Consider the following 57,671-nt stretch of genomic DNA (forward strand, 5'->3'; position numbering starts at 1 on the left):
TCTTCGTTGATCTGGCAGTCGCCGGAGGCGGGGAAGACCTCGGCGTCCTCGGTGCCAGGCTCCAGGTGGAGGGCGACCGGCTTGGCGGTCGTCTCGGCCCACAGGCCGGTGCCGGGGAGTTCGGCGCGCACCTTGACGTCCTGGAAGGTGCCCTTGTCCAGCCACACCCAGGTCGGCAGGTTCACCGTCGACTTGGCCGTCGGCTTCAACTCCACCTTGGTCTCGGGGACCTTGACCTTGTCGTAGGCGTAGTCGGCGAGGGTTTCAGGCGTGGGGGCGTTCGGCACGTCGGGGATCTCGCCGGCGTCCTGCCAGAACATGAGGCGACTGCACAGCGAGGTGTCATCGACCTTGGTCACGTCCGGAGACACTCCGCGCCAGAAGTAGCCGTCCTTGCCGAGGTTGTAGTTCTTGTACCCCTTCACGGTGGCCGGCTTCGTGAAGATGGTGGTGGCGTCCTTCTCGTCCCTGAAGTGGTCGGTCCAGAGCTCCGAGCCGTACCAGCCGTCGCGCAGACCGGCGTCGCCGCTGCCGTCGTTCTCCGAGAAGTTCTTCAGCTGCTCGGGGGTGAAGACGGGCTCGTACCAGCAGGGCGGCGGCTCCCAGTTCACGTCCGTCGACGCGACAGTGCCCTGCTTGCCGCCGGTGGGGCCGCTGGTCTGCGTGACCTTGATCCGGGACTGCGAGGCAGAAGCGGAGATCTCGTTGTCCTTGGCTCCGCCGCCGTAATTGCCTTCGCCGCCGAGAGCGACTGCAGGCACGGGTGCGAGGAGAGCGACGGTGAGCGAGAAGACTGTAAGGGGCCGGGAGCCGTGTGAGGACCTCACTGCGCGCAGCCACCCCTCTCTGAGTGGGCGGACACTGCCTGCCACACACTCTGGGCGTTCTTGCCCATGGAGATCACGTAGAGGACCTCGGGGTCCGTGCCCGCCGGGTTCCCCTTGACCTCGCCGGTCTTGCGGTTCCTCGTGGAGGCCTTGCTCTCGTCGGTGCAGTAGGAGAGGGACGCCGCTGCCTTGTCCTTGGCGAGGGTGACCTTGGGGTCGAACACGGGCAACTTGCCGATGACGGTGAGGTTCTTGTCCGTGTAGGTCCTGATCCACTGCTGGCTCTGCAAGAAGCCGTTTTTCGTGTCGTAGAAGGCCCGGTTCCTGCTGTCGGGATCGTTCTCGATGATCGCCTCGTACCCCGCCCGGAGCTGTTCCTTGCCGTCGTTGAGTACCGCCTGCTCCACAGGGTCGTTGCTCGTCCAGTTCTCGAAAGTCAGCTCGAAGCTGCTGGGGAGCTTGATCACCGGGCGCTTGACGCCGGGCGCCGCGGACGACGCCGAGGCCGACGGGCTGCTCGACTCGCTGTCCGCCCCCTTGATGTCGTCCGACGACGAATCGTCACCCCCGCCACAGGCGGTCAGAAGCAGCGCCGCCGCCGTGGCGAACGCTGCGGCAGCGGTGGTCAGTGCGCGGCGGGCCACAGTTGATCTCCCCCGTAGTTTCGGTGTACGCGACAGAGAACGAAGCTACCAGGGGAGGGGATTTGGCCATTGAGAGGCAGGGGTGGATTGTGTGGGGAAGGTGAGGAGTGTGGCGTGGCAGTTGCGAACGACGTGGGGTCCGGTAGTCAGCGGTTGATCGACTGGATCTCCTGGACGTTCATGCCCTGGGTCGTCTCGAACGTGCCGTCCGGGAGGTCGCCGTTCGCGCCGCCCGAGCCCTCCCAGCTGATCTGCCAGGTGACGCTGGCGGAGAGTTGGTACGGCGTGCCGTTCGTGGCGCGGAGGTAGCGGACGCCGCAGGGTGGGGTCTTGTCGGCGTTGCCCTTGGTGTACGGGGTGCCGATGCTGCCGTCGTCGTTGATCTGGCAGTCGCCGGAGGCGGGGAAGGTTTCGGCGTCGTCCGTGCCCGGTTCCAGGTGGAGGGCGACCGGCTTGGCGGTCGTCTCGGCCCACAGGCCCGTGTTCGGGAGTTCGGCGCGGACCTTGACGTCCTGGAACGTGCCCTTGTCCAGCCACACCCAAGTGGGCAGATTGACCGTGGACTTGGTCTTCGGCTTGAGCTCGACCTTCGTGTCCGGGACCTTGACCTTGTCGTAGGCGTAGTCGGCGAGTGTCTCGGCTGTGGGGGCGTTCGGCACGTCGGGGATCTCGCCGGCGTCCTGCCAGAACATGACGCGCTCGCAGCCGTACGAATCCTGGTCCTCAAGATCGCGGGCCACCCCGCGCCAGAAATAGCCGTCCTTGCCGAGGTTGTAGTTGTCGTAACCCTTGCGGGTGATGAGGGACCCGTCCTCGTAGTTGTAGGCGTCCTTGCCGTCCCGGTAGTGGTCCTGCCACAGGCTCTGGCCGCCCCAGGACGCGTGGGGGCTGACATACCCGAGAGCGACGCCCGTCTCCGAGAACTTCTTGAGCTGCTCCGGCGTGTAGACGGGCTCGTACCAGCAGGGCGGGGGCTCCCACGTCGCGTCCGTCGACGAGATGGTGCCGCTGTTGCCACCGGTGGGGCCGCTCTCCTGCGTGACCTTGATCCGGGAGGACGTGACGGAAGCGGAGACTTCCTGGTCGTTCGCGTTGCCCGAGGGAGGGGGAGTTGAGGGGGTGGTGGTGTCTTCCGTGGGCGCGTCGGCATGGGCGACACCGCCGGTCCACAGCATCGCGGCGGCGCCCACGGCGGCACCCCATCCCACTGTCCGCCGTGAAAATGTCGTCATCGGCACTGCTTCGCCTTGCCGATGACCTCGACGTTGCCGGTCTTCCAGACCTTCGAGGAGCCGGACGGGGGGATCATGAGCAGCTTCCACGACTGGTAGCTGTCCAGGCTTTCCTCGGTGTAGAGGACCTTCTTGGACTTGATCTCCCTGCCGTAAAACTTGGCCTGGTTCCTGCAGAACGAGACGAGGAGACTCTTGCTGTCGTTCAGGGGGGTGATGTCTTCGTCGTAGTACTTGTCCGTCCCGGTGACGGTCCAGCCGCCCTTGACCCAGGACGCGATCTGCGACTTGGCGTATTGCGAGGCCTGTGCGCCCGAGTAGAACCGATACGCCGGATCGTCCACATCCTGCTCGGCGATGCCGTGCTTCAGCGCGCGGATGTAGTTCTCGGCGTCGGCAAGCGCTTCCGCGTGCTTCGTGTCGGACGGCTGATCGAAGTCGAAGACCAGCTTCAGGTCCTTCGGCACGCTGACGTCCGGACGGTCGGCCTCGGCAGGGCCGGACGCGGACGCCGACGGGCTCCTTGAAGCCCCGTCCGCCGCCCCCTTGATGTCCCCCGACGGCTTGTCATCGCCGCCCCCGCCGCATGCGGTGAGCAGAAGTGCTGCCGTCGTGGCGAACACGGCAGCTGTGGTGGTCAGAGCGCGGCGGGCCACGGATTCTCCCCCGAGGTTGGCGTGTGCGACAGGGAACGAAGCTATCAGGGGCTGTGCGTGGCCCCTTGAGTGACCGAGGGGGAATGTGTGGAGTGCGTGAGGGGTGTGCGTGGCAGTTGCGAAGGGGGTGATCCGGGTGGCCCGGCCGCCCGCGCCGGCCCGAGCGGCTACGGGGGCAAACCGGACGTCAACGCGCTTCCTCCCCTCCACCCTTCGACGACCTCAATAAGAGTCCATAAGATCTCTGTAGGCTCAGCACACCCCTTACTTCACGCTCGGCCTCACCGCACTCCACACACGACCCCAGGACACCCGCCATGCCGCGACGCCGCACCTCAAGCTCGTCAAGCTCGACGGGAAGTACGACGGGAGCGACGGGCCCTGCGACCGGCCCGACCACGGCCCCGAGGAATCGGACGCCGCAGCCGGTGAGGATCCGGCGGCGGTCGTTCGGGGACTTCGTCAAGGCGTTCTTCGCCTTTGTCGCGCTGGCCGTTCTGCTCGTCGGCGTGCCGGGCGCGCTGGCCACGCAGATCGGGTGGCCGTTGCCGAACGGGGTGCCGAGCTTCGACTGGCTTCAGCAAGAGATCACCGTTCAGACGTTCCTGAACATCCTCACCGTCGTGGTGTGGCTGGCGTGGGCGCAGTTCACCGCCTGTGTGCTCGTCGAGATGAAGGCCGCGCTGTCCGGTGTCGGCGTGCCGGGACGCGTACCGGGCGCCGGGCCCAGTCAGTTGCTCGCGCGGCAGCTGGTCGCCGCGCTGCTGCTCGTCGGCGCCACGGCCGCCAGCTTCGCGCCCGGTCTGTCGCAGCTCGGGCAGACCTACGACGCCAACCAGAAGCCCACCGTCGCCTCGGCCCAGCAGACCCCGGGCGGTCTCTTCGCCCAGCAGCAGGAGCAGGCCGCCGACACCGCGTCCGCCCTCGCCGAGCAGGCCTCGCACGCCGCCTCGCACGCCGAGGCCGGCGGCAGCACCGCCAAGCAGGGCGACACGAAGTACTACCGGATCCAGCCGCCCGAGGGGCGTCACCACGACTCCCTGTGGGAGATAGCTGACCGGCACCTCGGTGACGGGCGTCGCTACAAGGAGATCTTCGAGCTCAACAAGGACCGCGTCCAGCCGGACGGGTCCAAGCTCTCCGAGGCCAGCCTCATCCGGCCCGGCTGGATCATGGAGATGCCGGGCGACGCGCGCGGTGGCGACCTCGTCGAGATGCCCGACGAGGCTCCCAACGTGTCGCCCGATGTGCAGCAGCAGATCAGCGACTACGCCCAGTCCGGCGATCACGCCCAGGGCGGAGGGGGTGCCGGGGCGCAGGGCGGCGGCCACGAGCACGCGGGCGGTGCCGGCGGCGGCGCCTCCCAGGTGTCCCTTCCCGAGCAGCGGCCCGCCGGCGACGCCGGTCACCAGCAGGCCACGAGCGTCGGTGCCGAGTCCGACAGTTCCTTCGGCCTTCCTGAAGCCCTTCTCACCGCTCCCCTTCTCGCCGCCGGTCTCCTCGGCGCCCTGGGGCGGCGGCGCCGGCAGGCGCTGTGGCAGTCGGCGTTCGGCGCCGTCGGCGGGCGGCGCGGTATGGAGCCGCCCACGCCGAGCGGGGACGCCCAGGACGTCCAGGACGCACTGCTCGTCGGCGCCGACCCCGAGGGCGTACGACTGCTCGACCGGAGCCTGAGGGGGCTCGCCGCCTCCCTCGCCGAGGAGTCGCGGGCGCTGCCGGTCGTGTACGCGGCCTGGCTGAGCAATGGCGACCTGCACCTTCAGCTCGCCCAGCCCGCCGGGAAGCCGCCCGCCCCCTGGCAGCAGGGGCAGGACCAGACCTTCTGGATGCTGGCCAGGACCGACGCCGAGCGCTACGAGGACGTCGACACGGCCGCTCCGTACCCGGGGCTCGTCAGCCTCGGCACCATGGACGACTCGCGGCTGCTGCTCAACCTGGAGGCGGTGCCCGGCATCGTCTCGCTGAGCGGCCGGGAGGCCGACCGGGCCGCCGTCTTCGCGTCCGTCGCCGCCGAGTTGGCGACCAACGGATGGTCCGACCGCATGACCATCACGCTCGTCGGCTTCGGGGAGGACCTGACGCCGCTCGCCCCGAACCGGATCCGGCACCTCGAGGACATCGAGGCGCTCGTCGAGACGATGGAGGCCGAGACGCGGCAGCGGCGGGGCGCCCTGGGCACGGCCGGGCACGACTCCGTGCTCACCGGCCGCACCGGGCCCGCCCAGCACACCCGCTGGGCCCCGCACCTCGTCCTGCTCGCCGCCCAGCCGTCCGCAGAGGACGCCGTCAAGCTCGCCGAACTCGCCGCCGACGCCGGACGGCTGGGCATCGGCTACCTCGTCGGCACCGAGACCGGCGATCTGCCGGGCGCCGCCTGGGAGATGGAGATCACCGGCCAGGGCAAGCTGCTCGCGCCCCTGCTCGGGCTGGAACTCGACGCCCAGCTGCTGCCCGCCGCCCAACAGCGCGCCGTGGTCGAGCTGTTCACCGACGCCGACCCCGAGCGTGAGTCGAACGGGCCCGCGACCACCCCGCCGTTCCTCGTCGACATCAGCGAGCACGGGCGGCCGGCCGTCTACGCCCGGCTCGTCGGGCCGTACGAGATCATCGGCCTGGACACCCCGGACGGGGAGCGCAGCGCGCTGCTGCACGAGGCGCTCGCCCTGCTGCTCCTGCACCGCGAGGGCGTGCACCCGCGGGTGCTGGCCTCGGCGCTGTGGCCGCGCGGCGTCACCGACGACGTACGGGACGCGCTCCTGGACCGGCTGCGGGTGTGGCTCGGCGCCGACCCGGACGGCACGCCCCGTCTCGGCCGGGACGGGACGGGGCGGCTCACGCTCGCCAAGTCCGTCGTCTCCGACCTGGACGTGCTGCGCTCGCTCTACCACGAGGCCACGCAGGGCAAGGGCGTCGACAGCCGGGCCGTGCGCGGGCGGCTGCTCACCGACGCGCTCGTGCTGGTGCGCGGGCCGCTGCTCGCCGACCGGCCCGAGGGTCGCTACCGGTGGCTCACCCACGAGATCATCGACGCCCAGCTGCCGCTGCTGGTCGCGGACACCGGGCTCGCGCTGTGCGAGTTCCACATGGAGAGGGACCGCGCGGAGAAGGCCATCGAGGCCCTGAACGCGGCGCTGCGCACCGCCCCGGCCGACGAGCGCCTGTGGCACGAGCTGCTGCGCGCCACCCACGCCACGGGCGACACGTCCCAGCTCACCGCGCTCGCCACCGATCTCATCGGGCGCAGCGGGGCCCGGGGCCTGCCGCCGCGCACCGAGGCACTGCTCGACGAGCTGCTGCCGACGTGGCGCGACGCGATCGCCGCGGTGGGATGAACACCGGGCTGCTGATCATCGCCGCCGCGCTCTGGGGCGCGGCGGCGGGGTCGTTCCTGCCGCGCGCGGCTTATCGCTTCTCGGCCCCCGCGGGCGAGCCGTGGCACGACAGCTGCCCCGGCGGGCATGCCCTCAAGGGCTGGCTGGGACGCGCCTCGTGCCCGGAGTGCGAGGGCGCGGCGGCGGAGGGGGCCGAGGGGGCCGAAGCGGCCGGACACGGGCCGCGTACGACCCCCCTGGTGATCGCCACCGCTCTCGTCTGCGCCGCCCTCGCCGCCGCCACCGGCACCCGCCCCGAGCTCGGCGTCTGGCTGCTGCTGGCCCCCGTCGGGGTCCTGCTGACGGCCGTCGACTTCCGGGTGCGGCGGCTGCCCGACCCGCTCACGCTCCCGTTCGCCGGGGCCGCGCTCGCCCTGCTCGGCCTGACCGCGCTGGTGCCCGAGCACGCGGGGGAGTGGACGACCGCCCTGCTCGGCTCGCTCGCGCTGGGCGGCGGCTACTTCGTGCTGTTCCTCATCAACCCCGCCGGGATGGGCTTCGGCGACGTCAAGCTCGCCCTGGGCACGGGGGCGGTCCTCGGCTGGTACGGGTGGCCGACCGTGATGCTCGGCACCTTCGCCGGGTTCCTGCTGGGCGCACTGTACGGCGGCGCCCTGGTCGTCGCACGGCGGGCCTCGCGCAAGACCGCGATCGCGTTCGGGCCGTTCCTGATCACGGGCGCCCTGCTGGGACTGCTCGTGGGCGCCTACACGGCCTGACGTCCTGTCCTCACGACCCCTGGCGTACGCTGGGCTGGTCCGTCCACAACCCTTACGAAAGGGACGCCCGGTGACCGAGAAGGCCGACCTTCAGCCCATCCTCGACCGCGCAGCCGCCGGTGGGCGGATCACCCCGGACGAGGCGCTCGTGCTGTACCGGGACGCCCCGCTGCACGCGCTGGGCGCCGCCGCCGACGCCGTACGCCGCCGCCGGTACGCGGGGACCGAGCACATCGCGACGTACATCATCGAGCGCAACATCAACTACACGAACGTCTGCGTGACGGCGTGCAAGTTCTGCGCCTTCTACGCCGCCCCCAAGGACACCGCCAAGGGCTGGACGCGCGACCTGGACGACATCCTGCGCCGGTGCGCCGAGACGGTCGAGCTGGGCGGCACCCAGATCATGTTCCAGGGCGGCCACCACCCGGACTACGGCGTCGAGTACTACGAGAAGCACTTCTCCGCCATCAAGCAGGCCTTCCCGCAGCTGGTCATCCACAGCCTGGGGGCCTCCGAGGTCGAGCACATGGCCCGGATCTCCAAGGTGAGCGTCGAGGAGGCGATCCAGCGCATCCACGCCGCCGGGCTCGACTCCTTCGCCGGTGCCGGTGCCGAGCTGCTGCCCGAGCGGCCCCGCAAGGCCATCGCCCCGCTCAAGGAGTCCGGCGAGCGCTGGCTGGAGATCATGGAGATCGCGCACGGGCTGGGCGTGGAGTCGACGTCCACCATGCTGATGGGCACCGGCGAGACCAACGCCGAGCGCATCGAGCACCTGCGGATGATCCGGGACGTACAGGACCGCACGGGCGGCTTCCGCGCCTTCATCCCGTACACCTACCAGCCCGAGAACAACCACCTGAAGGGCCGTACGCAGGCCACGCTCTTCGAGTACCTGCGGATGATCGCCATCGCGCGGCTCTTCATGGACAACATCGCCCACATCCAGGGCTCCTGGCTGACGACGGGCAAGGAGGTCGGCCAGCTCTCCCTGCACTACGGCGCCGACGACCTCGGCTCGATCATGCTGGAGGAGAACGTGGTGTCGTCGGCCGGGGCGAAGCACCGCTCCAACCGGATGGAGATCATCGACCTGATCCGCAAGGCCGGGCGGGTGCCGGCCCAGCGGGCGACCACGTACGAGCACCTCGTCGTGCACGACGATCCGGCGAACGACCCCGCCGACGACCGTGTGGTCTCGCACTTCTCGTCCACGGCCATCGAGGGCGGCACGGCTCACCCCGAGCTCAAGCTGCTCGCCCCCAACTAGTCGGCGGCGGGGAAGAGTTGGAGACGATCCACACGGCGGACGCGGTCCGTGTCACCTGGGACTCCGATCCCGTCAAGAACGGCGCCGTGGTCGTCGGACGGGACCGGATCGGTGCCGTCGGGAAACTCGACGACGTGCGTGAGGCGTTCCCGAAGGCCCGGGTGCGCAGCTGGCCCGGGACCCTCGGCCCCGCCCGCGTCCACGAGGGCCCGCTCCCGGACGCCCCGAGCCCGCGCGAACGCGTCCACGCGGTGCTGAAGCTGGGCGCGGTGGCGGTCCTGGAGGAGTACGTCGACTCGGCGGAACTGCGGTCCGCCGCCGAGCGCAACGACGTCGTCGTCCTGCCGAGTGGGCGCCGCACCGCCCTCGTCCCGACCGGCCGCGCCGACCTCGCCGTCTTCGACGAGGCGGGGGAGTGCGTCGCGACGGTGTGCGCGGGGCGGCTGGTGCACCGGCGGCGCTGAGCCGACGGCCCTTGACGCCACGTCAGCCCGTGAACTCCTCCGCGAACGCCCCCGAACTCTGCTTCACCCCACTGCAGTCGGTCGCCGGCTGATCGGTCTTCGCCCCGTCCGCGCACTGCCGGTCCCGGGCCGTCGACCACATCGACACCCATCCGATGCCCTTGTCCTCGGCGAAGGCGCGGACCTCGGCGGCGTCGGCGAGCGTGAAGGTCTCGCCGTCGACGTCGTTGACGCCGATCATCGAGGTGAGCGCCATGCCCCGCCAGGCGGCCGCGTCCGACGTGCCGAAGACCTTCTTCAACTGGGTGTGCGAGGCCTTGGCGGCCGCGAGGGCGTAGCCGCCCATGTCGCCGTCGAACGACGAGCCGTAGTTCATCGTCATCAGATTGACCGTGGCGACCTGTACGCCGTTGTCGTTGGCGGAGGCGAGGAGCGCCAGGCTGTCCTTGCCCAGCCCGGTGGGCATGACGGGCAGTGTGAAGGAGACCTCCAGATCCGTACGCTCCTTCTGGAGCAGCGCGATCGCCTTCGAACGCACCTCTATGGAGGCGGAGTCGGCCAGTTCGTCGCCCTCGATGTCGAAGTCGGCCCGGGTGGCACCGGCCGCGTCGAGGGCCTTGCCGTACGCCGCCGCCAGTTCCCGCGCACTGTCGCAGGCCGCCGCGAGTTCCTTGCCGGAGGCGCCGCCGAAGGAGACCCGGACCTGATCGCCGTCTCCCTTGAGCTCGGCGATACGGGACTTCACCGCCGAGTCGCCGATGGCGTCCGTGCCGTTCCAGCGCGGGGTGCAGCCGCTGCCGCCGGCCAGCACGAAGGCCAGGTTGTAAGTCGTGGGAGAACCCGCGGAGTCGGTGGCGGCGGCGTCCTTGGCGTCGACGTACGGGGCGTACGCGGTGCCGGTGCCGGTATCGGACTCGGCAGGGGACGACGTGCTGGGCGCTGCCGTCGACGCCGGGGGTGCCGGGCGGGCCGCCTCGCCCTGCTCGGAGCAGGCCGTGCCGGCCAGGGCGAGCAGACAGCCCAGCCCGACCGCCGCCCGCTTCCGGTGACTCCTCATAGCGCATGCTCCCGTTCTCGTGAGGTCATAAAGGTCCAAACCCCTAGTACGTTTCCCGGCAGCAAACGTCTCACGATGATGGGCGCTCAGATCGAGTTCCGCAGGCGTTCCCGATAACTCTCAGAGAAAGGACAGCTTCGGTCGTTTCTCATGGGTCTCTCACATCAGAACCCAAGTTTAGGACATATAAAGGCCGCCTAATGTCCGGGGAATGCATTCCGAGCCTGCCATCGAAAGCCGCGTCACCCGCGGTCGCCGCCGCAAACGCGGCAACGAGTCCGCCGAAGGGCCCGTGTTCGTTGACAACTCCGGACGCCGGGCCAGGCTGCTGCGCCGGATCGGCCTCCTCCTGGGCGTCGTCTGCCTCGGGTACGCGGCCGTGCTCGGCGCGGCCTTCATGGGCTGGGGCACCTCGCTCACACCGTCGCAGCTGCTGCCGTTCGCGGGCGGCGGGCCCGGCGGTGGCCGGCCGCAGGACGGAGGACCCGGCGGCCCGGGCGCCGCCCCGCCGAGCGGTGCCCCGTCGGCTCCGCCCCAGGTCACCGAAGAGGGCGCCGCCGGTTCGGGCACGTCCCCGTCCACCACATCCCCGTCCACCACGTCCCCGTCCGCCTCGGCCTCCGCTGCCGCGGGCGCGGGCGCCAACTGACCGGGGGCCGCCGTATGACCACGACCACCCCCTCCCGCGGCCGCCGCCGCGCCCCCTCCCGGATGGAGCGGGCCGCCGGCAAGGCCGCCGCGCTGCAGAGGCCGCGCGTCATCCTCGCCCTGCTGCTCCTGCTCGCGCTGATCTGCGTGATGCTCCTCGACGGCTATCTGCGCGCCGAGGTCGGCGGCGACCAGCGCGTGCGCACCGGGGCCAGCTCCAGCGACGTACCGGACGACGTCCTGGACGGCGGGCCGATCGTCACCTTCCGCGGCGGACAGGCCACGACCGTCTCCGTCCCGGACAAGACGATCGCGCTCACCTTCGACGACGGACCCAACCCGACCTGGACGCCCCAGGTGCTGGCGATCCTCGAGAAGTACGACGTGCCCGCCACGTTCTTCCTGGTCGGCTCGATGGTGTCGCGCTACCCGGGCATCGTGCGGGACATGGTCGACCAGGGCCACGAGGTGGGGATCCACACCTTCACGCACGTCGACCTGTCGTACCAGAGCGACGCCCGCGTCCGGCGCGAGATGGAGCAGACCCAGCTCGCCCTGGCGGGCGCGGCCGGCATCACGACCACCCTGTTCCGGGCGCCGTACTCCTCGGAGACGGACGCCATCGACAACTACAGCTGGCCCGTCTACAAGAAGCTCGGCCAGGACGGCTACACCAGCGTCTTCGTCGACACCGACAGCGACGACTGGAAGCGGCCGGGCGCCTCGAAGATCGTCCAGTGGGCCACGCCGAAGAAGAACAAGGGCGCGTCGGTCCTCTTCCACGACGCGGGCGGCGAGCGCTCGCAGACGATCAAGGCGCTGCCGAAGTACATCGAGAAGATGCGGGCGAAGGGGTACACCTTCACCACCATCAGCGGCGTCCTGGAACAGGGGCGCGGCGCAGGGCAGCAGCCCGGAGCCGGAGGAACACAGAGCACGGCGAACGGCCCTCAGGGCACCGCGAACAGCCTGCAGGCCGCCCACCGAGAGGCCACCGGCGCGATCCTCTACGAGGGCAAGGCCCTGGTCGCGGCCGTGGCCGTGGCGGAGTGGGCCGTGCCGACCCTGTCCGTCGGCCTGATGGTGGTCGGCGTGGCCGTCATGGGCCGCTTCGGGATGATGCTCGTCCTCGCCCGCCGCCACTACCGCCGGCGCAACAGGCGCCGCTTCAGCTGGGGGCCGACGGTCACCCGGCCGGTGAGCGTGATCGTCCCGGCGTACAACGAGAAGGAGTGCATCGCCAACACCCTCAACTCGCTGGCCCAGAGCACGCATCCGATCGAGATCATCGTCGTGGACGACGGCTCCACGGACGGCACGGCCGAGATCGCCGAGTCCCTCGGCATGCCCAACGTCCGGGTGATCCGCCAGGCCAACGCGGGCAAGCCGGCCGCCCTCAACAACGGCGTCCGCAACGCCGCCCACGACATCGTCGTGATGATGGACGGCGACACCGTCTTCGAGCCGGACACCGTACGGCAGCTCGTCCAGCCCTTCGCCGACCCGGAGGTCGGCGCGGTCGCGGGCAACGCCAAGGTCGGCAACCGCACCACCCTCATCGGCGCCTGGCAGCACATCGAGTACGTGATGGGCTTCAACCTCGACCGGCGCATGTACGACCTGCTGCGTTGTATGCCCACCATCCCCGGCGCGATCGGCGCGTTCCGCCGTGAGGCGGTGCTCCAGGTCGGTGGCATGAGCGAGGACACCCTCGCCGAGGACACCGACATCACCATCGCGATGCACCGCGCGGGCCGACGGGTCGTCTACCAGGAGCACGCGCGCGCCTGGACCGAGGCGCCGGGCTCCCTCAAGCAGCTGTGGTCCCAGCGCTACCGCTGGTCGTACGGCACGATGCAGGCGCTGTGGAAGCACCGCAAGTCCCTCACGGACAAGGGGCCTTCGGGGCGTTTCGGGCGGGTCGGCATGCCCCTGGTGGTGCTGTTCCAGATCGTCACGCCGGTCTTCGCCCCGCTCATAGACGTGTTCACGGCCTACTCGATGATCTTCATCGACTTCAAGGCGGCACTGCTGGCCTGGCTCGCGGTGCTCGGGGTCCAGCTGGTCTGCGCGGCGTACGCCTTCCGCCTGGACCGCGAGAAGTACCGCTATCTGCTGATGATGCCGCTCCAGCAACTGGCCTACCGCCAGATGATGTACCTCGTCCTCATCCACTCCTGCGTCACCGCTCTCACCGGCGGCCGGCTGCGCTGGCAGAAGCTGAAGCGGACCGGCGAGGTCGGCACCCCGGCGGGGGCGGGCTGATGGGGGCGCACAGCAGGACGGCAGAGCGGGTGCTCCCGGAGGCCGTCGCCCGCCCGGTGCGGGACCGCTACTTCGACACCCTGCGGGCCGTCGCCCTCGTCCGCGTCGTCACGTACCACACCTTCGGCTGGGCCTGGGCCGGGCTGGTCTTCCCCTCCATGGGGGTCATGTTCGGCCTGGCCGGCACCCTCATGGCGAGGTCCCTCCAGCGCCCCGCGCCCACGGTGATCAGGAGCCGCGTCCGCAGACTGCTGCCGCCCTTCTGGTTCTGGGGCGTGTTCGTGGTGGGCGCGATGCTGGTGCACGGCTGGATGCCCGGCTGGCAGATCGTCTACTGGGTGGTGCCGCTCGGCGACCCGCCGGGCAACGCCTGGGGCGAGCAGGCCTGGGAGATCCTCTGGTACCTGCGGACGTACCTGTGGTTCGTGCTGCTCTCCCCGCTCCTGCTGCGGGTCTTCCGGCTCGCCCCCGTCCCGGTGCTGCTGCTGTCCCTGGGGCCGGTCCTGGCCTTCCAGTTCGTGTGGCAGCCGCCGGACGACCGGCTCGGCGCCGCGCTGTGGGACCTGGCGACGTTCCTGTTCTGCTGGCTCCTCGGCTTCGCGCACCACGACGGCGTCCTGGCCCGGCTGAAGCCCGCCGCGCTGCTCCCGCTCGCGTCGGCCGCCCTCGCGTACGGCGGCTGGTACGCCCTCGCGCACCAGGCGGAGTACGGCACGTACGACCTCGACGAGAACCCGCTCGCGCAGGCCTTCTGGTCGGCCGGGTTCGTGACGCTCCTGATGTACGCCAAGGCCCGCTTCCGGACCGACTTCGCGGGACTCGCCCGGTTCCGGCGGCTGGACCGGCTGGTCACGGTGTTCAACGCGCGGGCCGTCACGCTCTACCTCTGGCACGAGATCGCCCTGATCCTCGCCGTACCGCTGATCGACCAGCTGTGGAACGTGCCCGCCTTCGAGGCGTACCTGCCGCTGGACAGTCAGTGGTTCATGTTCGGTGTCGGCTGGGTGCTGATCGCGGTGTTCGTGGTGCTGTGCGGGTGGGTCGAGGACGTGGCGGCGCGGAAGAAGCCCGGGCTCCTGCCGTGAGGACCCTCGGAGGCCCCTTGAGGGGGTACTGCAAGAATGGGCCCGTGACCCGCGCATCCCTGGACAAGCAGCCGCACGAAGTCGCCTCGATGTTCGACGACGTGGCGGAACGGTACGACCTGACCAACGACGTGCTGTCCCTCGGCCAGGACCGGCGATGGCGCAAGGAGGTCGCCAAGGCGGTGGACGCGCGCCCCGCGCAGAAGGTCCTCGACCTGGCGGCGGGCACGGGCACCTCCTCGCTGCCCTTCGCCCAGACCGGTGCCTACGTCGTCCCGTGCGACTTCTCCCAGGGCATGCTCCAGGTCGGCAAGCAGCGCCGGCCCTGGCTGCCCTACACCGCCGGCGACGCGACGCGGCTCCCCTTCAAGGACGACACCTTCGACGCCGTCACCATCTCCTTCGGGCTGCGCAACGTGCAGGACACGGACGCGGCCCTGCGGGAGATGCAGCGCGTGACCCGGCCCGGCGGGCGGATCGTGATCTGCGAGTTCTCGCACCCGACGTGGGCGCCGTTCCGGACCGTCTACACCGAGTACCTGATGCGCGCCCTGCCGCCGGTCGCCCGGGCGGTGTCCTCCAACCCCGACGCCTACGTCTACCTCGCCGAGTCCATCCGCGCCTGGCCCGACCAGCCCGCGCTGGCGGAGCGGCTGGGCAAGGCCGGCTGGTCGCGGGTGGCCTGGCGCAACCTGAGCGGCGGGATCGTGGCCCTGCACCGGGGTTTCAAGGCGAGCTGAACCCTCCGGGTACCTGCGTTCTACGGAGAGCTGAGCACCATGTACGGGTCGCCCGGCTCGTCCAGCTCCCGTTGCAGGCCGCCCCTGGGCGGTCTCGGGATCCGCGGCTCGTGCACGCCTCCGCCGCCCTCGCCGGGACCGAAGTCGAACCACACGTAGACCATCGAGTCCCGCGGCACCTCGGCCTCGGGCTGCGGGTACTGGCGTACGACGTAGTCGACGACGGCGAGATGGAAGTCGGGCCGGTCCGGCGCGTTGAGGAACAGGCCCCGCGCCCGGGCCGTCTCGCGCGCGTCCACGGCCATCAGACCGACCAGACGCGGTACGCGCACTTCGGGTGCTTTGCGGGATATCTGCACAGATGTCACCCCCAGCGGTACAGGAAGGGTAACTCCGGTCCCGCACCGGCCGGAAGCGACAGATGTCTTTCTGTGACAGTCGACTACGCAGTGTGATGCCGCCGTCTCAGAGGCCGCCTCAGAGGTCGAGCCGGTAGCAGTGCCCCGCGCGCTCCGAGGCCGACGTCGTGAACGTCTCGGCGAGGCGCATCCCCAGCCGCCGTGTGACCGCGATGGACCGGCTGTTGCGGGCGTCGACCATCGCCACCACGCCCGGTACACCGGCCGCCCGCATCCGCTCCAGCGTCTGCCGCGCGGCCGCGGTGACGTACCCCTTGCCCCAGTGCTCCCGACCCAGCCGCCAGCCGATCTCGATCTCCCCCTTCGGCCCCCAGTCCCGCTCCCAGGGCTGGGCGCCGGTGAAGCCCATGACCTGGCCGGACTCGTCGAGCAGGGTCCACAGGCAGTAGCCGCGCTCGGCGTCGTGCCGGCGCTGGCGGGCGGTGAGCTCCTCGTAGACCGAGAGTTCGGCGGCCTTTCCGCCGTGGAACTCCATGACGTCCGGGTCGTCGAAGATCCGGTGCCAGACGAACGCGTCCTCGTGGGTGGGCACACGAAGCCGCACAGCGGGGAGAGCTCGGTTCACGGAGGCATCCCTTCAGCAGGTGATCGATACCGCTGCATAGACTGCCCATGTCCTGTGCCGGCCGGCACACAGATTCCGAAGCTTGGGGAGATCCCGCCGTGACCGTCGTGACCGAGCCTCTCTCCGAGAACACCGCCGATGTGATCGTCGTGGGCGCGGGGCCGGCCGGCTCCACGACCGCCTACCACCTCGCCAAGGCGGGACTCGACGTCCTCCTGCTGGAGAAGACCGCGTTCCCGCGCGAGAAGGTCTGCGGCGACGGCCTCACCCCGCGTGCCGTGAAGCAGCTGGTGGCGATGGGCATCGACATCTCGGAAGAGGCCGGCTGGCTGCGCAACAAGGGCCTGCGGATCATCGGCGGCGGAGTGCGCCTCCAGCTCGACTGGCCGGATCTCGCCTCCTTCCCCGACTACGGTCTCGTCCGCAAGCGCGACGACTTCGACGATCAGCTCGCCCGGCAGGCCCAGAAGGCGGGCGCCCGGCTGTTCGAGCGCTGCAACGTCGGCGCCCCGGTCATCGACGACCGCACCGGCCGGATCACCGGCGTGCACGCCAAGCTCGGCGAGGAGAAGCGCGAAGTCACCTTCCACGCGCCGCTGGTCGTGGCGGCCGACGGCAACTCCACGCGCCTTTCCCTGGCGATGGGCCTGCACCGCCGCGAGGACCGCCCGATGGGCGTGGCCGTACGGACGTACTTCGAGAGCCCCCGCCACGAGGACGACTACCTGGAGTCCTGGCTGGAGCTCTGGGACCGCCGGGGCCCGGGGGAGGACCGGCTCCTGCCCGGCTACGGCTGGATCTTCGGCATGGGCGACGGCACCTCGAACGTCGGCCTGGGCGTGCTCAACACCTCCGACTCCTTCAAGGAGCTGGACTGGCGCGAGGTCCTGAAGGCCTGGTGCGCGTCCATGCCGGAGGACTGGGGCTACACCCCCGACAACATGACCGGCCCGATCCGCGGGGCGGCGCTCCCGATGGCCTTCAACCGCCAGCCGCACTACACCAAGGGCCTGCTGCTCGTCGGTGACGCCGGCGGCCTGGTGAACCCCTTCAACGGCGAGGGCATCGCCTACGCCATGGAGTCCGGCCAGATCGCCGCCGACGTCATCGTCCAGGCCCACGCCCGCTCCACCCCGGCCCGGCGCGAGCTGGCGCTCCAGCACTACCCGCGCGTGCTCAAGGACACCTACGGCGGCTACTACACGCTCGGCCGTGCCTTCGTGAAGCTCATCGGCAACCCGAAGGTCATGCAGATCGCCACGCAGCGCGGTCTCACGCACCCGCTGCTGATGAAGTTCACGCTGAAGCTCCTCGCGAACCTCACGGACCCGACCGGGGGCGACGCCATGGACCGCATCATCAACGGGCTGAGCAAGGTGGCCCCGAAGGCCTGATCACGCGCGCGGCGCCGGGCCTGATCAGGCCTTCAGCGCCTCGACGTTGGCGGCCCGGCGCGCGAGCACCTCGTCCCGCCGGTCCGCCACCTGCCGCAGCGCGTCCTTCCGCTCCCGCCGGGAGAGCCGGTCCAGATAGAGCCGCCCGGCGCAGTGGTCGGCCTCGTGGGCGAGGCAGCGGGCGAAGTACCCCGTGCCCTCGATCACGACCGGCTCGCCGTCCCTGTCGAACCCGCGCACGACGGCCCGGTCCGGCCGCGGTACGTCCATGGTGGCGCCCGGCACCGACAGGCACCCCTCGCCCTCGTCGAGCAGCCTCCGGTGAGCGGCGTCGAGCGGGTCCAGGACCGGGTTGACGATGTGCCCGACGTGCCGCACCCCGTCGTCGTCCGGGCAGTCGTACACGAACAGCCGCAGGTCGACACCGACCTGGTTCGCCGCGAGCCCGGCCCCGTCCGCGATGTACATGGTCAGGAACATGTCGTCGATGAGCGCGGCGAGGTCCGGGCCGAACTCGGTGACGTCCCGGCACGGCTTGTGCAGGACCTCCTCGCCGGCCTCGGTGATCCGCCGGACCTTCCCGTGCCGGGCCTCGGGCGCGAGCCGGGGGTACGAGTCGACGGGTCGTCCCTGTACGAAGACGCTGGGCATCCTGCTCTCCTCGGGTGTCGGTTGTGGTGACCGGCACTCATCACAACAGAGCCCACGTGCCCGTCCCAGGAGGAGTCCGGCCACAGCGACCCGTCGGCGCGGGGGGCAACCGGAGGGGCCAGAGGGCCGCCTGAGCGCCGCGCCACGGCTCGGTCTGCCCCGGGGCACGCCTCGGTCCCGAAAGGCCGGGAGACGGCCGCGAGGGCGGCAGGAGGGGTGCGGACACGCGGGGAGGGCCGCTGCCCATCAGGGACAGCGGCCCTCGAACCCGTATGCGTGACGTCAGAGGACGCGGACGGCGCCCGACGCCGGGTAACCCGACAGGTCCTGGATGACGACGCCCTTGGACGGGTTGGCCGCGTCCAGGTACTGGCCGTCTCCGATGTAGACACCCACGTGGTACGCGGAGCCCTTGCCGCCCCAGTAGAGAATGTCGCCGACCTGGACGCTGGACAGCGGCACGTCCGTGCCGGCCATCGACTGGTCCTGCGAGACGCGCGGCAGGTCCACACCAACCTGCTTGTACGCGGCCTGCACGAGGGAGGAGCAGTCCCAGGCGCTGGGACCGGTGGCGCCCATGACGTAGGCGTCGCCCACCTGTGCCTTGAGGAAGGCGACGACGGTCGCGACGCTGCCGCTGGCAGGCGCGGTCGTCGAGGTCGACGTCGAGGCGGAGGCGGAGAGGGTGGCTCGCTCGGTGCTGCGGGTGGCACGCTCGGCGGCGGCCTTGCGGGCGGCCTCGGCGGCCTTCTTCTTGGCCTCCGCCTTCTTCTTCGCCTCGGCGAGGTCCTTCTTGGCCTCCGTGGCGGCCTTGGCGGCGGCGGCGTCACGCTCGGCGCGCAGCTCGTAGTTCGCGGCCGCCTGCTGGGTGGCGTCCGCGGACTGGGCGACCTGAGTGGCCATATCGGCCGTCAGGGTGGGCAGTTCGATGGTCTGCGTCACCGGCTCGGCGGCGTTCGCCGAGGCAGACGCACCCGCCGCTGCCAGGCTGAGGAAGCCACCGGTGACTCCGGCACGCATGGCGATCGTCGAGGTCGCACTGCGGCGGGGTTTCCGGTGGCTGCGTATGTGAGCGGTGTGGGACATGGGAACAACCGGTACCAGGGGCTCCTTCATATCTTCAAGAAACGTGTGCTGCGCCACAGTTGTTCAATCGAGCCCTCAAAATCCCCTCGCGAGGCCCTTTATTGACGCCGTAACGGACATTGCGGGCGCACCGTGATCGGCCTGTGATCACGGTCTTTGATCAATACGCCCGAATTGCCCCGCACCTACCACCGGTTGCGTTGATTGGCCAAGCCCCGTTCTCATGGGTCTCTCATCCATGTGACGGAGGTCACGGAACGGTCCCCCCGGTGGTCGCGTCGCGCGCCGTAGATCACGACCCGGTCACGACCTCGCGAAGATCGTGAACGCGTGCACGTGTCCACACTCCGCTCCACGGACCCTCTGATGTGTGAACGCGGCCTCTACCAAGAGATCGAGTCCACCGCCAATTTGCATGCAAGGGAACCATCTTGATATTGAGACGGCCCTCCTGGCCTGCGCTGACTAGGCAAAATGTCACGTCTGGTGATCGCCCGGACGCTTCGCGTGTGAAGATCACCGCTCATCCGACTTCATGATCCTTCGTCAGGTGGTGGAGATCACAAAGGTTGAGTAATACCCCGTGTCGCAGATCACAGAGCGACAGGCATAAGATGCACGCGGTTGGGCTTGTGACCTGCTTCACATGTTCCCGATCTTCGCCGGGGCGGGCGGGGTTCGCGGGACGGACGGGGCGGAAGTGAGCCTGATGCAAACCGCCAGCAGTCAGTGCCGACTGAGAGGAGCGAGGAGCGGTGAACGCGTATGCGCCCATCCTCGTACTGGGAGCCCTCGGGGCAGGCTTTGCGATCTTCTCCGTGGTCATGGCCACGTTGATCGGGCCGAAGCGGTACAACCGGGCCAAGCTCGAGGCCTACGAGTGCGGAATCGAGCCGACCCCCACGCCGGCCGGCGGCGGGCGCTTCCCCATCAAGTACTACCTGACGGCGATGCTCTTCATCGTCTTCGACATCGAGATCGTCTTCCTCTACCCCTGGGCCGTCACCTTCGACGCCCTGGGGATTTTCGGGCTCGTGGAGATGCTGCTCTTCGTGCTCACCGTCTTCGTCGCGTACGCGTACGTATGGCGGCGCGGCGGCCTGGAATGGGACTGAGGGGCCTTTAACTCATGGGACTCGAAGAAAAGCTGCCGAGCGGCTTCCTGCTGACCACCGTCGAGCAGGCCGCGGGCTGGGTGCGCAAGGCGTCGGTATTCCCCGCCACATTCGGCCTCGCCTGCTGCGCCATCGAGATGATGACCACCGGCGCCGGCCGCTACGACCTGGCGCGCTTCGGCATGGAGGTCTTCCGGGGCTCGCCCCGGCAGGCGGACCTGATGATCGTCGCCGGCCGGGTCAGCCAGAAGATGGCGCCGGTACTGCGGCAGGTCTACGACCAGATGCCGAACCCCAAGTGGGTGATCTCCATGGGGGTCTGCGCCTCCTCGGGCGGCATGTTCAACAACTACGCCATCGTCCAGGGCGTCGACCACATCGTGCCGGTCGACATCTATCTCCCCGGCTGCCCGCCACGGCCGGAGATGCTGATGGACGCCATCCTCAAGCTCCACCAGAAGATCCAGACCTCCAAGCTCGGCGTGAACGCCGAGGAGGCGGCCCGCGAGGCGGAGGAGGCGGCGCTCAAGGCCCTGCCCACGATCGAGATGAAGGGGCTGCTGCGATGAGCGACGCGAACGGCACGGGCGGCGCCAACCCCGAGAAGGACCTGTCGGCCTCCAACCTCCCCGGCCGGCGCGGCGAGGGAGGCGAGGAGATCCGCGTCCAGCGCGGCATGTTCGGCGCCGACAACGGCGGCGACACCTCCGGCTACGGCGGCCTGGTCCGCTCGATCCGGCTCCCGGGCCAGGCGACCCGCCCCTACGGCGGCTGGTTCGACGAGGTCGCCGACGAGCTCGAGGGAGCCCTGGAGGAACAGGACCTGCTCCCCGAGAACGCCATCGAGAAGACGGTCGTCGACCGTGACGAGCTGACCTTCCACATCGAGCGCGAGCACCTGGTCCGCGTCGCCCGCACCCTGCGCGACGACCCGGCCCTGCGCTTCGAGCTGTGCACGGGCGTCAGCGGCGTCCACTACCCGAACGACAAGGGCCGCGAGCTGCACGCCGTCTACCACCTGCGCTCGATCACCCACAACCGGCTGATCCGCCTGGAGGTCAGCGCCCCCGACAGCGACCCGCACATCCCGTCGCTGTTCTCCGTCTATCCGACGAACGACTGGCACGAGCGCGAGACGTACGACTTCTTCGGCATCGTCTTCGACGGTCACCCGGCCCTGACGCGGATCATGATGCCGGACGACTGGCAGGGCTTCCCGCAGCGCAAGGACTACTCCCTCGGCGGCATCCCCGTCGAGTACAAGGGCGCCCAGATCCCGGCTCCGGACCAGCGGAGGTCGTACTCATGAGCACTTCGCACGCCTCCCCTCGCGAGACCACCGAGGGCACCGTCTACACCGTCACCGGCGGCGACTGGGACGAGGTCGTCGAGTCGGCGGCCCGCGCCGACGACGAGCGCATCGTCGTCAACATGGGCCCGCAGCACCCGTCCACCCACGGAGTGCTCCGCCTGATCCTGGAGATCGAGGGCGAGACCGTCACCGAGGCCCGCTGCGGCATCGGCTACCTGCACACCGGCATCGAGAAGAACCTCGAGTACCGGACGTGGACGCAGGGCACGACGTTCGTGACGCGCATGGACTACCTGACGCCGTTCTTCAACGAGACGGCGTACTGCCTCGGCGTCGAGAAGCTCCTCGGCATCGAGGACCAGATCCCGGACCGGGCCTCGATCATCCGGGTGCTCCTGATGGAGCTGAACCGGCTGTCGTCGCACCTGGTGTGCATCGCCACCGGCGGCATGGAGCTCGGCGCCACCACGGTCATGATCTACGGATTCCGTGATCGTGAACTCATTCTCGATATCTACGAGCTGATCACCGGCCTGCGGATGAACCACGCGTACATCCGCCCCGGCGGACTCGCCCAGGACCTGCCGCCCGGCGCGGTGGACCACATCCGCGAGTTCGTGAAGAAGATGAAGAAGAACCTCCCGGAGTACGACAAGCTCGCCACCGGGAACCCCATCTTCAAGGCCCGCATGCAGGACGTCGGCTATCTGGACCTGGCCGGCTGCATGGCCCTCGGCGCGACGGGCCCGATCCTGCGCTCCACCGGCCTGCCGCACGACCTGCGCAAGACGCAGCCGTACTGCGGCTACGAGACGTACGACTTCGACGTCCCGACCGCCGACACCTGCGACTCCTATGGGCGCTTCCTCATCCGGCTCGAGGAGATGCGCCAGTCGCTCCGGATCGTCGAGCAGTGCCTGGACCGGCTCCAGCCCGGCCCGGTCATGGTCGCCGACAAGAAGATCGCCTGGCCCGCCCAGCTCGCCCTCGGGCCCGACGGCCTCGGCAACTCGCTCGACCACATCAAGAAGATCATGGGCACCTCCATGGAGGCCCTGATCCACCACTTCAAGCTGGTCACCGAGGGCTTCCGCGTCCCGCCCGGACAGGCGTACACGGCGGTCGAGTCGCCCAAGGGCGAACTCGGGGTGCACGTCGTGTCCGACGGCGGCACCCGCCCCTACCGGGTCCACTTCCGCGACCCGTCCTTCACCAACCTGCAGGCCATGGCGGCGATGTGCGAGGGCGGCCAGGTCGCCGACGTCATCGTCGCCGTCGCGTCCATCGACCCCGTGATGGGAGGCGTCGACCGGTGACCACCTCTTCTTCCGAGCGGGGCGTCAGCCTGGGCATGCCCGAACTGCCCGCGCCCGCCTACCCGGACGACGTCCGGGCCCGTCTGGAGACGGACGCGCGCGAGGTCATCGCCCGCTACCCGGACTCCCGGTCCGCCCTCCTGCCGCTGCTGCACCTCGTGCAGTCGGAGGAGGGACACGTCACGCGCACGGGAATGCGGTTCTGCGCGGACATGCTCGGCCTGACCACGGCCGAGGTCACCGCGGTCGCCACCTTCTACACCATGTACCGGCGCCGGCCGAGCGGTGACTACCAGGTGGGGGTGTGCACCAACACCCTGTGCGCCGTGATGGGCGGGGACGCGATCTTCGAGGAGCTCCAGGAGCACCTCGGCGTCGGCAACGGCGAGACCACCGACGACGGCAAGGTCACGCTGGAGCACATCGAGTGCAACGCGGCCTGCGACTTCGCGCCGGTCGTGATGGTCAACTGGGAGTTCTTCGACAACCAGACCCCGGGCAGCGCCAAGCGCCTCGTCGACGACCTGCGCGCGGGACGGCCGGTCACGCCCACCCGCGGGGCCCCCATCTGCACCTTCAAGGAGACCGCCCGGGTCCTGGCCGGTTTCCCCGACGAGCGGGACGGAGCCGTCGAGTCCGGCGGAAGCGCGGGACACGCCTCCCTGGTCGGCCTGAAGCTCGCCAAGGGGGAGGCCGCACCCGCGCGCGTGGTGCATCCCCGCGGTGAGGCGGCCCGGACCGAGACACCCCACGACCCGTCACCGACGGAGCACTTGAGCTCGCACGACGCGCCGCAGGACACGTCGGCCTCCGACCCGGCCCACCCGGCCGGGCCCGCCGCCGAGGAGGGGGAGTGATGACCTTGGCACCCGAGCTGAAAGACATGAGCCCCGAGAAACTGCTCGCACCGGTGCTGTCGGCCTTCTGGGACGAGGACAAGTCCTGGACGCTGGACGTGTACCGAAGGCACGAGGGGTACGAAGGGCTTCGCAAGGCGCTCGCCATGTCGCCGGACGACGTGATCGCGTACGTCAAGGAGTCCGGTCTGCGCGGCCGCGGCGGCGCGGGATTCCCGACGGGGATGAAGTGGCAGTTCATTCCCCAGGGGGATGGAAAGCCGCACTATCTGGTTGTCAACGCCGACGAGTCGGAGCCCGGGACGTGCAAGGACATCCCGCTCCTCTTCGCGAACCCGCACAGCCTCATCGAGGGCATGATCATCGCGTGCTACGCCATCAGGTCTTCGCATGCCTTCATCTATCTGCGTGGTGAAGTCGTCCCAGTGCTGCGGCGGTTGCACTCGGCCGTGCGCGAGGCGTACGAGGCGGGCTTCCTGGGCGAGAACATCCAGGGCAGCGGACTCGACCTCGACATCACCGTGCACGCGGGCGCGGGCGCGTACATCTGCGGTGAGGAGACCGCACTGCTGGACTCGCTCGAAGGCCGCCGGGGCCAACCGCGGCTTCGTCCCCCCTTCCCCGCTGTCGCGGGCCTCTACGCGTGCCCGACTGTGGTGAACAACGTCGAGTCGATCGCGTCGGTTCCCGCGATCATGAGCCGGGGCAAAGACTGGTTCCGGTCGATGGGGAGTGAGAAGTCGCCAGGCTTCACGCTCTACTCCCTGTCCGGCCATGTCGCGGGCCCCGGCCAGTACGAGGCGCCGCTCGGGATCACGCTCCGCCAGCTCCTCGACATGAGCGGCGGCATGCGCCCCGGGCACCGCCTCAAGTTCTGGACGCCGGGGGGCTCCTCGACCCCGATGTTCACCGACGAGCATCTCGACGTCCCTCTTGACTACGAAGGAGTGGGCGCCGCGGGTTCCATGCTCGGCACAAAAGCTCTCCAGTGCTTCGACGAGACGACCTGCGTGGTGCGGGCCGTCACGCGCTGGACCGAGTTCTACGCCCACGAGTCCTGCGGCAAGTGCACGCCCTGCCGCGAAGGCACGTACTGGCTCGTGCAGCTGCTGCGCGACATCGAGGCCGGCAAGGGACGGATGTCCGACCTCGACAAGCTGAACGACATCGCCGACAACATCAACGGCAAGTCCTTCTGCGCCCTCGGCGACGGCGCCGCCTCGCCGATCTTCTCCTCGCTCAAGTACTTCCGCGAGGAGTACGAGCAGCACATCACGGGCCGGGGCTGCCCCTTCGACCCGGCCAGGTCGACGGCCTGGGCCGACCGCACGGAGGTGAACGCATGACCGTGACCACCAGCTCTCCCTCCGGTGGGGGAGATGCGGCGGTCCCGCCGGAGGACCTCGTGTCGCTGACGATCGACGGCGCCGAGATCAGCGTGCCCAAGGGCACTCTGGTCATCCGGGCCGCCGAGCAGCTCGGCATCGAGATCCCCCGGTTCTGCGACCACCCGCTCCTCGATCCGGCCGGCGCCTGCCGCCAGTGCATCGTCGAGGTCGAGGGCCAGCGCAAGCCCATGGCGTCCTGCACCATCACCTGCACCGACGGGATGGTGGTGAAGACCCACCTCACCTCGCCGGTCGCGGAGAAGGCCCAGAAGGGTGTGATGGAGCTCCTGCTCATCAACCACCCGCTGGACTGCCCGGTCTGCGACAAGGGCGGCGAGTGCCCGCTGCAGAACCAGGCCATGTCGCACGGTGACGCCGACTCCCGCTTCGAGGGCCGCAAGCGCACCTACGAGAAGCCCGTGCCGATCTCCACGCAGGTGCTGCTCGACCGTGAGCGTTGCGTGCTGTGTGCCCGCTGCACCCGGTTCTCCAACCAGGTCGCGGGCGACCCGATGATCGAGCTGGTCGAGCGGGGAGCGCTCCAGCAGGTCGGCACCGGCGAGGGCGACCCGTTCGAGTCGTACTTCTCCGGCAACACCATCCAGATCTGCCCGGTCGGCGCACTGACCTCGGCGGCGTACCGATTCCGCTCCCGCCCCTTCGACCTGGTCTCCTCCCCGTCGGTCTGCGAGCACTGCTCCGGCGGCTGCGCGACGCGCACCGACCACCGGCGCGGCAAGGTCATGCGGCGGCTCGCGGCCAACGACCCCGAGGTCAACGAGGAGTGGATCTGCGACAAGGGGCGGTTCGGGTTCCGGTACGCGCAGCAGCGGGACCGGCTCGAGACGCCGCTCGTGCGCAACGCCGAGGGCGAGCTGGAACCGGCCTCCTGGCCCGAGGCGCTGCAGATCGCGGCCCAGGGGCTGCTGGCCTCCCGGGGCCGCACCGGTGTCCTGACCGGCGGCCGGCTCACCATCGAGGACGCCTACGCGTACAGCAAGTTCGCGCGCGTGGCGCTCGACACCAACGACATCGACTTCCGCGCGCGCGTGCACAGCGGTGAGGAGGCCGACTTCCTCGCCGCCCAGGTCGCCGGGCGCGGCCGGGACCTCGACGGAACGGGCGTCACGTACACCGCGCTGGAGAAGGCGCCCGCCGTCCTGCTGGTCGGGTTCGAGGCGGAGGAGGAGGCGCCCGGCGTCTTCCTGCGGCTGCGCAAGGCCTGGCGGGGGCACGGGCAGCGGGTCTTCTCGCTGGCCACGCACGCCACCCGCGGTCTGGAGAAGGCCGGGGGCACGCTGCTGCCCGCGGCTCCCGGCACCGAGACCGAGTGGCTGGACGCGCTCGGGAGCGGCGTCGGCCTGGAGGACGACGGCGCCACGGCCGCCGAGGCGCTGCGCGCCGAGGGCGCTGTGATCGTCGTCGGCGAGCGGCTGGCCGCGGTGGCCGGCGGACTCACCGCCGCCGTACGCACCGCCACCGCGACCGGCGCCCGGCTGGCGTGGATCCCGCGCCGGGCCGGGGAACGCGGCGCGATCGAGGCGGGCGCGCTGCCGTCGCTGCTGCCGGGCGGACGCCCGGCCACCGACCCACGCGCGCGTGACGAGGTCGCCGGCGTCTGGGGCGTGGCCGGCCTCCCGCACCGCTACGGCCGCGACACCGGCCAGATCGTCGAGGCCGCCGCGACCGGCGAGCTGCAGGCCCTGCTGGTGGCGGGCGTGGAGATCGCCGACCTGCCCGACCCGGCACGCGCGCGTGAGGCGCTCGACGAGGTCGGCTTCCTGGTCTCCCTCGAACTGCGGCCCAGCGAGATCAGCCGCGAGGCCGATGTCGTCCTGCCCGTCGGTGCGGTCGCCGAGAAGGCCGGCACCTTCCTCAACTGGGAAGGCCGGGTCCGCTCCTTCGAGGCCGCGCTCAAGCCCGACCAGATGACCCGCCGCCTCGCGCCCACCGACGCGCGCGTGCTGCAGATGCTGGCCGACGCCATGGACGTCCACCTCGGACTTCCGGATCTGCGCACCGTGCGCGCGGAGATCGACCGGCTCGGCTCCTGGGACGGCCCGCGGGCCGGCGAACCCCTGGAGACCGCGGCCGCGCTGCCCCGCCCGGCCGTCGGCGAGGCCGTCCTCGCCGGGCACCGGCTGCTGCTCGACCAGGGCCTCCTCCAGCAGGGCGACGAGGCACTCGCCGGAACCCGGCACGCCGCACGCGCGCGTGTGTCGGCCGCGACGGCCGCCGAGGCGGGCGTCAAGGACGGCGACCTGCTCGCGGTGACCGGTCCCCAGGGGGTCGTGGAACTCCCGCTCCAGATCAGTGACATGCCCGACCGGGTGGTGTGGCTGCCGCTGAACTCCACCGGCGGCGGCGTCGCCTCCGACACCGGGGCGCGGCCCGGCTCCCTCGTCCGCATCGGCCCGGCGACGCTCGCCGGCGAGGCCCCCAAGGAGGTGGAGGCATGAGCTTGTACCTCGCCGCTGAAGACCTCTCGATGTTCGGCCGCGACCCGTGGTGGCTGGTCGTCATCAAGGCGGTGTTCTGCTTCGCCTTCCTGATGGTGACCGTGCTGGTCTCCATCGTCATGGAGCGCAAGGTCGTCGCCTGGATGCAGCTGCGCGTCGGCCCCAACCGGCACGGCCCCTGGGGCATGCTCCAGTCGCTCGCCGACGGCATCAAGCTGATGCTGAAGGAGGACGTGATCGTCAAGCGCGCGGACAAGGCGGTCTACGTCCTCGCGCCGGTCATCGCGGCCATCCCGGCCTTCATGGCGATCGCGGTGATCCCCTTCGGCCCGGCCGGCAACGAGATCTCGATCTTCGGCCAGCGCACCACCATGCAGCTCACCGACCTGCCGATCGCGATGCTCTACATCCTCGCGGTCGCCTCGGTCGGCATCTACGGCATCGTCCTCGCGGGCTGGAGCTCCGGCTCGACGTACCCGCTGCTGGGCGGCCTGCGCTCCTGCGCGCAGATGATCTCCTACGAGATCGCGATGGGCGCCGCCTTCGCCTCGGTGTTCCTCTACTCGGGGTCGATGTCGACGTCGACGATCGTCGAGCAGCAGGCCGACCGCTGGTACATCCTGCTGCTGCCGCTCTCCTTCATCCTCTACATCGTGACGATGGTCGGCGAGACCAACCGCGCCCCCTTCGACATGCCGGAGTCCGAGGGCGACCTGGTCGGCGGTTTCAACACCGAGTACTCGTCGATCAAGTTCGCGATGTTCATGCTCGCCGAGTACGTCAACATGGTGACCGTCTCGGCCGTCGCCACCACGCTGTTCCTCGGCGGCTGGCGGGCCCCGTGGCCGATCAGCACCTTCTGGGAGGGCGCGAACCACGGCTGGTGGCCGATGCTCTGGTTCACCGTCAAGGTCCAGCTGCTGCTGTTCATGTTCATCTGGATCCGCGGCACGCTCCCGCGCGTCCGCTACGACCAGCTGATGAAGCTCGGCTGGAAGGTCCTCATCCCGGTCTCGCTGGTGTGGCTGATGCTCGTCGCCACCGTGCGGGCCCTGCGGAACGAGAACTACGACTTCGCCGACATCGTGCTCTACGTCGGCGGTGGAGTGCTGGCCCTGCTGGTGCTCTCCTTCGTCGTCGACATGTTCCGCGAGAAGTCCAAGCAGGCCGAGCGGCCGGCCGAGACCCCGGCGGCCTTCGACCCCATGGCGGGCGGATACCCCGTACCGCCGCTGCCCGGACAGGAGCTTCCGCCGGCTCCCAGGCGCCGCTCGCGCCGTGAGCGGGAGCTGATTGTCAGTGGTGGGCCCGATACTCAGAGTGACGGATCTCTGGGCGGATCTACGGATGGAAAGGAGGCGTCCGATGACTGAGGAACCGAAGGACACCAAGCCCGGTTTCCAGAACCCCGTGGCCGGCTTCGGCGTGACCTTCAAGGCCATGTTCAAGAAGCGGCTGACCGAGCAGTACCCGGAGCAGCAGAAGACCACGGCTCCGCGCTTCCACGGACGGCACCAGCTCAACCGCCATCCGGACGGCCTGGAGAAATGCGTCGGCTGTGAGCTGTGCGCGTGGGCCTGTCCCGCGGACGCGATCTATGTGGAGGGCGCGGACAACACCGATGAGGAGCGCTACTCGCCGGGCGAGCGGTACGGCCGCGTCTACCAGATCAACTACGCCCGCTGCATCCTGTGCGGTCTGTGCATCGAGGCGTGCCCCACGCGCGCGCTCACGATGACGAACGAGTTCGAGCTGGCCGACTCCAGCCGGGCCAACCTCATCTACACCAAGGAGCAGTTGCTCGCCGGTCTCGAGGACGGCATGGTCGACTCGCCCCACGCCATCTACCCGGGGACGGACGAACAGGACTACTACCGGGGCCTGGTCACCGAGGCCGCGCCCGGCACGGAGCAGCAGGTCGCCCACTCCAAGGGCGAGGTCGTGCAGGAGTCCGACTCGACCTTCGGCGGGACCGAACCGGCGTCGGAGAAGGTGATCGGCGGATGACCACCCAGCTCGCCGCCTACTCCACCTCCACCGGAGAGGCCGTCCAGTTCTGGATCCTCGGCACGATCGCGGTGATCGGCGCCCTGTGCACCATCCTCATGAAGAGGGCCGTGCACAGCGCCCTCTGCCTCGCCGGGACCATGATCATCCTGGCGGTGTTCTACCTCGCCAACGGCGCCTACTTCCTGGGCGTCGTCCAGATCGTCGTCTACACCGGCGCGATCATGATGCTGTTCCTGTTCGTGGTGATGCTCGTCGGCGTGACCGCGGCGGACTCCCTGAAGGAGACCATCAAGGGCCAGCGCTGGCTGGCCCTGCTGTGCGGTCTCGGCTTCGGCGTCCTGCTGATCGGCGGCATCGGCAACGCCTCCCTCACGGAGTTCAACGGCCTCGGCCAGGCGAACGCCGGGGGCAACGTGGAGGGCATCGCCGCCCTCATCTTCACCAAGTACGTCTTCGCGTTCGAGATCACCGGAGCCCTGCTCATCACGGCCGCCGTCGGCGCCATGGTGCTCACCCACCGTGAGCGCACCGAGCGTGCCAAGACGCAGCGGGAGCTCTCCGAGGAGCGGGTCCGCGAAGGCAAGCAACTGCCGCCTCTGCCGGCCCCCGGTGTGTACGCCCGGCACAACGCGGTCGACATCGCGGGCCTGCTGCCCGACGGCACACCGTCCGACCTCACCGTCAGCAAGACGCTGCGCGAGCGCGGCCAGATCCGCGACGTGTCGCAGGAGGCGCTCAACGACCTCAAGGCTCTGGAGCAGCGGGCCGAGGACCGCCTGGAGCGCAGGGCGATCGGGCCGGCGAATCTCAAGCGGTCCGAGGAGGCGTCGAAGTGAACCCCGTCAACTACCTCTATCTCGCGGCCCTGCTGTTCACGATCGGCGCCACCGGCGTGCTGATCAGGCGCAACGCGATCGTCGTGTTCATGTGCATCGAGCTCATGCTCAACGCCTGCAACCTCGCGTTCGTCGCCTTCTCCCGGATGCACGGCAACCTCGACGGCCAGATCATCGCGTTCTTCACGATGGTCGTCGCCGCCGCCGAGGTCGTGGTCGGGCTCGCGATCATCGTGTCCCTGTTCCGTGCCCGCCACTCGGCCTCGGTCGACGACGCCAGCCTGATGAAGCTGTAAGGGGTCGGAAGAATCGTGGAGAACCTGATTGCGCTGCTGGTGGCGGCGCCCCTGCTCGGAGCGGTGGTCCTGCTGTGCGGCGGACGCCGGCTGGACGCCGTCGGCCACTGGATCGGCACGGCCCTGGCCGCCTCCTCCTTCGTGCTCGGCATGGTCCTGTTCACCGACATGCTGGGCAAGGGCGCCGACCACCGGGAGATGAGCCAGTTCCTGTTCAGCTGGATCCCGGTCGAGGGCTTCCAGGCCGACGTCGCCTTCCAGCTCGACCAGTTGTCGATGACGTTCGTCCTGCTGATCTCGGGCGTCGGATCGCTGATCCACCTCTACTCCGTCGGGTACATGGAGCACGACGAGCGGCGCCGCCGCTTCTTCGGCTATCTGAACCTGTTCCTCGCGGCGATGCTGCTGCTCGTCCTCGCCGACAACTACCTGCTGCTGTACGTCGGCTGGGAGGGCGTCGGTCTCGCCTCCTACCTGCTGATCGGCTTCTGGCAGCACAAGCCCAGCGCCGCGACGGCCGCGAAGAAGGCCTTCCTGGTCAACCGCGTCGGCGACATGGGCCTGTCCATCGCGATCATGCTGATGTTCCTCTGGTTCGGCACCTTCGCCTTCGGGCCGGTGCTCGGCAGCCACGAGGAGGCCGGGCTCGCCGGTGCCGCCGGTGAGGACAAGCTGACCGCCATCGCCCTGATGCTGCTGCTCGCGGCCTGCGGCAAGTCCGCCCAGGTGCCGCTGCAGTCCTGGCTCGGGGACGCGATGGAGGGCCCGACCCCGGTCTCGGCCCTCATCCACGCCGCGACGATGGTGACGGCGGGCGTGTACCTGATCGTCCGCTCCGCCGCCGTCTTCAACGGCGCCCCGGACGCCCAGCTGGTCGTCACCGTCGTCGGTGCGGTCACGCTCCTCTTCGGTGCGATCGTCGGTTGCGCGAAGGACGACATCAAGAAAGCACTGGCCGGCTCGACCATGTCGCAGATCGGCTACATGGTGCTCGCCGCGGGCCTCGGCCCCATCGGCTACGTCTTCGCGATCATGCACCTGGTGACGCACGGCTTCTTCAAGGCGGGGCTGTTCCTCGGCGCCGGTTCGGTCATGCACGGCATGAACGACGAGGTGGACATGAGGAAGTACGGCGGTCTCAGGAAGTACATGCCGGTCACCTTCGTCACCTTCGGCCTCGGCTACCTGGCGATCATCGGCTTCCCGGGCCTGTCCGGCTTCTTCTCCAAGGACATGATCATCGAGTCGGCGTTCGCCAAGGGCGGCACCGAGGGCTGGATCCTCGGCGGCGTGGCCCTGCTGGGCGCGGCCATCACGGCGTTCTACATGACGCGCGTGATGCTGATGACGTTCTTCGGCGAGAAGCGCTGGCAGCCCGACGAGAAGGGCAATGAACCGCATCCGCACGAGTCGCCCAGGATCATGACGATCCCGATGATCGTGCTGGCCGTCGGGTCGGTGGCCGCCGGTGGGTTCTTCAGCATCGGCGACCGCTTCGTGCACTGGCTGGAGCCGATCACCGGGCACAGCCACGGCGACTCGCCGATCAGCGCGGGCGTGGTCACCGGCGCGACCGTCACGTGCATGGTCATCGGCGTCGCCCTCGCCTGGACGCAGTACGGACGGCGCCCGGTCCCGGCCGTCGCCCCGCGCGGATCGCTGCTCACCCGGGCCGCCCGGCGCGACCTGCTCCAGGACGACTTCAACCACGTCGTCCTGGTCCGCGGCGGCGAACACCTCACGCGGTCCCTGGTCTACGTCGACCACACCCTGGTCGACGGCGTCGTCAACGGCACGGCGGCCTCGGTCGGCGGCCTCTCCGGGCGGATGCGCAAGCTGCAGAACGGCTTCGCCCGCTCCTACGCGGTCTCGATGTTCGGCGGTGCGGCGGTCCTGGTCGCCGTGACCCTGCTGATGAGGGCGGTCTGATACCGATGTCCTTTCCTCTGCTGACAGTGACAGCGGCGCTCCCGGCCGTCGGAGCGATCGCCACGGCCGCCGTACCGGCCGCGCGGCGCACGGTCGCCAAATGGCTGGCGCTGCTCTTCTCGCTCGCCACGCTCGTCCTGGCGATCGTCGTCCTGGTGCGCTTCGACCCGGGCGGCGACCGCTACCAGCTCACCGAGTCCCACTCCTGGATCGCGGACTTCGGCGTCCGCTACGAACTGGGCGTGGACGGCATCGCGGTGGCGCTGATCGCGCTCACGGCGCTGCTGATCCCGTTCATCATCCTCGCGGGCTGGCACGACGCCGACCCGCTGGAGACCGGCAGCACGCGGTGGCGGCCGACGCAGGGCTTCTTCGCCCTGATCCTGGCCGTCGAGGCGATGGTGATCATCTCCTTCGAGGCCACCGACGTCTTCCTCTTCTACATCTTCTTCGAAGCCATGCTGATCCCGATGTACTTCCTCATCGGCGGCTTCGGGGACCGTGCCCACGAGCACGGCGAGAAGGCGGCGGCGACGCAACGGTCGTACGCGGCGGTGAAGTTCCTGCTCTACAACCTGGTCGGCGGTCTGATCATGCTGGCCGCGGTGATCGGCCTGTACGTGGTCGCCGGGAACTTCTCGCTCACGGAGATCGCCGAGGCCCGGGCCAACGGCTCGCTCGACATGGCCACCAACACCGAACGGTGGCTGTTCCTGGGCTTCTTCTTCGCCTTCGCGGTGAAGGCGCCGCTGTGGCCGCTGCACACCTGGCTGCCCAACGCGATGCAGGAGTCCACCGCCCCGGTCGCCGTGCTCATCACGGCCGTCGTCGACAAGGTCGGCACCTTCGCGATGCTCCGCTTCTGCCTCCAGCTCTTCCCGGAGGCGAGCAAGTGGGCGACGCCCGCGATCCTCGTCCTCGCCCTGATCAGCATCATCTACGGGGCGCTGCTCGCGGTCGGCCAGCGCGACATCAAGCGGCTGGTGGCCTACGCGTCGATCTCCCACTTCGGCTTCATCATCATGGGCATCTTCGCGATGACCAGCCAGGGCCAGTCCGGGGCGACGCTCTACATGGTCAACCACGGCATCTCGACCGCCGCGCTGATGCTGGTGGCGGGCTTCCTGATCTCCCGGCGCGGCTCGCGGCTCATCGCCGACTACGGCGGAGTGCAGAAGGTCGCGCCGGTGCTCGCCGGCACGTTCCTGATCGGCGGCCTGGCGACCCTGTCGCTGCCGGGCCTGGCACCGTTCGTCAGCGAGTTCCTGGTCCTGGTCGGCACGTTCACGCGGTACCCGGTGGTCGGCATCATCGCCACCTTCGGCATCGTCCTGGCCGCGCTCTACACCCTCGTCCTCTACCAGCGGACGATGACGGGCCCGGTGAAACCCGAGATCGCGAAGATGCCCGATCTCAGGGTGCGTGAACTGGTGGTCGTCGCCCCGCTGATCGTCCTGCTGATCTTCCTGGGCGTCTACCCGAAGCCCGTCACCCAGATCATCGACCCGGCGGTCAAGCAGACCATGTCCGACGTACAGCAGAAGGACCCCAAGCCCGAGGTGGAGGCGGCCAAGTGAGCGCAACAGCCGTCCACAGCCTGTGGACAACGGCGGCCGACCCGATCTCGAAGATCGACGCGCCGAAGATCGAGTACGGGCAGCTCGCCCCCACCCTGATCATCGTCGGTGCGGCGATCGTCGGGATCCTGGTCGAGGCGTTCGTACCGCGCAAGTCCCGTTACTACGTCCAGATGTTCGTGTCCGTCGTAGCGATCGCGGCCGCCTTCGCGGCGGTCGTGGCACTCGCGGCCGACGGGTACGGCACGACCAAGGCGCACATCGCGGCGATGGGCGCCATCGCCGTCGACGGACCGGCCCTCTTCCTGCAGGGCACGATCCTGCTGGCGGCCCTGGTCGGCCTGTTCACCTTCGCCGAGCGGCGCCTCGACCCTGAGACGCACGGCAACCGCGTCGACTCCTTCGCCGCCCAGGCCGCGTCCGTGCCGGGCAGCGAGAGCGAGAAGGCCGCGGTCAAGGCCGGGTTCACCACCACCGAGGTGTTCCCGCTGCTGCTGTTCGCCGTCGCCGGCATGCTGATCTTCCCGGCGGCCAACGACCTGCTGACGCTGTTCGTGGCGCTGGAGGTCTTCTCCCTCCCGCTGTACCTGCTGTGCGCGCTGGCCCGCCGCAAGCGGATGATGTCGCAGGAGGCGGCGGTCAAGTACTTCCTCCTCGGCGCCTTCGCCTCCGCGTTCACGCTGTTCGGCATCGCGCTGCTGTACGGCTACGCGGGCTCGATGTCGTACGCGACGATCGCGCAGGTCGTCGACGGCACGGTGCAGGACGTCAACCCGGCGCTCGCCGGCACCATGGGCAACGACGCGCTGCTGCTGGTCGGTGCCGCGCTGCTGGTGATGGGCCTGCTGTTCAAGGTGGGCGCGGTGCCGTTCCACATGTGGACACCGGACGTGTACCAGGGCGCGCCGACGCCGGTGACCGGCTTCATGGCGGCGGCGACGAAGGTGGCGGCGTTCGGCGCGCTGCTGCGCGTGCTGTACGTCGTCCTGCCCGGCCTGCGCTGGGACTGGCGGCCGGTGATGTGGGCCGTGGCGATCATCACCATGCTGGGCGGTGCGATCGTCGCGATCACGCAGACCGACATCAAGCGGCTGCTGGCGTACTCGTCGATCGCGCACGCCGGGTTCATCCTCGCGGGTGTCATCGCGACCACGCCGGACGGTGTGTCGTCGGTGCTGTTCTACCTGGCGGCGTACTCGTTCGTGACGATCGGCGCCTTCGCGGTGGTCACGCTCGTCCGGGACGCGGGCGGTGAGGCGACGCACCTGTCCAAGTGGGCGGGGCTCGGCCGGCGCTCGCCGCTGGTGGCGGCCGTGTTCGCGGTATTCCTGCTGGCCTTCGCCGGCATCCCGCTGACCTCCGGCTTCGCCGGGAAGTTCGCCGTGTTCAAGGCGGCGGCGGAGGGCGGGGCGGCCCCGCTGGTCGTGGTCGGTGTGATCTCGTCGGCGATCGCGGCGTTCTTCTACATCCGGGTCATCGTGCTGATGTTCTTCAGCGAGCCGCGGCCGGAGGGCCCGACGGTGGCCGTGCCGTCGCCGCTGACGATGACGGCGATCGGGGTGGGCGTGGCGGTCACGCTGGTGCTCGGTGTGGCGCCGCAGTACTTCCTGGATCTGGCGGGTCAGGCGGGGGTGTTCGTGCGCTGACCGTGCGCTTGCCGGTAAAGCGGCGGCCCGGCGTCCCCTCTCGGGGTGCCGGGCCGCCGCTTTCGGTGCCTGGTGGTTATTCGCCGCCCTTGCGGCGTGCCTTGATGTCGGTGAGATCCAGATCCACGGGGAACGGGGCACTCACCTTCATCCGCTCACGGAAGATGCCGATGCTGGTGTACGCGCCGGTGGTGGGCTCCAGTTCGAAGGCGTGCACGGCGGCAAGGTCCTTTTCGCTCTCCACACGCCAGTAGTGGGGGATGCCGGCCCGGGCGTACTTCAGTGGCTTGGTCTCGCGGTCACGGGAGACGGAGTCCGGCGAGACGACCTCGATGGCGAGAAGGACGGATGCCGCCGGATACCGGGTCTGCTCGGGGTCCTCCACCACGTCCTCGCGCACCACGATCACATCCGGTTCGGGCCGGTTCTGGCGGTCGATGTCGATGGTGAACTCGCGAATGACCTCGAATTCCGAGGGGGCCAGGGACTGGAGCTGCCAATTGAAGAAGTCGACAGCGCGTGAGTGGAAAAGAGTCTGCGGACTCACGAAGACGAGGCTCCCGTCGATCAGTTCCGTGTGCGGAGGCAGATTCGGGAGGCGGTCCAGGTCGTCGGCGGTCCAGCCGCCTTCCGGCGGGGTCGGCCAGCTGGGCGTGGACGCCTTCGGTGCGACGCTCATCAGTGCTCCCATGGGACGGAGTCTCGCCGGTGCATTCAGACTATCCGCCGGAAACGGGCGGGTCTCCCGCGAACGTGTGAACGACGATCGTGTCCTTGACGGGGACGGGCGGGGGTGACCTGTGGATAACTCCGGCCTTGTCGGTGCTGACCCCTATCGTGGACGCAGTGGTCGAGGGACGACGTACGGGGGGCACGACGATGGGTGGGACAGGCGGTATCGCCGAGATGGCAGTGACGCAGAGTGAGGCGCTGGCCACGCTGCACCGGGTCTTCGGGTACGAGGCCTTCCGGGGCGAGCAGGAAGCGGTCATCGAGCACGTGGTCGCGGGCGGTGACTCCGTCGTGCTCATGCCGACCGGCGCCGGCAAGTCGCTGTGCTACCAGGTCCCGGCCCTGGTCAGGCCGGGCACGGGTGTCGTCGTCTCCCCCCTCATCGCCCTGATGCAGGACCAGGTGGACGCGCTGCGGGCGCTCGGCGTGCGGGCCGGGTTCATGAACTCCACGCAGGACTTCGACGAGCGGCGGCTGGTGGAGGCCGAGTTCCTCGCCGGCGAGCTGGACCTGCTGTACCTGGCGCCCGAGCGGCTTCGGCTGGACAGCTCCCTCGACCTGCTCTCTCGCGGCAAGATCTCCCTCTTCGCGATCGACGAGGCGCACTGCGTCTCCCAGTGGGGCCACGACTTCCGGCCCGACTACCTGACCCTGTCGCTGCTCGGCGAGCGCTGGCCGGACGTGCCGCGGATCGCGCTCACGGCGACGGCCACGCGCGCCACGCACCAGGAGATCACCGAGCGGCTGAACATGCCGGCGGCCCGCCACTTCGTGGCGAGCTTCGACCGGCCCAACATCCAGTACCGGGTCGTGCCGAAGGCGGACCCGAAGAAGCAGCTGCTGAGCTTCCTGCGCGAGGAGCACGCGGGCGACGCCGGCATCGTCTACTGCCTGTCGCGCAACTCCGTCGACAAGACCGCCGAGTTCCTGAGCCGCAACGGCGTCGAGGCGGTGCCGTACCACGCGGGCCTGGACGCGGGCACGCGCGCGGCCCACCAGTCCCGCTTCCTGCGGGAGGACGGCCTGGTCGTGGTGGCGACCATCGCCTTCGGCATGGGCATCGACAAGCCGGACGTCCGCTTCGTCGCCCACCTCGATCTGCCCAAGTCGGTCGAGGGCTACTACCAGGAGACGGGCCGGGCCGGCCGTGACGGGCTGCCGTCGACGGCCTGGATGGCCTACGGGCTCAACGACGTCATCCAGCAGCGCAAGCTGATCCAGTCCGGCGAGGGCGACGAGGCCTTCCGGCGGCGGGCCCAGGCCCATCTGGACTCGATGCTGGCGCTGTGCGAGACCGTCCAGTGCCGCCGGGGCCAGCTCCTCGCCTACTTCGGCCAGGACCCGGACCCGGCCGGCTGCGGCAACTGCGACACCTGCCTGACCCCGCCGGAGACCTGGGACGGCACGGTCGCGGCGCAGAAGGTGCTGTCGACGGTGGTGCGGCTGCAGCGCGAGCGCGGGCAGAAGTTCGGCGCGGTGCAGATCGTCGACATCCTGCTGGGGAAGCGGACCGGCAAGGTGATCCAGTTCGACCACGACCAGCTGTCGGTGTTCGGCATCGGCGAGGAGCTGGCCGAGGCCGAATGGCGGGGTGTCATCCGGCAGCTCCTGGCCCAGGGACTGCTCGCCGTGGAAGGCGAGTACGGCACGCTGGTGCTGACCGAGGGCAGCGGGACGGTGCTGCGGCGGGAGCAGGAGGTGCCGCTGCGCAAGGAGCCGAAGAAGCCGGTGACCTCCCGGTCGGGGTCCTCGGGCTCCGGACGGGGCGAGCGCAAGGGCAAGGCGGCCGCCGCCGAGCTGCCCGAGGAACTGACGCCGGCCTTCGAGGCACTGCGCGCCTGGCGCGCCGAGCAGGCACGCGAACAGGGCGTACCGGCCTACGTCATCTTCCACGACGCCACACTGCGGGAGATCGCCACGGTGTGGCCGGCGTCGGTGGCCGAGCTCGGTGGGATCGGCGGGGTCGGCGAGAAGAAGCTCGCGACATACGGGGAGGGCGTGCTGGAGGTCCTCACCTCGCTGGGCGGACCGCCCGGCCCGGCTCCGGCCGCGGCGTCCGGCCAGGCTCCGGGACACGCCCCCGGCCCCGGTCAGGACCCGGGTGGGCCGGACGACTGGCCGGAGATGGCCGAGGAGCCGGAGCCCGACTGGATATAGGGCCGGGCTCCGGCAGGGGCAGGTATCGGCAGGGCCTCGGCAGGGGCCGAGCGTCAGCCGGCGGCGGTCACAGCGCCCGTGCCGCGTACGCCCTGACATCCGCGTCGGAGTCCGTCGTCGCCGTGGCGAGGGCCGCGCGGGCCTCCTCGGCGGTGCGGTGCCGGGTCAGTGCCAGGACGGCGGCCTTGCGGACATCGGCGTTGGCGTCCGCGAGGGCCTTGGCGAGGGCGGGGACCGCCACCTCCGGGCCGGCGACGGACAGGGCCGTGGCGGCTCCGGCCCGGACCTGCCAGGCCGACTCGGACAGGGCGGCCACGGCACGCGACGTGAGGGGCGCCGGGCAGCCGGTGGTGCCCAGCGCTCCGTAGGCAGCCGCACGCACCAGCGCGTCGGGGTCGTCGAGGAGGCCGGTGAGGGCCGCTTCGATCGAGCCGGCGGCGGAATCGGAGCCGGCCGGAAGGCCACCGGACAGTCGCTCGGCACCCACCGTGGCCAGCCCCTTGGCGATCGCCACCCGGACCTCGCGGGAGGGGTCGTCGACCGCCGCGCGGGCCAGTTCCTCGGCGGCGTCGACCGACACCAGCGCGCGTACGGCCTCGATACGGACGGCGATGTCGGCGTCGGCCACGGCGCCCGCGAACAGGACGGCGTCTCCGAGGCGCAGGGCACGCAGGACGTCCAGCGCGGCGGCGCGGACCACCGGGTCGGGCTCGGCCAGGGCGGCGGCGAGGCCGTCGCGCAGGTCGGGCTCGGGCGGGAGCGTCTCGACGAGTTCCCGCAGTGACGCGGCCGCGGCCGCCCGTACCTCGGCGGCGGTGTCGCGCAGGGCGGAGGCGAGGGCGCGGCCTGTTCCGGGCGGCAGCGTCTCGGTGAGCACGGCGACCGCCTCGCGCCGGACGGCGGGCGCGGGATCGGTCAGATACGGCTGAAGGGCGTCGAGTTCGGGCTCCTCATCGGCCAGGGCGACGAGTTCGAGGAGGCGGGCGGAGGACTGCTCGGGGGCGGGAGCGGGGGACGAGGACGGCGCGGTCTGCTGCGGCTGCTCAGCCCCGGCCGCCCCCACCTGGGCGGCCACCGGAGCCACATCCCGCGGCCCCGCCATCGCCACGTCCTCGGCGTGGACCTCGCCGATCAGACGGGAAGGGCCGCCGACGGCAGTGAAGCCGTCGACCGGAACGAGATAGGGAGCCACGGGACGGGCCGTGAACTCCATCGCACCAGAGGGGGACTTGTGCAGATCGAGGTGGTGGAACCAGGACGCGTCGTCGCGCTGGGGGTGGTCGAGGCGGTCGTGGTAGAGGCCCCAGCGGGACTCCGTGCGGGCCAGGGAGGACCGGGCGGCCATCTCCGCGCAGTCGCGGATGAAGGTGACCTCCGCGCAGCGCATCAGTTCGTGCGCGGTGTGGGCGCCCATCTCGGCGATGTCGGTGTGCATCCGCTCGAACGATTCCAGGGCGAGCGACAGGCGGGCGCCGGACTTCGGCGGGGCCACGTAGTCGTTCACGAAGCGGCGCAGCTTGTACTCGACCTGGGGCTGCGGCGGGCCGTCGGGGTTGCGCAGCGGGCGGTAGATCAGCTCGTGCGCCTCCCGGAGCTGTTCCGTCGGCAGGTCGCCCGCGTAGGCCTGGTACTGGGAGGCGTCCGCACCCGCGAGGTCGCCGTAGACGAACGCGCCGATCATGTAGTTGTGCGGCACGCAGGCCAGGTCGCCGGCCGCGTACAGCCGGGGCACCGTCGTACGGGCGTGGTCGTCCACCCGGACGCCGGAGGCGGAGTGGCCGCCGCACAGGCCGATCTCGGAGATGTGCATCTCGATGTCGTGGGTGCGGTAGTCATGGCCGCGGCCGGAGTGGAAGGTGCCGCGGGTCGGGCGTTCGGTGGAGTGGAGGATCGTCTCCAGGGCCGAGACCGACTCCTCGGGGAGGTGGCTCAGCTTCAGGTAGACCGGGCCCCGGTCGGAGGCGACCTCCGCCGCGAACTCGGCCATCATCTGGCCCGACCAGTAGTCGGAGTCGACGAAGCGCTCGCCGTGCCGGTTGACCTGGTAGCCGCCGAAGGGGTTGGCGACGTAGGCGCAGGCCGGGCCGTTGTAGTCCTTGATCAGCGGGTTGATCTGGAAGCACTCGATGCCGGTGAGCTCGGCGCCCGCGTGATAGGCCATGGCGTAGCCGTCGCCCGCGTTGGTGGGGTTCTCGTAGGTGCCGTAGAGGTAGCCGGAGGCGGGCAGGCCGAGGCGGCCGCAGGCGCCGGTCGCGAGGATCACCGCGCCCGCGCGGACCTGGACGAACTGCCCGGTACGGGTGTTGAAGCCCGCCGCGCCGACGGCGCGCCCCTCGGCGGTGAGGACACGCACCGGCATCACCCGGTTCTCGATGCGGATCTTCTCCCGCATCTCGCGCCGCCGCAGCTGCCGGTACAGGACCTTCTTGACGTCCTTGCCCTCCGGCATCGGCAGCACGTAGGAGCCGGAGCGGTGGACCTGGCGGACCGCGTAGTCGCCGTGCTCGTCCTTCTCGAACTTCACGCCGTACGACTCCAGCCGCTGCACCATGCCGAAGCCGCGGGTCGCGGTCTGGCGGACGGTGGACTGGTCGACGATGCCGTCGTTGGCGCGGGTGATCTCGGCGACGTAGTCGTCGGGTTCGGCGCGGCCCGGGATGACCGCGTTGTTGACGCCGTCCATGCCCATGGCGAGCGCGCCGGAGTGGCGGACGTGGGCCTTCTCCAGCAGCAGCACGTTCGCGCCGTGCTCGGCGGCGGTCAGTGCCGCCATGGTGCCGGCGGTGCCGCCGCCGATGACGAGGACGTCGCAGGTCAGTTCCTCGGCGTCGGCGAGGGACGGGACGGCCAGGGAGGTGTCCGCAGGGGGGTTCACGGAGGTGGTCACCGGGGTGCCTTTCAGGTGCCGAGCGAGGTGAGGACGTCGCGCCGCAGGGCCACGCGCGCCGGGTCGTCGTGCGCGCCCCGGTCACGCGGGCGGGGCACGTCCCGTACGGCGACGAGGCCGCCCGCGCCGAGCAGGGCCACACGGTCGCCGAGGAAGAGGGCCTCGTCGACGTCGTGGGTGACGAAGACGACGGTCGCGCCCGTGCCGTGCAGCACCTCCACCAGCAGGTCCTGCATGCCCGCCCGGGTCTGGGCGTCGAGCGCGCCGAACGGCTCGTCCATCAGGACGGCGCGCGGGCGTGCGGCCAGGGCGCGGGCCAGTTGGACGCGCTGGCGCTGCCCGCCGGAGACCCGGTGCGGCAACTGCCGTGCCTGCGTGCCGAGTCCGACCCGCTCCAGCCACGCCTGGGCCTGTTCCCGGCGCTCGGCGCGGGACACGCCGCGGATGGCGAGGGGCAGTTCGACGTTGGCGCGCAGGGTGCGCCAGGGGAGCAGGGCGTCCTCCTGGAAGACCAGGGCGCGGTCGGCCGCGGGGCCGGTCAGCGGGTGCCCGTCCTGGGTGATCTCCCCGGCGAGCGGCGACAGCAGGCCGGCCAGGGTGCGCAGGAGGGTCGACTTGCCGCAGCCGGACGGGCCGACGACGGTGAGGATCTCGCCGGGGGCGATGTCCAGGTCGACGTCGTCCAGGGCGGGTGCGCCGGGGCGGCCGAGGGAGGCGCCGGCCAGGGTGAGCCGAGTGCCGCGCACCGGCGGGCCGGCGACGGCCTCGGCCGAGGCGTTCGGGGCGGAGTGCTTCGAGGCGTTCACGCCGGTCTCGGGCGAGGTGCCGACGGTCTCAGACGAGGTGCTCATCGCGTGCCTCCTCGGACACGGGTCCGCCGGGTGCGGCGGCGGGGGCGGCCGGCGCGGGCTTCACGGACCGGGCGGTGCGGGGCGGCCGGGCGCCCGGGACGTAGGCGGTGCGGGGCAGCCAGCGGGTGAGGCGGCGGCCCAGCAGTTCCACGGCGGTGGAGGTGAGCCAGCCGAGCACTCCGATGGTGACCATGCCGACGAACACGCCCGGGTAGTCGACGACGGTGTAGTCCTGCCAGGTGCGGTAGCCGACCCCGTACTGGCCGGAGATCATCTCGGCGGAGATCACGCAGATCCAGGACACGCCGATGCCGACGGACAGGCCGCCGAACACGCCGGGCAGCGCGCCCGGCAGGACGACGGAGCCCAGGATCCGCCACCGGCCGCCGCCCATGGTGCGCACCGCCTCCTCCCACATGGGGGTCAGGGCGCGCACCGCGTGCCGGGTGGAGACCAGGACCGGGAAGAACGCGGCGGTGCAGGTGATGAAGACGATGCCCTGTTCGTTGGAGGGGAAGAGCAGGATCGCCACGGGCACGAGCGCGATGGCCGGGATCGGGCGGATCACTTCCAGCACCGGGCCGAGCAGATCCTCGGCGAGCCGCGAGCGCGCCACGAGCACGCCCGTGGCGACGCCCAGGACGGCGGCCAGCAGGAAGCCCGTGAGGATCCGGGTGAGGCTGTCGGTCAGGTCCGTCCAGTAGTCCGGCCCGGACAGCCGGGCGGCGAAGGCCCGGGCCACGTCGGTGACCGTCGGGAACTGCGAGAAGCGCAGCCACAGATCGACGTTCAGGCTGGTCAGCGCCTGCCACAGGCCGAGGGCGACCGCCAGCGACGCCACGCGGAGCACATAACGCCTCACGACGCCTGCTCCAGAGCGTCGGCGTAGGAGACGACCCGCGCCCCGCCGTGCCCGGCGATGTACGCCTGCGCGGTCTCGGGCGCGACGAAGGGCAGCAGCTTGGAGCCCTCGGCCACCCACACGGCCTTGTCGGCGAACCACAGGGTGCCGGTGGTGGTGTCGGGGACGTAGGCGGCGCGGACGGCGTCGCGGTGCCCGGCCACGTAACGCAGCAGCTGAGAGGGGGAGGTGAAGGTGACGGTCTTCGAGGCGCCCTTGGGCCAGGCCTCGCTCGCGGACGGCGCGGGCTTCGTGGCGAGCTGCTTGGCGTACGCCGTCGGGCCGAGGGCCTTCTTCACGTACTGGTCGTCGACGAAGGAGTCGACGTCCACATCGCCGGTGAGCTTCGCCGACTTGAGGATCGAGACGTCCTTCTTCAAGGCGGAGACGAGCTGGGGCTTGATCGCCGGGTCGAAGGTGGCGATGCCGTGAGCGCCGTTGTAGAGGTAGACGACCTCGGCGGGCAGGCCGGTCGCCTTCGCGACCTTCTCGGCGGCGTCCACCGGGTGGTCGTTCAGATAGTCCGTCGCCTGCGCCTGCGCCTTCAGGAACGCGTCCAGCACGGCGGGCCGCTCCTTGGCGAAGTCCTCGCGGGCGGTGACGCCGTGGAAGGTGGGCAGGTTCAGCCGGGCCCCGTCGTACAGGGCCTTCGCCTTGCCCTGGTAGGCGAGCAGGCCCGGCCAGGCGACGAACTGGGACAGGGCGTCCGCGCTGCCCGCGGTGAGAGCCGAGGCGCCGACGGAAGGCTGCTGGTTGAGCTTCTCGACGCCGCTGTTCGGATCGATGCCGGCGCGCTGCAGGGCCCGGACGAGGGTGCCGTCGGCGGCCGAGCCGACGCTCGTGGAGACCTTCTTGCCCTTGAGGTCCTTCAGGGAGGCGAGCTTGGAACCGGGCGCGGTGACGATGGTGTTGAGGCCGCCGCGGAGGTTGTAGCCGGTGACCGAGACCAGGCGGGTGGGGCTGTTCAGCTGCTTGCCGCGGGCCGCGTTGATGAGCAGCGGGAAGTCGCCCATCGACCCGATGTCGATCTTCCCGGCGGTCATCTGGGCGGTGATGGGGGCGCCGGTGGCGTAGTCCTGCCAGTCGACCTTGTAGGTGATGCCGTCGTGGCGGGCGTTCAGCTGCTTCTCGAAGTAGCCGAGGGAGCGGAGCAGGGTGCCCGCCGTGACGGTGTTGATCGTCCTGGACTGGTAGCCGACGGTGACGGTGACCGTGGAGCCGCTGCCGGCCTCGGCGTCACCGCCGCAGGCGCTGAGCGGGAGCAGGAGGACGACGGCGGACACCGCGACCGCGGTGCGTTTCGCTGTGGTTCGGGACATGGCGGTTCGGGCCTCTCACCGGAGCAGATAGGGCATGTTGACCGTGACGGCTCCGGTGGGGCATCGGGCCGCGCACGGGCCGCAGTACCAGCACTCGTCGACATGCATGTACGCCTTGCCGTTGCTCTCGTCGATGGCGAGGGAGTCCAGCGGGCACATGTCCACGCAGAGCGTGCAGCCGTCGATGCACTTCGACTCGTCGATGGTCACGGGCACGTCGGCCCGCTGGGGCACCAAGGGCATGGCTGTCTCCAGGAATCCGCGCGAGCGGGTTGGTTACTAGGACCGGTGCAGCAGGCCGCTCATGGTGATGCGGTCGCCGCGGAAGCGGATGAACTCCAGGTCGACCGGGCGGCCGTCCGCGAGGTGGGTGAGGCGTTCCAGCATGAGGACGGCGGTGCCGCGCGGGGCCTCGAGCACGGCGGCCGAGTGGGTGTCCGCGCTGACCGCTTCCAGGGTGATCTCGGCGTGGCCGAGGGGCTGGCCGGTGACGGCTTCCAGAAGGCGGAAGACGTCGGTGTTCTCCAGGTCGGCGCCGAGCAGTTCGGTGCCGATGTCCAGAGGGATGTAGGTGAGGTCGAGGGACAGGGGGAGGCCGTTCAGACGGCGCAGGCGTTCGATGTAGAGGACGTCGGTGCCGGGCGCGAGGTGGAGGCGTTCGGCGACCGGCGCGGGTGCCGGGGCGGGGCCCATGGTGCGGACCTCGTTGGTGACCCGGCCGTGTTCGCGGAGGGTTTCCGCGAGGCCCATCAGGCGGTCGAGACCGTGGGGGTACTTGTGGGCCACGACCACGGTGCCGACGCCGGGCCGGCGCTCCACGAGGCCCTCGGCCCGCAGCAGGTCGAGCGCCTCGCGGACCGTGTTGCGGCCGGCGCCGTAGTCGGCGGCGAGGGTCGACTCGTGGGGGAGGGTACCGCCGGGGAAGGCGCCGGTGAGCGTCTGCTGGCGGAGCAGGTCCGCCAGTTGCCTGGCCCGGTCGGCGCGCAGCCGTCGCCGCGCGCGGTGGGCGGCGACGGTGGTCGCGGCTCCCGGTCCGGCGTGGTCTCGGCTGCGGTCGATGGGCATGGATCGGACCATACCTATCCGATAGGAAAAGGAGTGTTGCGGGAGTGTTGCGCCACCGGGAATGTGACCGGTTCGACTGTTGAGCTGCGGTTTCGGCGGGCCCGTGGGGAGATCTGCCACCACGGCTCGGGCCGGTACGGCTACGACAGCGCCGTCAGACCCGGGGCGAACGCGATCAGCAGAGGCAGCAGCGGTACGAGCGCGGCCGTGGTGGTCGTCAGGGCCCGGTGCCTGCGGCCGAGCCGGGGCGGCGGTTCCAGGAGCCGGTCGACCCGTTCGCCCAGCAGCCGGTGGCTGGAGGCGCAGGAGAGGACGCCGCGGTGCTGGTTGAGCTCGATCAGGGCCAGTGCGGTGGTCAGGTGCCCGCAGCGGCGGGAGGCGGTGTCGTCGGCGGCCAGTTCGACCAGGCGGTGGGTCTGGTCGCAGAAGTGGGCGAACAGCGGGATGCGGGGGAAGCCGGTGGCCAGGGCCGTGGACAGGTGCAGCAGCCAGTCGTGGCGGGCGCGGGCGTGGCCGCGCTCGTGGGTGAGGACGGCGTCGAGCTGGTGGCCGGTGAGACGGTGCAGGGCGCCCGTGGTGACGATCAGCTGGGACGGACTGCCGGGCATCCACCAGGCGTCGGGGTACTCGTCCTCGAGGACCAGCAGGGGACCGCGGGCGGCGGGCAGGCCGGCCGGCAGGTCGGGGGCGCGTTCGCGCAAGTGGGCGCGGGCCTGGGCGCGGCGCCGGCGGGCCTCGACGAGTTCGCGCGCGAGCATCGCGGTCGTCCAGGCGGCGCCGCAGGCCAGCAGCAGGGTGAGGGTGGCGGCCCACGGCGGGGCGGTGGAGAGGTCGTACGCCGCGGTCACGGCGGGCGGCGCCGGGGCGAAGAGCTGGGCGCGGACCGTGCCGAAGACGGCGGCGGCACCCAGGGCGAGAGCCGTCACGCAGCACAGCAGGACGGTGGCGACCAGGCACTGCCACACCCACAACGCGACCACCGGTTCCCGCTCGGGCCACGCGGACCGGGTCAGCGCCCGGGGCACGGGCACGGCGGCCGTCACGGCGACAACGCTCAGCAGGAGCAGGCAGACGGTCATTGCCACGGGCTCCGGTTCCTGGTCGGAAGAGGGGCGGCTACGGGTGGTGCGGGGAAGAGCGGCTGCTGTGCGCGCGGGTGCCACGGTCGAGGTGTTCGCCGAACGGGCCGTGTACCGCGCGCGGGCGGACACACCGCCCGACGCCCAGTATGACGGGCCGGGCGGTGTGAGTCAGGGGTCGAACGCCATCGGAAGAGCCGGGAGGGGCGACTGTCGGCCAGATCCGCGTCGCCCGGGGCGTCACCCGGGAGGGCTCACTGCGCTCCCGGTGCCACCCGGCCCGTCACCTCGCCGAGCCCCACCCGCACGCCGTCCGGCCCGGGGGCCCAGGCCGAGAGGGTCACCACGTCGCCGTCCTCCAGGAACGTCCGCTTGCCGTCCGGGAGTTCGAGGGGGTCGCGGCCGTTCCAGGTCAGCTCCAGCAGGGAGCCGCGCTCCCGGTCCGCCGGGCCGCTCACCGTGCCCGAGCCGTACAGGTCGCCGGTGCGCAGGGAAGCGCCGTTCACGGTCATGTGGGCCAGCTGCTGGGCAGCCGTCCAGTACATGGTGGAGAACGGCGGCTCGGAGACGACGTGGCCGTTGACGGCGACGGTGATCCGCAGGTCGTAGCCGCCGGGCTCCTCGTCGCTGTCGTCCAGGTACGGCAGCAACTCGTGCGTCCGGGCCGGCGGGGCCACCCGCGCCTCCTCCAGGGCCTCCAGCGGGGTGATCCACGCCGACACCGACGTGGCGAAGGACTTGCCGAGGAACGGGCCGAGGGGGACGTACTCCCAGGCCTGGATGTCGCGCGCGGACCAGTCGTTGAGGAGGCAGAGGCCGAAGACGTGCTCGCGGAAGCCGTCGAGGGAGACCGGCTCGCCCATCCGGGACGGCGCGCCGACCACGAAGCCGACCTCCGCCTCGATGTCCAGGCGGACGGACGGGCCGAACACGGGAGCGGCGTCGGCGGGCGCCTTGCGCTGGCCGGAGGGGCGTACGACATCCGTGCCGGAGACGACGACCGTGCCCGAGCGGCCGTGGTAGCCGATCGGCAGATGCTTCCAGTTGGGGGTCAGGGAGTCGGCGGCGTCGGGGCGGAAGATCTGGCCGACGTTCCGGGCGTGGTTCTCGGAGGCGTAGAAGTCGACGTAGTCCGCGACCTCGAAGGGGAGGTGCAGGGTCACCGAGGACAAGGGATGGAACAGCGGTTCGACGGTCTCGCGGTGGGACGGCACGGTCACCCAGGCGGTCAGCGCCCGGCGCACGTCCGACCAGGCCGTGCGGCCCGCCGCCAGCAGCGGGTTGAGGGTCGGGCGGGCGAGCAGGGCGGCGTACGGGGAGCCGAGCGCGTGGGCCGCGGCGCCTGCGTCCAGCACATGGTCGCCGAGCCGGACGCCCACGGACCGGTGGGACGAGCCGGGGAGGGAGAACACGCCGTACGGCAGATTGTGCGGGCCGAAGGGGTCGCCCTCGGGGACATCGAAGGGGGGCATCGGGTGCTGCCTCGCTTTCGGGTGCGCCATGTCGTCGCCACGTGTTCGTGGTCGTGCCACACGTTACGGGTGGCACGCCGGTCGTGGGCAGAGTCCGAGGAGGCGGACCCGGGCGAACGGGGCAGGTGGGTGTGGGGGTGGCCGGTCGGTGCGACTCGGACGGGGCGGACGAGACGACACTTTCGTACGTGCCGGAAGTTATCCACAGGACGCGACGCAATCTTGACGGAGCGGTGCGAACGGGGCGACTCTGGGCGGGTGCCGGAAGGCCTCGGGGAGGGGGCGTTCCCATGGCACACCAGGGGGGCGGATGGCCATAGGGGAGGCCGGTCCGGGCTCGGTACGGCGTGGTCCACAGCCGAAGCGGCTGGAAGAGACCATGCGTGTCCGGCTCGGCCGGGAATGTGTGTATGTACCGTCGTGCCGTTTCGGGCTGTACGTGGCGCTGCGCCACTGGTGCCCGCCCGGCGGACGGGTGTTGATGTCGCCGGTCAACGACGACGTGATCTTCTTCGTCGTGCTCGCGGCCGGACTGCGTCCGGTGCAGGCGCCGTTGAACCCGCTCGACGCGTCCATCGATATCGAGGCCGTGCCCGAGGAGACGTGGGGCTCGGTGTCGGCCGTGCTCACGACGAACCTGTACGGGAACCCGGACCCGGCGCCGCGCCTCAGGCGGAAATGCGACGAGCTCGGGATCCCGCTGTTCGAGGACGCGGCGCACGCCATCGGCAGCAGGGTGGGGGACCGGCCGGTCGGGGCGTGGGGGGAGGCATCCGCGTTCAGCCTGTCCAAGCATGTGGGCGCCAAGGCCGGAGGCATGCTCTCGCTCGCCGATCCGGGGCTGCGGGACGCGGTGGAGAAGACCTGCGCGGGGCTGCTCGTCCCGCGCCGGGCGAGCTCCGAACTTGCGTACGCGGTCCGGCCGTTCGCCGAGGCGACGGTGCGCGGGCTGCGGCTGCGGCGCGCCGCCTGGGCCGCGATCCGCCTGCTGGGCCTCGCGGACCGCGAGGAGATCCGGATGCCGCTGCGCCCGGACGAACTCGCCCAGGCTGAGCGCCGGGCCCCCGGGCTCGAGGCGCACCACCCTTGGGTGCGGGTCGACATGCACGACTACCGCCAGGAGTCCGGCCTGCTGCGGCTGCGGCGCATCGGGCGCAAGCTCGACCGGCTCGACGACGTGCTCGACGCCTGCCGGGCGGGCACGGAGCTGCTGCTGTCCACACCTTGGGCCAAGCCGCGCGACCCGCACGGCACCCAGCCGCTGTTCCGCGTCCCGCTGTTCGTGGCGGACCGGGACGCGGCGATCGCGGCACTGGCGCGACGGGGCATCGTCGTCGGCTACCTCTACGACCCGCCCCTGGACGACTACGCCGGTGCGGAGTTCACCGATCCCTCACCGGCCCCCGAGGCGGCCCGCTGGTTCGCGCGGCACGCGCTGCCCGTGGACCCGCTGCGGGCGCGGACGGTCGTCGAGGTGCTGGAGCGGTCCGGGGCGCAACCGGTCGAAGCGCCGGGGGAGCTGTCCAGGAGCAGGCCGACACCGGGAGGGCTGGGTTAGTCCCGTGGCTGAGATCCAGGTGCACGAGCCCGCCCCCACGCGCGCCGACGGGGGCGGGCCGCGGCCTGCCGACAGCGAACACACGCACGACTCGCTGTTCAAGAACGCCTACTTCCTCATGCTCAGCACCGGCGTGTCCGCCGTGCTGGGCCTGGGATTCTGGCTGGTGGCCGCCCGCTACTACTCCGAGGAGGCCGTCGGTCAGGGCTCCGCCGCGATCGCCGCGATGCGGCTGCTCGCCAGCATCACGGCGACGACGATGATCGGGGCCGTCGTGCGCTTCGTCCCGCGCGCGGGACGGGAGACCGGGCGCCTGGTGTGGGGCACGTACGCGGCCAGTTCGCTGATCGTGGCGCTGGCCGCCGCCGTCTTCCTGCTCACACTCGACGCCTGGGGAGCGTCGTACGCTCCCCTGGGCACCCCCATGGCGGGGGCGGTGTTCGTCGCGGCGTGCGTGGCCTGGGCGCTGCTCACCCTCCAGGACGGCGTGCTCACCGGACTGCGCAAGGCGGAGTGGGTGCCGGCCGGGAACGCGGTGTTCTCGGTCGGGAAACTTGCCCTGCTGGCCGTCTTCGCCGGCACGCTGCCCGTCCTCGGCATCTTCGTGTCCTGGGCGGTGGCGATCGCCTTCTCCACCCTGCCGCTGGGCTGGCTGATCTTCCGCAAGCTCATCCCGGGCCAGGCGGCACACGACCGCGAGAAGGAGCCTCCGAGACTCCGCGACATGGGCCGCTTCCTGGCCGGGGACTCGCTGGGCGCGCTGTTCAGCCTGGCCATGATCAACCTGTTGCCGGTGATGGTCGCGGTCCGCTTCAGCGCCGCGGAGAACGGCTACTTCTACGTTGCGTACACCGTCGGCGGCACGATGGAGTTCATGGCCATCAACATGGCCTCGTCCCTCACCGCGCACGCCTCGCACGACCCGCGCCAGCTCGCCGACGGCGTCCGGGGAGCACTGCGGCGCATGACGCTGCTGCTGGTCCCGGTCGTGCTGGTGCTGGTCCTCTTCGCCCCGTACATCCTCACGCCCTTCAGCCCGGACTACGCCGAGCACGGCTCCACCGTGCTGCGGCTGCTCGCCCTCGGCGCGCTGCCGCGGGTCGTGGTGGAGCTGTACATCGGCGTGCTGCGCGTCCAGGGGCGCACTGGTGTGCTGGCCGCGCTCCAAGGCGCCATGTGCGCCCTGGTGCTGGGCAGCGCGGCCGTGCTGTTCACCCCGGCCGGGATCGCGGGCGCCGGCTGGGCGGTGCTGCTGAGCATGACGCTGATCGCCGTCGTCTCCACGGTCGGGCTCCGCGCGGCACTGCGCCACGACGACACCGCGCCCGCCGTCCGTACGCCCGCCGACCCCTCCTACGGCACCCGCTGGGCCAAGCTCAACGCCACCGCCGGGTACGGCACGACCTGGGCCCGCCGGGCCGCGTACCAGCCCAAGGACGGTGACGAGGACACGGTCACGCTGTTCATCGGCCGGCCGGGGTACGAACGCGAGGCGCTGCAGGCGGACACGCTGGCGCTGATCGTGCGGCCGGAGGGGCCACCCCGGGAACCACCGCACGGGCCCGGGGAACCACCGCACGAGCCCGGAGGACCCCTCACGGACCAGGAGCCACAGGAGCGGCGGCTCAGAGGCGCCCTCTGGAGCCTGCTCGGTGTCGCCACCGTCTTCTTCCTGGCACCGCTGCGCGACCTGCCCTGGCTCGGCGACGCCTCCGAAGCGGCGCTGACCGGACGTCAGCTGCTGGAGTGGCTGCCGTTGCCCTCGCTCACGGCGGGGGGCCTGCTGCTCGTGGTGTTCGTCGCCGCCCTCACGCTGTGCACCCGGCGCGACCCGTGGCTGCCCGGCACGGCGCTGTACGCCGCCCTGCTCGCGCTGTACACCGCACCGGTCGCCCTCGGGCGGGAACCGCGACCGGTGGACGGGGCGTTGTACGAGAAGACGGCCGGCTTCCTCGCGGACACGCTGGGGCTCGACGGACCCGAGCCGCTGCTGCGCTGGGCACCACCGGTCTGCCAGCTGCTGTGCCTCGTGCCGCTGTGGCTGCTGCTCGCGAGCGCGGGCGGGCGGCTGACGTGGCCGGGGCGCTGGGGGGTTCTGTATCTCGTCGCGGTCGGCGGCTGGGTGTGGCGCGACGCGCTCGCACCCGTCGCGCCGCCCCTGCTCGCCGTCCTCGTCCTGCTCCTGCTGCTCCGCCGCGCCGCGTCGGCGTGGACGCTCTCCCGCTCCAGATCCAACCGAACGGCCGACGGACCATCGCGCGGCCGGCCCAGCGACTGATCACGATCCAGCGCCGAACAGAGCCGAATCGCCAGGGGGGAACCACCGTGCGTCCGCCAGCAACTCCACGGGAGAGATCCACGCCAGAGCCCACACCTGCCCGGGACCAAGCGGACTCGTCGGCTCCCCACCCCGAGACCTCCAGCCAGTCCTCCAGCCCCTCTTCCTCGGAGTCGTCGAGCCCCGCCCATGAGCCCGTGACGGACCTGTCCGATCTGCCTCCCGTCTGGCCCGGGCGCCGCGCCCTCGCCTGGCCCGGCGTTCCGCTGTTCGCCGCGCTCGCCCTCTGGGTGTACGCCGTGCGGCACACCGACGTCTCGCGGCTCGACGACTACGGCCTGGTCACCGCGCTGCACCCCACCTTCTGGGCCGGCCTCGCGGTGCTCACCACCGGCTTCTGGTTCACCGTCCGCGATCCGCGCAGGCGGGGCGGCTGGGCGGCGGCGTACGTCCTCGGGCTGCTGGTGATGGAGCGGGCCACCCAGGCCGTGGTCTACCCGACCCCGCTGTACGCCTGGGCGTGGAAGCACGAGGCGGTCATCGACCATCTGCTGACGGCCGGCGGTCTGCAAACGGCCGACCAGGTCGGCGACATGGCGGTGTACGACCAGTGGCCCGGCTTCTTCGCCGCCCAGGCCGCCCTGGTGCGGCTGCTCGGCGTGGACTCGGCCGCGATGTTCATGGCCTGGTGGCCCCTGGCCTCCAGCCTGATGCTGCTGCTCCCGCTGCTGCTGATCTACCGCACCTTCACCGAGGACCGGCGGCTGATCTGGACGGCGGTCTGGCTCTTCTACGTCGCCAACTGGGTCGGGCAGGACTACTTCTCGCCCCAGTCCGTGGCCTACGCGCTGCATGTCGGCGTCCTGGCCGTCGTCCTGCGCCGCTTCGGCCGGTCCGCCGTGCGGCGCGGGCAGCCCCGGCAGGCCGTGTGGACGGTGGTGATCACCGTCATGCTCGTGGCGATCGTCATCTCCCACCAGCTCACCCCGGGCATGCTGGTCGTCTGCCTGCTCGCCCTGTGCCTCAGCCGCCGTTACCGCGACTGGGTCCCGGTGGTCACGACCGTCGTGATCTTCCTGGCCTGGTGTCTCACGGCGGCGCTGCCCTTCCTGTCCGCCGCCATGCCGGACATGATCCGCTCGGTCGGCGACGTCGGCGCCAACGTCGAGACGGGGTACGGCGCCACCCCGACCGGCACCGGAGCGATCGCGACCTCCTGGGCGGCCCGGCTGCTGTCCGGCTCCGTCCTGCTGTTCGCGGCCGTCGGCGTGCTGCGCCAGCGGGTGCTGCGGCACCGCGCCCGGCCGCTGCTGCTGATCGCGGCGGCCCCGCTGCCGATGTTCGCGGCCAGCAGCTACGGCAGCGAGATGATCTTCCGGGTGCTGCTCTTCATGCTGCCCGGCGCCGCGTTCTTCGCCGCCGCGGCGCTGCTGCCCAAGGTCCGCACGCTGGCCGCCGACGCCGCCGCGCGGGAAGCCGGCAGCCGGCAGGCCGCCCCCGCCAAGGTCGGGCGCCGGTGGCTCGGCGTCTGGGTGCCGCTGGCCGCACTGCTCGGCGGAACCCTGGCGTTCGTCCCCGCTTACTCCGGCAAGGACCGGATCAACTACTTCCCGCCGCAGGAAGTGGCCCTCGTACGGCAGCTGTTCGACCAGGCGCCCGACGGCTCGCTCGTCGTGGCCGCCAACCGCAACTACCCGCTCGCGTACGCCTCCTACTGGAGCGTCGACCACTACTGGTTCCTCGACGACGCCCGCAGTCACGTCGACCGGATCGTCCAGAAGCCGGCCGCCACCCTCGCCAGTGACATGGCCGGGGTGGAGCGGCCGGCCCGGGCCTACTTCCTGCTCACGCAGGGGCAGTTGGCCAACTCCGAGATGAACGGCCAGCTCACCGAGGCGCAGCTGGACCGCGTCCGGAAGTCCGTCGCCGCCTCACCGCGGTTCCGGCTCGTGGCGCAGAACAGCGCCGGATGGCTCTACGTACTGAAGCAGGCTGGGGGAGCGGAGCGATGACACCGCAGGAACTCGTGGTCCGGATGCTGCCGCCGTTCGGCGGCTGGCTCGCGCTCGCCGCGCTCGCCCTGCCCGGCGGATCGCCGCTGCGGGGCGCCGCGGTCGTCCTCTTCCTGGCCGCGGGCCCCGGCGCGGCGATGGTCAGAGTCTGCGCCCCCGCACTGGGGGCGCGGCCCGCCGAAGGGCCCGTCGAGCGCCGGGACCCCGACTTCGCACGCCACTCCGACCTGCTGGAGCGGCTGATGCTGGTGCTGTTCATGAGCATCGGTGCCGTGATGCTCGTCGCGACCGTCCTGATCGCCACGCACACCTTCAGCGCGCAGCGGGTGCTGCTGACGCTGACTCTGCTGACCACGCTCGCCGCGTTCTGTCCGCCGCTGCGCGCCTCCCCGCAGCCGAGGACGACGCCGAGTACACCGAAGGGTTCCGCTCAGTGAGGTTCAACCGTCCCCACCGATCCGACCGGCCCCACCGATCCCACCGTCCCTTTCTCCGCGACCCGAACACGACCGAGAAGCAGCCGGCCGCCGGCCCGTTCGCATCGAGCCGGCGCCGTCTGCTGATCACGTCCGCCACGGTCGTCAGCGCGGTCCTGGTCGGCGCACTCGCCCTCCGGAACGCCTCCGGACCGGACCCCCAAGGCGCCGGGTCCAGGGCGGACTGCCGTCCCACGGCACTCCTGGAACCGCCCTGCGGCGCCTGGTTCGGCGCGTTCGTGCCGCACGAGCGCGGCGACCTGCCGGAGAAGGTGCGCGCCTACGAGAAACGCGTGGGCCGCGAGCTGGACATCGTGTACACGTACCACGACATGTCGCTGCCGCAGGGCACCCGCCGCGAGGGCCAGCTGCTCACCCCGGAGGAACGGCGCGTCGGCGAGGACCACCTGCTGCTGCTGTCCTGGGAGAGCAAGTGGTGGGGCGGCACGAAGAAGCAGCAGCCGACCTGGAAGCAGATCGCGTCCGGTGAGCTGGACGACGAGGTCATCGACGTCCAGGCCCGGCGCATCAAGGACTACGGCAAGAAGGTCTTCCTCTCCTTCGACCTGGAGATGGACACCCGCACCCCGGACAACGGCACCCCCGCCGAGTACGTGAAGGCGTACCGGCACATCCACGACCGGTTCCGCGAGCTGGGCGTCGACAACGTGGTCTGGACGTGGATCACCACCGGCTATCTCGACCACGCCGACGAGATGAAGCGGATGTATCCCGGCGACGAGTACGTCGACTGGATCGGCTACAACCAGTACAACTACTACCGCTGCCACAACACGGGCTGGATGACCTTCGCGCAGACCCAGAACGCCGCGCACGACTGGATCCGCGAGAACCTATCCGACGACAAGCCGCTGATGCTCTCCGAGTTCGGCACCGCCGAGGACTCGGCCCGCCCGCAGCGGCAGGCCGAGTGGTACGCCCAGGTGCCCGGGGTGCTGAAGGGCCTGGAGGGCGTCAAGGCCGCCCTCCAGTGGAACTACCGCGACCCCGGACCGCACTGCAACCTGGCGCTGGCGAACGACGCGGCCTGGGACAGCCTGCGCGAGGCGGCCGCCGACCCGTACCTGAACCAGCCGCTCAAGTAGCCCACCGGTCGGCCGGGTCAGCCCGCGAACTCGGGCCCGTGCACCACCGCACGGGCCCGCCGGTACCACCGCCAGGCGATCGTCTTCGGCCCGTCGCGGTACGGCGCGACCCGCGCGCCCGCTCCCGCCAGCCAGCCCTCGACGTCGGCGACGGTGTGGGTACGCCGGACGATGAGCCGGGCGATGCGGTACCGCTCGTCGTGGTCGGAGCTGAGCGCGTGCCGTACGGCGGTCGCCGTCTCGTAGCCGGCCCGTGCCGACATGGCCCGCACCCGCGGGCTGTTGTAGCCGTGCGGATAGGCGAGGTGGCGGACCTCGTGCCCTAGGGCGTCCTCCAGCACGGCCTTCGACGTGCGCAGTTCGTACGCCAGGTCCTTGCCGGACAGGGTGTCGAGCTGTGCGTGGGTGACGGTGTGGCTGCCGATCTCCATGCCGGAACGTTCCAGCTCCGCCGCCCGGTCCAGGGTCATCATCGGGGCGGGCGGCAGCAGACTGCGGCCGCCCGGGGCGATGGCGCCGGTGGTGAGATAGGCGGTGGCGGGCAGCCCGCGGCCGGCCAGCGTCTCGGCGGTCGGGCCGGGCAGATCGGCGAAGCCGTCGTCGAAGGTGAGCAGCACGGGCCGGGGCGGCAGGGGCGCCCGCCCGGCCAGATGACCGGCGATCGCGCTGATCGTGACGGGCGTCCGGCCGCTGTCGGCGATGGCGTCGAGGTGGGCCGCGAACTGCTTCGGCGTGACCGTGAACTCGGCGATCCACTCGGGCGGGTCGTCCATCACGGCGTGGTACAGGAAGACGGGGATGGCCGGGGTCCCCGAGGGCGATATCGGCCCCTCACCACGCGTACGCGCCGACGTCCTCATCTCGCCCCCCGGACAGTCGCGCCCGCCGTCGCGCGCAGCGCCCGCCGCGCCCGCACATAGCCGACAGGGCCGTACAGCATCCCCCTGCGCTGCAACCGCGACAGCCGTCGTGGCCAGGGATGCGTCCGCACGTCGTGGTCACCCGGCGCCCCGCCCCCCTCCGTCTCGCGCACGGCCGTCAGCGTCCGGGCGTGGGCGAGGCCGCGGGGCAGCCGCGCGAGGAACGCCGGCAGCAGCGCGGGCCGGTTCACCAGCACCGCGGTCAGATAGGCGGTGAGCCCGGCGCCGTAGCCGTACGCCTGGGTCTCCAGGTCCCGCCAGGTCTCCCGGTGGTGGTGCCACACCAGTGCGGACGGCGTGTAGCGCAGCCGGTGGCCCTGGGCCAGGACACGGACGAAGCCGTAGAGGTCGTCGCCGCCCCGGGCGGCCGTACCGGCACCGGTGGCCGGGTCGAAACCGCCGACGGAGCGCAGCACCGCCGTACGGAACGCCATGTTGGCGCCGGAGCCGAACCGTCCCGCCGTGAACGGGAACAGTGGTTCGTCGCCCGGCGGACGCGCCGGGTCGTACGTCCTTGGAGTGAAGCCTTTCGCGAAGCCGCCGTGGCTCTCCAGCAGCACCTGGGCCGGGGTCGTCAGCCGCGCGGGCAGGATCAGCCCGGTGGCGCAGCCGAGTCCGGCGTCGGCGGCGAAGGGCGCGGTCAGCTCGGTCAGCCAGCGCGGGTCGGCGACCACGTCGTCGTCGGTGAAGGCGACCACCTCGCCCCGGACGGCCGCGAGACCCGTGTTGTGCGCGACCGCGAGGCCGGGCACCCGCTCGCACACGTACCGCACGCGCTCGGCGTACTTCCGCTCGACCAGTTCCCGCGTCTCGTCCGTCACGGGCGCGTTGTCGACGACGACGATCTCGAACCGCGGATGGTCCTGCGCCAGCAGCGAGTCCAGCGCACGGGTCAGTTGCCCGGCCCGCTCCCGGGTCGCGACGACGACACTGGTGTACGGAGGCTCACCAAGCTCACTGGGCTCACCGGCTTCCGCGCACGCGGAAAGAAGGGGCGCGCACTCCGCCCGCGCCCGCTCCGCCA

Annotated in this window: 49 protein-coding genes (2 of these 49 only partly in view); 29 read left to right on the top strand and 20 right to left on the bottom strand. The window is 70.9% G+C overall.

The window, feature by feature from the left end; all coding sequences use genetic code 11:
- The 4 genes from OHU35_RS25200 to OHU35_RS25215 all read right to left on the bottom strand — a co-directional run.
- Positions 1-836 carry the 5' portion of a hypothetical protein gene (locus OHU35_RS25200; RefSeq protein WP_405509321.1) on the bottom strand. The gene continues 226 nt to the left of window position 1, outside the view, so only the first 836 of its 1,062 coding nucleotides appear in the window; its start codon is at positions 834-836; the stop codon falls past the left edge of the window.
- A complete protein-coding gene (locus OHU35_RS25205; protein WP_405506981.1) occupies positions 824-1,471 on the bottom strand; it encodes a hypothetical protein in 648 nt (215 codons plus the stop codon). The genes OHU35_RS25200 and OHU35_RS25205 overlap by 13 nt, the downstream gene beginning before the upstream one ends.
- A gap of 146 nt (positions 1,472-1,617) precedes the next feature.
- Entirely contained in the window at positions 1,618-2,703 is a 1,086-nt protein-coding gene (locus OHU35_RS25210; RefSeq protein WP_405506983.1) for a hypothetical protein, read from the bottom strand.
- Positions 2,700-3,359, bottom strand: coding sequence for a hypothetical protein (locus tag OHU35_RS25215; protein ID WP_405506984.1), 660 nt, complete (start codon positions 3,357-3,359; stop codon positions 2,700-2,702). Before OHU35_RS25215 ends, OHU35_RS25210 begins: the two co-directional genes overlap by 4 nt.
- A gap of 428 nt (positions 3,360-3,787) precedes the next feature.
- On the opposite strand from OHU35_RS25215, the gene OHU35_RS25220 reads away from it, so the two are divergent.
- The 4 genes from OHU35_RS25220 (at position 3,788) to OHU35_RS25235 (ending at position 9,183) form a co-directional block, all read left to right on the top strand.
- On the top strand, positions 3,788-6,691 hold the full coding sequence (locus OHU35_RS25220; protein WP_405506986.1) for a BTAD domain-containing putative transcriptional regulator: 2,904 nt from the start codon (positions 3,788-3,790) through the stop codon (positions 6,689-6,691).
- Positions 6,688-7,449: an A24 family peptidase gene (locus OHU35_RS25225; protein ID WP_189728547.1), complete on the top strand. Its 762-nt coding sequence runs from the start codon at positions 6,688-6,690 to the stop codon at positions 7,447-7,449. The genes OHU35_RS25220 and OHU35_RS25225 overlap by 4 nt, the downstream gene beginning before the upstream one ends.
- 70 nt (positions 7,450-7,519) lie before the next feature.
- Positions 7,520-8,719 (top strand): cyclic dehypoxanthinyl futalosine synthase, encoded by a 1,200-nt coding sequence (gene mqnC / locus OHU35_RS25230; protein WP_184591593.1) that lies wholly within the window; start codon positions 7,520-7,522, stop codon positions 8,717-8,719.
- A 17-nt stretch (positions 8,720-8,736) separates the two neighbouring features.
- Positions 8,737-9,183 carry a hypothetical protein gene (locus OHU35_RS25235; RefSeq protein WP_189728549.1) on the top strand — a complete coding sequence of 149 codons (447 nt, stop codon included), beginning with the start codon at positions 8,737-8,739 and terminating at the stop codon, positions 9,181-9,183.
- A 22-nt stretch (positions 9,184-9,205) separates the two neighbouring features.
- Here OHU35_RS25235 and OHU35_RS25240 read toward each other — a convergent pair whose 3' ends face one another.
- Positions 9,206-10,240, bottom strand: a complete 1,035-nt coding sequence (locus OHU35_RS25240) for a chitinase (RefSeq protein ID WP_405506988.1) — start codon at positions 10,238-10,240, stop codon at positions 9,206-9,208.
- 211 nt (positions 10,241-10,451) lie between these two features.
- Between OHU35_RS25240 and OHU35_RS25245 the strand changes: the two genes are divergently transcribed.
- Genes OHU35_RS25245 through OHU35_RS25260 form a run of 4 tightly spaced genes read left to right on the top strand, consistent with a single transcriptional unit; the run spans position 10,452 to position 14,978 of the window.
- Complete coding sequence (locus tag OHU35_RS25245) at positions 10,452-10,889, top strand: hypothetical protein (RefSeq protein WP_405506990.1); 438 nt, start codon at positions 10,452-10,454, stop codon at positions 10,887-10,889.
- Positions 10,890-10,903: 14 nt separating this feature from the next.
- Complete coding sequence (locus OHU35_RS25250; protein ID WP_359887426.1) at positions 10,904-13,153, top strand: glycosyltransferase; 2,250 nt, start codon at positions 10,904-10,906, stop codon at positions 13,151-13,153.
- A complete protein-coding gene (locus tag OHU35_RS25255) occupies positions 13,153-14,238 on the top strand; it encodes an acyltransferase (protein WP_189728558.1) in 1,086 nt (361 codons plus the stop codon). The genes OHU35_RS25250 and OHU35_RS25255 overlap by 1 nt, the downstream gene beginning before the upstream one ends.
- A gap of 44 nt (positions 14,239-14,282) precedes the next feature.
- Complete coding sequence (locus tag OHU35_RS25260) at positions 14,283-14,978, top strand: demethylmenaquinone methyltransferase (protein ID WP_189728560.1); 696 nt, start codon at positions 14,283-14,285, stop codon at positions 14,976-14,978.
- 20 nt (positions 14,979-14,998) lie between these two features.
- Here OHU35_RS25260 and OHU35_RS25265 read toward each other — a convergent pair whose 3' ends face one another.
- On the bottom strand, positions 14,999-15,310 hold the full coding sequence (locus OHU35_RS25265; protein ID WP_189728562.1) for a PASTA domain-containing protein: 312 nt from the start codon (positions 15,308-15,310) through the stop codon (positions 14,999-15,001).
- A 145-nt stretch (positions 15,311-15,455) separates the two neighbouring features.
- The gene (locus OHU35_RS25270) at positions 15,456-15,962 is read right to left on the bottom strand and encodes a GNAT family N-acetyltransferase (RefSeq protein ID WP_405506992.1); all 507 of its coding nucleotides are present in this window, start codon (positions 15,960-15,962) and stop codon (positions 15,456-15,458) included.
- A 98-nt stretch (positions 15,963-16,060) separates the two neighbouring features.
- Here OHU35_RS25270 and OHU35_RS25275 point away from each other — a divergent pair, with 98 nt between their 5' ends.
- Positions 16,061-17,356: a geranylgeranyl reductase family protein gene (locus OHU35_RS25275; RefSeq protein ID WP_372498815.1), complete on the top strand. Its 1,296-nt coding sequence runs from the start codon at positions 16,061-16,063 to the stop codon at positions 17,354-17,356.
- Between the two features lie 24 nt (positions 17,357-17,380).
- Here OHU35_RS25275 and def read toward each other — a convergent pair whose 3' ends face one another.
- Both def and OHU35_RS25285 read right to left on the bottom strand, forming a co-directional pair.
- Positions 17,381-18,007 (bottom strand): peptide deformylase, encoded by a 627-nt coding sequence (def, locus tag OHU35_RS25280; RefSeq protein ID WP_359887417.1) that lies wholly within the window; start codon positions 18,005-18,007, stop codon positions 17,381-17,383.
- Positions 18,008-18,289: 282 nt separating this feature from the next.
- Positions 18,290-19,123 (bottom strand): C40 family peptidase, encoded by an 834-nt coding sequence (locus tag OHU35_RS25285; RefSeq protein WP_189728568.1) that lies wholly within the window; start codon positions 19,121-19,123, stop codon positions 18,290-18,292.
- A 725-nt stretch (positions 19,124-19,848) separates the two neighbouring features.
- Between OHU35_RS25285 and OHU35_RS25290 the strand changes: the two genes are divergently transcribed.
- Genes OHU35_RS25290 through nuoN form a run of 14 tightly spaced genes read left to right on the top strand, consistent with a single transcriptional unit; the run spans position 19,849 to position 35,834 of the window.
- Positions 19,849-20,208, top strand: a complete 360-nt coding sequence (locus OHU35_RS25290) for an NADH-quinone oxidoreductase subunit A (protein WP_003992243.1) — start codon at positions 19,849-19,851, stop codon at positions 20,206-20,208.
- A 14-nt stretch (positions 20,209-20,222) separates the two neighbouring features.
- Entirely contained in the window at positions 20,223-20,777 is a 555-nt protein-coding gene (locus tag OHU35_RS25295; RefSeq protein WP_003998928.1) for an NADH-quinone oxidoreductase subunit B family protein, read from the top strand.
- Positions 20,774-21,517, top strand: coding sequence for an NADH-quinone oxidoreductase subunit C (locus OHU35_RS25300; protein ID WP_189728570.1), 744 nt, complete (start codon positions 20,774-20,776; stop codon positions 21,515-21,517). Before OHU35_RS25295 ends, OHU35_RS25300 begins: the two co-directional genes overlap by 4 nt.
- Positions 21,514-22,836 carry an NADH-quinone oxidoreductase subunit D gene (locus tag OHU35_RS25305; RefSeq protein ID WP_189728572.1) on the top strand — a complete coding sequence of 441 codons (1,323 nt, stop codon included), beginning with the start codon at positions 21,514-21,516 and terminating at the stop codon, positions 22,834-22,836. The genes OHU35_RS25300 and OHU35_RS25305 overlap by 4 nt, the downstream gene beginning before the upstream one ends.
- Positions 22,833-23,693, top strand: a complete 861-nt coding sequence (gene nuoE / locus OHU35_RS25310) for an NADH-quinone oxidoreductase subunit NuoE (protein ID WP_189728574.1) — start codon at positions 22,833-22,835, stop codon at positions 23,691-23,693. The genes OHU35_RS25305 and nuoE overlap by 4 nt, the downstream gene beginning before the upstream one ends.
- A complete protein-coding gene (gene nuoF, locus OHU35_RS25315) occupies positions 23,693-25,039 on the top strand; it encodes an NADH-quinone oxidoreductase subunit NuoF (protein ID WP_267944395.1) in 1,347 nt (448 codons plus the stop codon). Before nuoE ends, nuoF begins: the two co-directional genes overlap by 1 nt.
- Positions 25,036-27,540, top strand: coding sequence for an NADH-quinone oxidoreductase subunit G (locus OHU35_RS25320; protein ID WP_405506997.1), 2,505 nt, complete (start codon positions 25,036-25,038; stop codon positions 27,538-27,540). The genes nuoF and OHU35_RS25320 overlap by 4 nt, the downstream gene beginning before the upstream one ends.
- Positions 27,537-28,913, top strand: coding sequence for an NADH-quinone oxidoreductase subunit NuoH (nuoH, locus tag OHU35_RS25325; protein WP_189728579.1), 1,377 nt, complete (start codon positions 27,537-27,539; stop codon positions 28,911-28,913). Before OHU35_RS25320 ends, nuoH begins: the two co-directional genes overlap by 4 nt.
- Complete coding sequence (gene nuoI, locus OHU35_RS25330; protein WP_189728581.1) at positions 28,906-29,547, top strand: NADH-quinone oxidoreductase subunit NuoI; 642 nt, start codon at positions 28,906-28,908, stop codon at positions 29,545-29,547. Before nuoH ends, nuoI begins: the two co-directional genes overlap by 8 nt.
- On the top strand, positions 29,544-30,386 hold the full coding sequence (locus OHU35_RS25335; RefSeq protein ID WP_189728583.1) for an NADH-quinone oxidoreductase subunit J: 843 nt from the start codon (positions 29,544-29,546) through the stop codon (positions 30,384-30,386). Before nuoI ends, OHU35_RS25335 begins: the two co-directional genes overlap by 4 nt.
- Positions 30,383-30,682, top strand: coding sequence for an NADH-quinone oxidoreductase subunit NuoK (gene nuoK, locus OHU35_RS25340; protein WP_003992252.1), 300 nt, complete (start codon positions 30,383-30,385; stop codon positions 30,680-30,682). Before OHU35_RS25335 ends, nuoK begins: the two co-directional genes overlap by 4 nt.
- A 15-nt stretch (positions 30,683-30,697) precedes the next feature.
- The gene (gene nuoL, locus OHU35_RS25345; RefSeq protein WP_189728585.1) at positions 30,698-32,611 is read left to right on the top strand and encodes an NADH-quinone oxidoreductase subunit L; all 1,914 of its coding nucleotides are present in this window, start codon (positions 30,698-30,700) and stop codon (positions 32,609-32,611) included.
- Between the two features lie 5 nt (positions 32,612-32,616).
- The gene (locus OHU35_RS25350) at positions 32,617-34,188 is read left to right on the top strand and encodes an NADH-quinone oxidoreductase subunit M (RefSeq protein ID WP_359887399.1); all 1,572 of its coding nucleotides are present in this window, start codon (positions 32,617-32,619) and stop codon (positions 34,186-34,188) included.
- Positions 34,185-35,834 carry an NADH-quinone oxidoreductase subunit NuoN gene (gene nuoN, locus OHU35_RS25355; RefSeq protein ID WP_189728589.1) on the top strand — a complete coding sequence of 550 codons (1,650 nt, stop codon included), beginning with the start codon at positions 34,185-34,187 and terminating at the stop codon, positions 35,832-35,834. The genes OHU35_RS25350 and nuoN overlap by 4 nt, the downstream gene beginning before the upstream one ends.
- A gap of 76 nt (positions 35,835-35,910) precedes the next feature.
- On the opposite strand, the gene OHU35_RS25360 is transcribed toward nuoN, so the two are convergent.
- Entirely contained in the window at positions 35,911-36,513 is a 603-nt protein-coding gene (locus tag OHU35_RS25360) for a Uma2 family endonuclease (RefSeq protein WP_405507000.1), read from the bottom strand.
- Positions 36,514-36,713: 200 nt separating this feature from the next.
- Here OHU35_RS25360 and recQ point away from each other — a divergent pair, with 200 nt between their 5' ends.
- Positions 36,714-38,723 (top strand): DNA helicase RecQ, encoded by a 2,010-nt coding sequence (gene recQ / locus OHU35_RS25365; protein ID WP_359887393.1) that lies wholly within the window; start codon positions 36,714-36,716, stop codon positions 38,721-38,723.
- Between the two features lie 67 nt (positions 38,724-38,790).
- On the opposite strand, the gene OHU35_RS25370 is transcribed toward recQ, so the two are convergent.
- The 8 genes from OHU35_RS25370 to fahA form a co-directional block, all read right to left on the bottom strand.
- Positions 38,791-41,610 (bottom strand): fumarate reductase/succinate dehydrogenase flavoprotein subunit, encoded by a 2,820-nt coding sequence (locus OHU35_RS25370; RefSeq protein WP_405507001.1) that lies wholly within the window; start codon positions 41,608-41,610, stop codon positions 38,791-38,793.
- Between the two features lie 11 nt (positions 41,611-41,621).
- Positions 41,622-42,461: an ABC transporter ATP-binding protein gene (locus OHU35_RS25375; RefSeq protein ID WP_405507003.1), complete on the bottom strand. Its 840-nt coding sequence runs from the start codon at positions 42,459-42,461 to the stop codon at positions 41,622-41,624.
- Complete coding sequence (locus OHU35_RS25380) at positions 42,445-43,323, bottom strand: ABC transporter permease (protein ID WP_189728597.1); 879 nt, start codon at positions 43,321-43,323, stop codon at positions 42,445-42,447. Before OHU35_RS25380 ends, OHU35_RS25375 begins: the two co-directional genes overlap by 17 nt.
- Positions 43,320-44,681 carry an ABC transporter substrate-binding protein gene (locus OHU35_RS25385; RefSeq protein ID WP_405507005.1) on the bottom strand — a complete coding sequence of 454 codons (1,362 nt, stop codon included), beginning with the start codon at positions 44,679-44,681 and terminating at the stop codon, positions 43,320-43,322. The genes OHU35_RS25380 and OHU35_RS25385 overlap by 4 nt, the downstream gene beginning before the upstream one ends.
- Positions 44,682-44,696: 15 nt before the next feature.
- Positions 44,697-44,924 (bottom strand): ferredoxin family protein, encoded by a 228-nt coding sequence (locus OHU35_RS25390; protein WP_030790138.1) that lies wholly within the window; start codon positions 44,922-44,924, stop codon positions 44,697-44,699.
- Positions 44,925-44,960: 36 nt separating this feature from the next.
- The gene (locus OHU35_RS25395; RefSeq protein ID WP_372498816.1) at positions 44,961-45,758 is read right to left on the bottom strand and encodes a GntR family transcriptional regulator; all 798 of its coding nucleotides are present in this window, start codon (positions 45,756-45,758) and stop codon (positions 44,961-44,963) included.
- 128 nt (positions 45,759-45,886) lie between these two features.
- Entirely contained in the window at positions 45,887-46,825 is a 939-nt protein-coding gene (locus OHU35_RS25400) for a M56 family metallopeptidase (RefSeq protein WP_184591929.1), read from the bottom strand.
- A gap of 254 nt (positions 46,826-47,079) precedes the next feature.
- The gene (fahA, locus tag OHU35_RS25405; RefSeq protein WP_405507007.1) at positions 47,080-48,297 is read right to left on the bottom strand and encodes a fumarylacetoacetase; all 1,218 of its coding nucleotides are present in this window, start codon (positions 48,295-48,297) and stop codon (positions 47,080-47,082) included.
- 310 nt (positions 48,298-48,607) lie between these two features.
- Here fahA and OHU35_RS25410 point away from each other — a divergent pair, with 310 nt between their 5' ends.
- The 5 genes from OHU35_RS25410 (at position 48,608) to OHU35_RS25430 (ending at position 55,727) form a co-directional block, all read left to right on the top strand.
- Positions 48,608-49,855 carry a DegT/DnrJ/EryC1/StrS family aminotransferase gene (locus OHU35_RS25410; protein ID WP_189728605.1) on the top strand — a complete coding sequence of 416 codons (1,248 nt, stop codon included), beginning with the start codon at positions 48,608-48,610 and terminating at the stop codon, positions 49,853-49,855.
- Between the two features lie 4 nt (positions 49,856-49,859).
- The gene (locus OHU35_RS25415; RefSeq protein ID WP_372498817.1) at positions 49,860-52,133 is read left to right on the top strand and encodes a lipopolysaccharide biosynthesis protein; all 2,274 of its coding nucleotides are present in this window, start codon (positions 49,860-49,862) and stop codon (positions 52,131-52,133) included.
- 197 nt (positions 52,134-52,330) lie between these two features.
- A complete protein-coding gene (locus OHU35_RS25420; RefSeq protein WP_189728607.1) occupies positions 52,331-54,145 on the top strand; it encodes a glycosyltransferase in 1,815 nt (604 codons plus the stop codon).
- On the top strand, positions 54,142-54,582 hold the full coding sequence (locus OHU35_RS25425; RefSeq protein ID WP_189728609.1) for a hypothetical protein: 441 nt from the start codon (positions 54,142-54,144) through the stop codon (positions 54,580-54,582). The genes OHU35_RS25420 and OHU35_RS25425 overlap by 4 nt, the downstream gene beginning before the upstream one ends.
- Entirely contained in the window at positions 54,579-55,727 is a 1,149-nt protein-coding gene (locus OHU35_RS25430) for a glycoside hydrolase family 26 protein (protein WP_229873318.1), read from the top strand. Before OHU35_RS25425 ends, OHU35_RS25430 begins: the two co-directional genes overlap by 4 nt.
- Before the next feature lie 17 nt (positions 55,728-55,744).
- Here OHU35_RS25430 and OHU35_RS25435 read toward each other — a convergent pair whose 3' ends face one another.
- Together OHU35_RS25435 and OHU35_RS25440 are read right to left on the bottom strand one after the other, a co-directional pair.
- Positions 55,745-56,500, bottom strand: a complete 756-nt coding sequence (locus OHU35_RS25435; protein WP_189728611.1) for a polysaccharide deacetylase family protein — start codon at positions 56,498-56,500, stop codon at positions 55,745-55,747.
- A gap of 83 nt (positions 56,501-56,583) precedes the next feature.
- Positions 56,584-57,671 carry the 3' portion of a glycosyltransferase family 2 protein gene (locus OHU35_RS25440; RefSeq protein WP_189728613.1) on the bottom strand. 226 nt of this gene lie beyond the right edge of the window, so only the last 1,088 of its 1,314 coding nucleotides appear in the window; its start codon lies beyond the right edge, outside the window; its stop codon occupies positions 56,584-56,586.

It is taken from the genome of Streptomyces purpurascens (assembly GCF_045040895.1).
GTDB classification, from domain to species: domain Bacteria; phylum Actinomycetota; class Actinomycetes; order Streptomycetales; family Streptomycetaceae; genus Streptomyces; species Streptomyces purpurascens.

Coding starts and splice junctions, on each gene's coding strand:
- OHU35_RS25210 (WP_405506983.1), bottom strand. CDS start 2,703: ATGACGACATTTTCACGGCGGACAGTGGGATGGGGTGCCGCCGTGGGC.
- OHU35_RS25225 (WP_189728547.1), top strand. CDS start 6,688: ATGAACACCGGGCTGCTGATCATCGCCGCCGCGCTCTGGGGCGCGGCG.
- OHU35_RS25240 (WP_405506988.1), bottom strand. CDS start 10,240: ATGAGGAGTCACCGGAAGCGGGCGGCGGTCGGGCTGGGCTGTCTGCTC.
- OHU35_RS25245 (WP_405506990.1), top strand. CDS start 10,452: ATGCATTCCGAGCCTGCCATCGAAAGCCGCGTCACCCGCGGTCGCCGC.
- OHU35_RS25250 (WP_359887426.1), top strand. CDS start 10,904: ATGACCACGACCACCCCCTCCCGCGGCCGCCGCCGCGCCCCCTCCCGG.
- OHU35_RS25255 (WP_189728558.1), top strand. CDS start 13,153: ATGGGGGCGCACAGCAGGACGGCAGAGCGGGTGCTCCCGGAGGCCGTC.
- def (WP_359887417.1), bottom strand. CDS start 18,007: ATGCCCAGCGTCTTCGTACAGGGACGACCCGTCGACTCGTACCCCCGG.
- OHU35_RS25285 (WP_189728568.1), bottom strand. CDS start 19,123: ATGAAGGAGCCCCTGGTACCGGTTGTTCCCATGTCCCACACCGCTCAC.
- OHU35_RS25295 (WP_003998928.1), top strand. CDS start 20,223: ATGGGACTCGAAGAAAAGCTGCCGAGCGGCTTCCTGCTGACCACCGTC.
- OHU35_RS25300 (WP_189728570.1), top strand. CDS start 20,774: ATGAGCGACGCGAACGGCACGGGCGGCGCCAACCCCGAGAAGGACCTG.
- OHU35_RS25305 (WP_189728572.1), top strand. CDS start 21,514: ATGAGCACTTCGCACGCCTCCCCTCGCGAGACCACCGAGGGCACCGTC.
- nuoF (WP_267944395.1), top strand. CDS start 23,693: ATGACCTTGGCACCCGAGCTGAAAGACATGAGCCCCGAGAAACTGCTC.
- OHU35_RS25320 (WP_405506997.1), top strand. CDS start 25,036: ATGACCGTGACCACCAGCTCTCCCTCCGGTGGGGGAGATGCGGCGGTC.
- nuoH (WP_189728579.1), top strand. CDS start 27,537: ATGAGCTTGTACCTCGCCGCTGAAGACCTCTCGATGTTCGGCCGCGAC.
- nuoI (WP_189728581.1), top strand. CDS start 28,906: ATGACTGAGGAACCGAAGGACACCAAGCCCGGTTTCCAGAACCCCGTG.
- OHU35_RS25335 (WP_189728583.1), top strand. CDS start 29,544: ATGACCACCCAGCTCGCCGCCTACTCCACCTCCACCGGAGAGGCCGTC.
- OHU35_RS25350 (WP_359887399.1), top strand. CDS start 32,617: ATGTCCTTTCCTCTGCTGACAGTGACAGCGGCGCTCCCGGCCGTCGGA.
- OHU35_RS25360 (WP_405507000.1), bottom strand. CDS start 36,513: ATGAGCGTCGCACCGAAGGCGTCCACGCCCAGCTGGCCGACCCCGCCG.
- recQ (WP_359887393.1), top strand. CDS start 36,714: ATGGGTGGGACAGGCGGTATCGCCGAGATGGCAGTGACGCAGAGTGAG.
- OHU35_RS25375 (WP_405507003.1), bottom strand. CDS start 42,461: ATGAGCACCTCGTCTGAGACCGTCGGCACCTCGCCCGAGACCGGCGTG.
- OHU35_RS25385 (WP_405507005.1), bottom strand. CDS start 44,681: ATGTCCCGAACCACAGCGAAACGCACCGCGGTCGCGGTGTCCGCCGTC.
- OHU35_RS25390 (WP_030790138.1), bottom strand. CDS start 44,924: ATGCCCTTGGTGCCCCAGCGGGCCGACGTGCCCGTGACCATCGACGAG.
- OHU35_RS25395 (WP_372498816.1), bottom strand. CDS start 45,758: ATGGTCCGATCCATGCCCATCGACCGCAGCCGAGACCACGCCGGACCG.
- OHU35_RS25400 (WP_184591929.1), bottom strand. CDS start 46,825: ATGACCGTCTGCCTGCTCCTGCTGAGCGTTGTCGCCGTGACGGCCGCC.
- fahA (WP_405507007.1), bottom strand. CDS start 48,297: ATGCCCCCCTTCGATGTCCCCGAGGGCGACCCCTTCGGCCCGCACAAT.
- OHU35_RS25410 (WP_189728605.1), top strand. CDS start 48,608: ATGGCCATAGGGGAGGCCGGTCCGGGCTCGGTACGGCGTGGTCCACAG.
- OHU35_RS25425 (WP_189728609.1), top strand. CDS start 54,142: ATGACACCGCAGGAACTCGTGGTCCGGATGCTGCCGCCGTTCGGCGGC.
- OHU35_RS25435 (WP_189728611.1), bottom strand. CDS start 56,500: ATGGACGACCCGCCCGAGTGGATCGCCGAGTTCACGGTCACGCCGAAG.